The sequence below is a fragment of the Falsiroseomonas sp. genome, from assembly GCF_041690465.1.
GTDB lineage: Bacteria > Pseudomonadota > Alphaproteobacteria > Acetobacterales > Acetobacteraceae > Falsiroseomonas.
Genome location: NZ_JAWLHG010000035.1, coordinates 1 through 55310, shown reverse-complemented (window position 1 = coordinate 55310; position 55310 = coordinate 1). Strand labels below are relative to the sequence as shown.

Here is a 55310-nt window from a genome sequence, read left to right as displayed (position 1 = left end):
CCGAGCTCGGCCGGCATGAGCTGGTGGCCCGGCACGCGCCGCTGCTGGCGCAGGCGGTCCCGCTGATCGCGCATCCGGCCATCCGCAATCGCGGCACCATCGGCGGCAGCCTCGCCTATGCCGACCCTGCCGCCGAGTTGCCGGCCTGCGTGGTGGCGCTCGATGCAACGCTGGTGCTGGTCTCGTCCGAGGGCGAGCGTCGAATGCCGGCGCGCGACTTCTTCACCGGCCTGTTGCAGACCGCCCTGCGCCCGGGCGAGCTGATCGCCGCAGTGGAGGTGCCGCTCGCCACGCCGGGCAGCCGCAGCGCCATCGTCGAGGTCGCGCGGCGAAGCGGCGACTATGCGATGGCCGGCCTCGCCGTGTCGCTGACGCTGGACGCGCAGGTGCAGGTGTCGGCGGCGCGGCTGGTCTATTTCGGCGTTGGCAACGGCCCGGTACTGGCCGCGCAAGCCTCCGCAGCGCTGACGGGGCGCCCGCTCGGCGCGGAGAGCATCGAGGCGGCCCAGGCGGCGCTCGGTGACGATCTCGATCCTTCGGCCGACCTGCACGGGCCGCCGGAGATGAAGCGGCATCTGGCGCGCGTTCTGACCAGCCGCGCATTGCGCCGCTTCCTGCCCAGGACGGAGCTGGCCGCATGAGCATGCGCGTGGAGATCACGCTCACCGTCAACGGCGAGCGCGTGACGCGCAGCGTCGAGCCGCGGCGGCACCTGGTGGATTTCCTGCGGCTCGATCTCGGCCTCACCGGCTCTCATGCCGGCTGCGAGCACGGCGTCTGCGGTGCCTGCACCGTGCGCGTGGATGGCGAGATCGTGCGCGGCTGCCTGGTGCTGGCCGCGAGCCTGGACGGCGCGGACGTCACCACCATCGAGGGCCTGTCCGACAGCGGCGAGGTGGCGGATCTGCAGGCTGCCTTCGTCGCGCGAAACGCCGCCCAATGCGGCTTCTGCACGCCGGGCATGGTGATGGCCGCGGCAGATATCCTGCGCCATCACCCCGAGGCCGACCGCGCCGCGATCCGCGAGCATCTCTCCGGCAACTACTGCCGCTGCACCGGCTACCAGGCGATCGTGGACGCCGTTGCCCAGACGCTGGAGGCACGGCGTTGAGCGACCTGCCGACCCCGGAGAGCATCGGCCTCTCGCGCGAGGACCTCCCGAATTCCTACATCGGCCGCTCGGTGCCGCGGCCGAACGTGCCGAAGCTGGTGCAGGGCCTCGCCACCTACACCGATGATGTGCTGCTGCCGCGCATGGTCCATGCGGCGTTCCTGCGCTCGCCGCACGCGCATGCGCGGATCGCTGGCGTGGACGCGAGGGCGACGTCGCAGGTGCCGGGCGTGCTGCGTGTCTTCACCGGCGCCGACGTCGCCAAGGTCTGCGACCCCTGGGTGGCGACGCTCGATCACCTGAAGGGCATGAAGTCGGCGCCGCAATACGCGCTGCCCCTGGAGCGCGCGACCTGGCAGGGTGAGCCCGTGGTGGCGGTGATCGCGGAGAGCCGCGCCGCGGCGGAGGATGGCGTCGCCGCGCTCAACGTCGCGTTCGAGCCGCTGCCGGCGCAGCTCGACATGGAGACAGCGCTCGCCCCCGGCGCGGTGCTGATCCATCCCGAGCTTGGCGACAACCTCGCCTTCACCCGCACTGCGGAGAAGGGCGACGTCGCGGCGGCCATCGCGACGGCGCACAAGGTGGTGGAAGCCACCTTCGTCACCGCACGCCACACCGGCGTGACGCTGGAGCCACGCAGCATCCTCGCCGACTACAACCGCGCCGAGGGGACGCTGACCGTGCACCATTCGACGCAGGCGCCGCACATGATGCAGGGCGTCTTCGCGAAGCAGCTGCGCATGGAGGAAGGCCAGGTCCGGGTCATCTGCAAGGATGTCGGCGGCAGCTTCGGCATCAAGGTGCATGTCTATCCGGACGAGGTCGCGGTGGCCGCGATTGCGAAGGTCATGGGCCGGCCGGTAAAGTTCATCGCCGACCGCTTCGAGAGCTTCGTCTCCGACATCCACGCCCGCGACCACCGGCTGAAGGGGCGAATCGCGGTGGATGCCGAGGGGAAGATCCTCGGCTTCGACATCGACGACCTGACCGGCATCGGCCCCTATTCGGTCTATCCGCGGACCAGCGCGGTCGAGGGCAACCAGGTGGTGAACCTCTGTGGCGGGCCCTACGATTTCGCGAACTATCGCTGCACCACCACCGTCGTGCTGCAGAACAAGACGCCCACCTGCCAATACCGTGCCGTGGGGCATCCGATCGCGACCGCCGTCACCGAGGGGCTGGTGGACCTCGCCGCCGAGGCGCTCGGCATGGATCCCATCGAGATCCGCCGTCGCAACCTGATCCGCGACGAGGCCTATCCCTTCACCTCGCCGGCCGGCATGCGCTTCGAGGGGCTGTCGCACCACAAGGCGCTGGACACGCTGCTGGAGATGGTGCCGGTCGCGCGCATCCGCGCCGACCAGGCCGAGCAGCGGAAGAAGGGCGTGCACCGCGGCCTCGGATTCGCCAGCTTCATCGAGCTGACCAATCCTTCGCCCTTTATGTATGGCATCGGCGGTGCGCGCATCTCCGCGCAGGATGGCGCGACCGTGCGCATGGATCCTGATGGCTCCGTCGTCGTGCTCTCCGGCGTGACGGAGCAGGGGCAGGGGACCGAGGGGATCCTGCGTCAGATCGTCGCGCATGGCGTCGGCGTGCCGGTCGAGCGCGTGAGGGTGATTACCGGCGACACCCAGACCACCCCCTATGGCGGCGGCACCTGGGCCTGCCGCGGGGCCGGCATCGGCGGCGAGGCGGCGCTGCAATCGGCGATCGCGCTGAAGCAGCAGATCCTGGCGGTCGCCGGCGCGATGCTGCAGGCCGCGCCGGAGAGCCTCGACATCCGCATGGGCCAGGTGGTGGACAAGGGCAGCGGACGCGAGCGCATGCCGCTCGGCGAACTCGGCCGTATCGTCTACTACCGTGGCGACACGCTGCCGAAGGACCTGCCGCGCGAGTTGGTGCAGACGCGCCACTTCATCACCAAGGACTATCCCTTCGCCTTCACCAACGGCATCCAGGCCAGCTGGGTGGAAGTGGATGCCGAGACCGGGATGGTGACGCTGCTGGAGCATTGGTGCGTCGAGGATTGCGGCCGCGTGGTCAACCCGCTGCTGGTGGACGAGCAGGTGCGCGGCGGAATCGTGCAGGGCCTCGGCGGCGCGCTCTACGAACACTGCGTCTATGACGACCAGGGCAACCTGCTGACCACGACCATGGCCGACTACCTGGTGCCGATGTCGGCGGAGATGCCGGACATGCACATCGGCCATGTCGAGACGCCGACGCGCGAATCCCTGCTTGGCGCAAAAGGCGCGGGCGAGGCCGGCACGGCCGGCGCGCCGGCCGCGCTGATGAATGCGATCAACGACGCGCTGCGCCCGCTCGGCGCCCGCGTAACCGAGCAGCCCTTCACGCCGGCGCGCATCCTGCGCGCGCTGGGGCGGATCTGACACAAGCAGGGAGGAGAAAGCCCATGACGATGCATCGCCGCAGCCTTCTTGCCGGTGCCGCCACGCTGCCGCTGTTCTCGATCGAGAGCCGCGCGCAGTCGCGCCTCAACATCACCATCGCCTCCAGCCACCCCGTCGCCAACTACTGGGTGAGCAACATGAAGAACGTGTTCCAGCCGGAGGTGGAGAAGCACCTGCGCGACAACGGCAACGCGCATGTCGTCAACTGGCGCGAATCCTACGGCGGCACGCTCTACAAGTTCCAGGATACGATGGAGGCGGTGCGCGACAACATCACCGACATCGGCTATGTCGGCACGCTGTGGGAAGGCAGCACGATGCCGCTGCAGAACGTGACCTACTTCACGCCCTTCTCGACCGGCGACCACGGCGTGGTGGCCAACGCCTTCGAGAAGCTGAACGAAACGGTGCCCGCCATCCGGCAGAATTGGAACGGGCTGAACATGGTGCCGCTGAGCTCCTACATCACCGACAGCTATCACATCTGGTCCAACTTCCCGATCCGCTCGCTGGATGACCTGCGCAACCGCAAGCTCGCTGCGCCGGGCACCAGCGCCAACTGGCTGCAGGGCACCGGTGCGACGCCGGTGGACGGCGCGCTGACCACCTACTACACGGATATCCAGACCGGCGTGATCGAGGGCGCGCTCTCCTTCTACGTCGGCATCCTGCCGACGCGCGTGTACGAGGTGGCGAAATACGTCACCGAGTGCGACATCGGCGCGATGTATGTCGGTGGCATCGCGGCGAACCGGCAGCGTATGGAACGCTGGCCGGCGCCGGTTCGCGCAGCGATGGTGGCGGCAGGCAAGATCGCGACGCAGAAGCACATCGAGGACGTGGCCGCCCGCATCACCAGCGCCAAGCGCGAGATGGTCGAGAAGGGCGCGATCGTCAGCTCGCTGCCGGCCGCCGAACGCGAGCGCTGGATTCGTGGCCTGCCGAACATCGCGAAGACCTGGGCCGACAGTTCCGGCCCGGCCTCGCGCGAGGTTCTCAACGCCTACTTCGCCGCGATCCGCCAGGCCGGCAAGACACCCGGCCGCGACTGGGATCGCGAACTCGCCGCCTGAGGCAGGAGGGCGCCGCCATGGCCGACGATGTTGACCTGGCGGCGCTCGACGCCGCGGCGGGGCCGCGCGGGTTCGACCCCGTGCGGTTGCTGCTCGACGGGTTGGCCGCGATCGGCACCATCTGGACCTTCACCCTGATGCTGCTGATCTGCGCGGACGTGATCGGGCGCTCCTTCCTGAATGCGCCGATCACCGGCGTGGCGGAGATCGCCGCACATTCCGTGGTGGGTATCGTGTTCCTCCAGGTCGGCGCAACGATCTACCATCGGCGCATGACGCGCGCGGACTTCCTGATCGACCGCATCCTGCGCGCCGCCCCCGGCCTCGGCCGCATCATCGAGATGCTGTTCATGCTGGTTGGTGCGGCCTGCATGGCGTTCATCGCACAGGCCGCGTGGGAGCCCATGTGGAATTCCATTGGGCAGCGGGAGTTCTTCGGCGTGCAGGGCCTGTTCACGGTGCCGACCTGGCCGTTCCGCGCGCTGATCCTGCTCGGTGGCGCAGCCGGCGCGTTGGCCTACTTCGTGCTGCTCGGGGTGGAGGCGCGCCGGCTGGTCGCGCCGCGGCAGGGCTGACATGGAGGACACCACTCTCGCCTTCCTGCTGATCGGCGCGATGGTCTCGCTGATCCTGCTCGGCCTGCCGATCGGGCTTTCGCTGATATCCACCGCGGCGGTCGGCGTCTGGCTGATCCGCGACAACCCGGACCTTGCCTTCCGCTTCACCGCGATGGCGACCTATTCCGGCATCCAGGACTATCTCTTCGCCACCATCCCGCTCTTCGTGCTGATGGGCCTGCTGGTCAGCGTCTCGGGCGTCGGCAAGGACACATTCGAGGTGGCGGAGGCGCTGCTGAAACGCCTGCGCGGCGGGCTTGGGATGGCGACCGTGGCGGCCAACGCGATCTTCGCCGCCGTCACCGGCGTCTCCATCGCGTCGGCCGCGGTCTTCACCAAGGTCGCCGTGCCGGAGATGGTGCGGCATGGCTACAACTACCGCTTCGCCACGGGCACGGTTGCCGGCTCCTCGATCCTCGGCATGCTGATCCCGCCCTCGCTGCTGATGATCATCTATGGCGTGCTGGCGGAGGTCTCGATCGGCAAGCTGTTCATCGCCGGCATCATCCCCGGCCTGCTGATCGCGCTGGGCTTCGTCGCGATGATCTGGACGTACGCCACCTTCTTCCCGCACCGCATCACCGCCAATGCGGGCCCTCTGCCGGAGATGACCGGGACGGTCATGGCTGGGGGCGAGATGGCGCTGAAGGCGGTGCCCATCCTCTCGCTCGTCGTGCTGATCCTCGGCGGGCTCTATACCGGCTTCTTCACGCCGACCGAGGCAGGCGCCGTCGGCGCCGCCGGCGCGCTGGCCGTTGCGCTGCTGCGGCGCAGGCTCGATGGGCCGAGGCTGTGGCGCGTGCTGCGCGAAGCCGGACTGGTCTCGGCGGCAATCCTGTTCCTGCTGATCGCGGCAGGGCTCTATTCGCGCATGCTGTCCATGGCCGGCGTGCCGCAGGCGATCGGTGACATGGTGGAGCATATGGGCCTCGGCCCCTACGGCTTCCTCGCCGCCTTCCTGCTGCTGGTGCTGGTGATGGGCATGATCCTGGACAGCACCTCGATCCTGCTGATCATGGTGCCGATCGGTGCGCCGATCGCGGCTGCCATGGGCTTCGACCTGATCCATTTCGGCATCATGCTCATCATCGCGGTCGAGATGGGGCTGCTGACGCCGCCCTTCGGCCTGTCGGTCTTCACGGTTAAGGCGACGCTTGCGGATCCGCGGATCGGGATCGAGACCATCTTCGCCGGCGCGCTGCCGTTCGTGGTGGTCATGGGGCTTTCGCTGGTGGTGATCGCGCTGGTACCGGCGCTGGCCACCGTGCTGGTCGATTGAGGGAGCACTCCGCATGCCGCGGCGTATCGTGGATCTTTCCGTCGCGCTGGAATCCGGCATCGCTTCCGACCCGCCCGGCCACACGCCGGAGATCACCTATATCGACCACCGGCAGAGCGCGCCGGATGTCGCCCGCTTTTTCCCCGGCCTGCGTGTCGAGGACCTGCCGGGCGGCGAGGGCTGGGCGATCGAGCGGCTGAACCTCACCACCCATACCGGCACGCATCTCGATGCGCCCTACCATTTCCACTCCACCATGGATGGCGGGAAGCGTGCCTGGACCATCGATGAGGTTCCGCTGGAATGGTGCTTCGGCCGCGGCGTGAAGCTCGACTTCCGCCATCTGGCCGATGGCCATGTGGCGGGTGCGGCGGAGGTGGAGGCGGAGCTCGCGCGCATCGGCGTCACGCTGGCGCCCTTCGACATCGTGCTGGTCAACACCGCGGCGGGCGCACGCTATGGCCAGCCGGATTACCTCTCGCGCGGCTGCGGTATGGGCCGGGAGGCGACGCTGTACCTCACCGAGCGCGGCGTGCGTGTCTGCGGCACCGACGCCTGGTCCTGGGACGCGCCCTTCCTCCACACTGCGAGGCGCTATGCCGAGACGAAGGACGCCAGCCTGATCTGGGAAGGGCATCGCGCCGGTATGGTGCGCGGCTACTGCCACATCGAGAAGCTGGCGAATCTGGAGCAGCTGCCGCCCACCGGTTTCCAGGTCGCGTGCTTCCCCTTCAAGATCAAGGGTGGCTCCGCAGGGTTCACCCGGGCTGTCGCGATCTTCGAGGACTAGCCCGCGATCGCCCTGGGTGTGCACGCCGCAGGCGGGCACGCCAGGGCGTGAATCGCCGGCTCGAAAGGTGCCAGACGCGAGTTGCCCGGACACAGTCCGGGCAACTCGGGTCTAGCCAGGCGCGTTGCCGGCCCAGGCGTTGCCGAGGAGCTTCCGGATCGCGTCGCGCTCGATCGGCCGCGGGTTCGGATAGGAGTCGCGCGCGGCGATGTCCGCTGCGCGGTCGAGGTCGCTTTCCCGCAGCCCAAGCTCGCGCAACGCGATTGGCGCGCCGATGCGTTGCGCCAGCTCGTGCAGCCCGCGCGCGGCGTCGTCCGCACCGAGCGCACGCGCGATGCGTTGCATCGCCGCCGGCGCACCGGCCGCATTGTAGCCGGTGGCGTGTGGCAGCACGACGGCGTGCGTCTCCGCATGTGGCAGGCCGAAGCTGCCGCCAAGCACGTGGCAGAGCTTGTGATGCAACCCCATAGCCACCGAGCCGAGCGCGGCGCCACACAGCCAGGCGCCGTACAGCGCCTCCGAGCGCGCCTCCACGTCCCGCGGCATTGCCACCACGCGCGGCAAGCCGCGCGCCAGCGCGCCGATGGCTTCCTCCGCCATCAGCGAAACCACCGGGTTGCCATCGGGCGCATAGAGCGCTTCCACCGCATGGGCGATGGCGTTCAAGCCGGAGGTTGCGCTCAGCGCGGCCGGCAGGCTCAACGTGAGGTCCACGTCGTAGATCACCACTTCCGGCAGCACCTTCAGCGTGCGCTGCGTGCGCTTCTCGCCGCCCGCGGTCTCGCCGAGGATCGTGGTCATCTCGCTGCCGGCATACGTAGTCGGCACCGCGATCTGCGGCAGGTCGGTGCGCAGCGCGATCGCCTTGCCGAGCCCGATGGTGGAACCGCCGCCGATCGCCACCGTGCCATCTGCGCCGAGCTCGCGCGCCAGCGCGACGGCGCGTTCCGAGACCTCCACCGGTGTGTGCATCACCGCGCCGGCGAAGATGCCCGCCGCGTGGCCGCCGAGGCGTTCGGCGAGCGCGCGTGCGTCCGCCTCCTGCTGAGGCGTGGCGAGCACCAGCACGCGCCTGAGGCCGAGTCGGTCCACCTCCGCCGGCAGGTTCGCCAGCGTCCCCTGGCCGAACACCACGCGGGAGGGCAGGCCGTTATAGGTGAAGCGGTGCATGATCGGTCCCTCGGCGCTCAGAGCTCCAGCAAGTCGCGCGAAAGCCCGCTGCCGGCAAGCGTCTCCGCGCCGGCCTCGGTGATCAGCAGCATGTCCTCGACGATGAAGCCGCCGATGCCGTCGATGTACCACGGCGCCTCGAAGGCCATCACCATGCCGGGCTCCAGCATCGCGTCACTGTCGGCAGCGGTGTAGGGCCACTCCTCCGACCAGATCGAGGCGCCGAGGCCGTGCCCGAAATGCCCACGGGCATAGGCAGGGAAGCCGGCATCGTGAACCGCGCGCAGGCAGGCAGCATGGATGTCGCGCAGCGCCGCGCCCGGGCGGAACAGCGGACGGCCTGCCTCGAAGGCACCGCGCAGTGCCGCATGGACTTGGCGTGCACGGCGTGGCGCCGGGCCGAGTGTGAAGCTGCGCGCCAGGTCCGCCGTATAGCCGCCGACCACCGCGCCGACATCCACCTTGATCACGTCGCCCCGTGCGAGCCCGCCTGGGCTCGCCCATGGCGAGGTGCCGAAGCCCACATACTCCCATGCGGTAACGCTTGCGGCGGTGCCGCGGCGCGCTGCCTCCGCCTGCACGAGCTCGAGGAAGGCGCGTCCGAGCGCCGGCCGGGTCGCGCCCTCGCGTATCTCGGGCATGAAGGCGACGAGCGCGGCCTCGGTGATCGCGCCCGCTTCGCGCAGCAGGGCGATCTCGCTCGGCGATTTGTGCGCGCGCAGCCGGTCCACCAGCGGCGTCGCGTCGCTGATCCGCGCCGGCGCAACCGCATCGAGCAGCGCGCCATGATCGGCCGCCGGCACCGTGGAGAGCTCCGCGCCGATGCGCGCGCCGGACAGCCCCATCCCGGACAGCACCTCGCGCAGCAGGCCGAGCGCCAGGTCGCGATCGAAGGTGCCCGGGCGGGCGAAGCCGGGTGGGCGGTCCGCCGTGGCGGCGGCGATCAGGCTTGCTGCATCGGCATCCGACGGCAGCAGGTGGCGGATGGAAATGGCCTCCGGCCAGATCGCGTGCGCCCGCAGCGGCGCGCAGCCCGCCGCCTCCGCGCCCGCGGCAAAGAGGTCGGTGACGACGGCGCCGACCGGCAGCGCCGGATCGGCGGGCACCACCGCCATCGCCGGTCCCAGGCGCCGCCAGCCCATCGCCACGCCGGCCGGTGCGCCGGTCGCCCACAGGAAGGTCTCCGGCGCGGCGACGAGCAGTGCGTCCAGTTCTGCCGCCGCCAGCAGGCGCGCCGTCCGCGCGCGGTCAATATGTCCTGGCATGGCGACATGGCAGGCGGCGGCGGCCACGTTGTCAACGCCGCCGGGCCGGATCATGATCGCGCCTCCACGAATTCGGGAGAAGAGCGATGCGGCGTGGCATCCTGGCCGCCCTGGCGGCGACGTTCCTCTGGCTGGGTGCGGCCTCGGCGCAGACGGTGGAGTGGCGCTTCCACAACAGCTACGCGCCGGCGCGCCCCGAGAGCGGGCATGTGCGCGACCTGGCCGCGGACCTGCGCACGCGCAGCCAGGGCCGCTTCGCGCTGAACGTCTTCGAAGGCAATGCGATGAACCTGCGCGATGCCGATGCGCTGCGCTGGATGCAGACCGGCACGCCGGAGATGGGGTTCATCTGGCCGCCCTTCCTCGGCCGCGACGATGCGGCGATGTCCTCCATCCTGGTCTTCGGCCTGGTGCGCAACCCGGCGGAACTCACCCGCATCATGCCGGCGCTGCGCGAGAGCCTCTCCGAGGGCATCCGGCGCTGGCAGATCGAGCCGGTGGGCTTCATCCAGCTCGGCCTGCTCGACGCCTCCTTCATGTGCCGCACGCCGGTGCGCAACCTCGACGAGCTGCGCCGGGTGAAGCTCCGCGTCGGCTCGCGCGAGCAGGTGGAGACCTTCCGCGCGCTCGGCGTCGCGGCGCAGATCGTGCCGCAGCAGGAACTCTACACGGCGATGCAGACCGGCGTGGTGGATTGCGCGCTCTATGCGCCGCGCTTCGCGCAATCCATCAGCCTGCAGGAGGTGGCGAAGCATGTGCTCTCCACCGGCTTCGCCTTCCCGCCGACGCCCTATGTGGTGATGGCGAACCAGGCGCGCTGGCGGGCGCTCTCGGCCGAGAACCGGCAGGCGTTGACCGATGCGGTCGCCGCGATGGAGGCGCGCAGCACCCGCTTCGAGCAGGATCTCGCCGCCGATGAGGCATCGCGCGAGCGGCTGCGCGGCCAGGGCGTGACCTTCCATGGCACGCTCTCCGAGGCCGAGCAGCAGGCCATCCGCACCGCCGCCATCGCAACCTGGGAGACGCTGATGCGCGAGGCCGGTGGCCAGGGGCCGGCCTGGAAGGCGCGGATCCAGGCCGCCCTCGGCGGGCAGTGAGCGCCATCGAAAGGGGGCTGCTGCTGATCTCGCGTGGGCTGCTGGCACTCTCCGCCGCGGCCTGCGCAGGGATCCTGGGGCTGGTGCTGGCGGCGGTGGTCATGCGCTACGCCGTCGCCGCGCCGTTCCGCTTCACCGAGGAGATGGCCGGGCTGCTGCTTTCCGCCATGGCGTTTCTCGCGCTGCCCTTCGCCATGGCGGCTAACGCGAACATCCGCGTGACGCTGCTCACCGACCGGCTCGGCGGTGCGTGGCGGCGCGTCTTCTGGGTGGTGGGCCAGGCGATCATGGTGGCGTTCTGTGCGATCTTCGCCTGGGAGGCCTGGGGCATCGCCGATTTCACCATGCGGCTGAACCTCTCAAGCGAGCAGGCGCGTCTGCCGCTCGGCCCCTGGGTGGCGCTGATGCCGGCCTGCCTGGCCTTCACCGGGCTGATCGCGGCCTGGGCCGCGCTGCGCCCGCCGCCCGAAGGCAAGCCGGAGGCGTTGTGATCGGCGCCTGGCTGCTGGGCCTGCTTTCGGCCACGGTGCTGTCGGGTGCGGTGCTCGGCGCCGCGCTCGGGCTGACAGGTTTCGCGCTGCTGCATTTCGCGGTGGGCGGCGCAACGCGGCTCGGCGTGCAGGCGGTGTGGAACACGCTGAACGAGTTCACGCTCACCGCCATCCCGCTGTTCATCCTGCTGGGCGAGGTTCTGGTGGCCTCGGGCCTCGCGCGCGGCGTCTATCGCGCGATGGCGCCCTTCTTCGCGCGGCTGCCGGGGGGCTTGCTGCACACCAACATTGCGGTCTGCACGGTGTTCGGCGCGGTTTCCGGCTCCTCCATGTCGGTCGCCGCGGCGGTTGGCTCCGTCGCCTATCCGGAGTTGAAGCAGCGGGGCTACGACCGCGCGACGGTGGTCGGTACGCTGGCGGGTGGTGGCACCCTTGGCCTGCTGATCCCGCCTTCGCTCTCGCTGCTGATCTATGGCGCGCTGACCGAGACCTCGATCGGCCGGCTGTTCCTGGCGGGGCTGCTGCCGGGGCTGCTGATGGCGGCGCTGTTCATGCTGCTGATCCTCTGGACGGCGATGCGCAATCCTGCGGTCGCGCCACCGGAAGCACGAGTCGCGCTGCGCCAGGCGCTGTACGGCCTCACCTCGGTCCTCCCGCTGGTTGTGCTGATCCTGGCGGTGCTCGGCAGCCTCTTCGCCGGGCTGGCAACGCCGACCGAGGCGGCGGGCGTCGGCGTCGCCGCCGCCGTTCTGCTCGGCGTCACCCTCGGCGATCTCACGCTGCGCGGCTTCGGCGCGGCGCTGATCGGCACGGCGCGGATCTTCGCGGTGATCGCCACGGTCTTCGTCGGCGCACTGGTGCTGGCGCAGGCGATCGCCATGCTCGGCCTGCCGCAGCAGATGCTGCAGGTGATCGCCGAGTGGGGGTTGTCGCGCTGGGTGCTGCTGGCGGTGGTGGTGCTGATCTACCTGGCGCTCGGCTGCTTCTTCGACGGCCTGTCCATGATGATCATGACGTTGCCGCTCGTCTTCCCCCTGCTCACCGGCGTCGGCTTCGATGCGGTCTGGCTCGGCGTGGTGGTCACGCTGATGATCGAGGTCGGCATGCTGACGCCGCCCGTCGGCATGAACCTGTTCGTGCTGGTCGGCATCACCAATGGCGAGGTGCGCCTGCCGGAGGCCGCCCGCGCCGCGGCCCCCTACTGGGTCGCGCTGTTGCTTGGCGTGCTGCTGCTGTGTCTCGCCCCGGGCATTGCCACCTGGCTGCCCGGGGCGGTGTTCGGGTAGGCTCGGATCACTCCATCCGTGTCTCGTGCGTGATCGGCGGGCCGAGATTCAGCGAGCCTTCCAGCCGATAGCCAAGGTTCAGGCTGGCCCGCCGCACCCAGACCTGGCGCAGGTCGAACAGCGGCACGCTGCATGCCGCCTCCAGCACCTTGCGCTGCGCCTCCGCCCAGAGCTGAAGCTGCCGCGCCTCGTCCGGCTCGGCGCGGGCGGCGTCGATCTCGGCATCAGCTGCGCTGCAATGCGCGAAGTTGAGCGACATCGTCGGCTGGCCGGGCGCGCTGCGCGAATGGTAGAACTGCGTCAGGTAGCTGTCCGCCACCGGATAGCGCGCGGCGCCGTAGAAGGTGAGCTGCGACAGGTCCTGCCGGATCCGCGCGTGATAGGTCGCGTGCTCCACCACATCCATCTCCAGCCGGATATTTGCGCGCCGCAGCTGTGCCTGAATCACCTCCATGATCGGCAGCTGCGCGGAGTTGGAGGACACCACCGCGCGGATGGTGACGCCGTCCGGATGCCCGGCCTCGGCCATCAGCGCGCGGGCGCGGTTCACGTCCGGCGCGTAGCGCGGTACCTGGTCCGTGCTGCCGAGGTAGCCGGGCGGCACCGGGCTCGGCCAGGGCGTCGCCACGTCCAGCCCGACGAAGCGCGCGATGGCCCCGGGGTCGACCGCGTGCTGGATCGCGCGGCGCACGCGCGCATCGTTCAGTGGCGCCGTACGGCTGCTGATCAGCAGCGTGCGGAACTCGCCGGGCGCGAAGACCTCCACCGCGGTATTCGGCTGCGCGCGCATGCGCTCCACCCAGCGCTGTTCGCGCCGGCCGATGATCAGGTCGAGCTCGCCGGAATTGTAGGCAAGCTCCCGCGTCGCGTCGGAGGTGATGAACCGCAGGTCGATCGTGCGGATTGCCGGGCGGCCGCGCCAATGCTCGTCGAAGGCCACCATCCGCGCGGCACCGCCGCCGGCGCGGTCCATCCGGAACGGTCCCGTCCCCGGCGCCTGGCCGCCGGCATCCGAACGGCGGGAGACGATCATTCCGCCGTGATAGTTGGCGAACAGGCCGAGCGCGCCCGCCACCGGCTCGCGCAGTGTGACGCGGACCGTCATCGGGTCCACCAGCTCGACCGAGGTGACCGCCCGGTAATCCCCGGCGAAGGCGCTGCGCGCGCGGTCCGCGGCGCGGCGCAGCGAATGCACGACATCCTCGCCTTCCAGCGGGTTCCCATCATGGAAACGCACGCCGCTGCGCAGCCGGAAGGTGAGGATGCGACCATCGGCGGACCGCTCGAAGCTCTCCGCCAGATCGGGTTCCAGCTTCGCGGGATCGGCGCTGCCGGGCGGGAAGCGCATCAGCCCCGAATAGGCCCAGGACAGCGGCGCCTTGTCCTGCGTGGCGCTGGCGCGGTGCGGGTCTGTCGTGCCCATGTCCTGCGCGATCAGCCCGACGCGCAATGTCTGTGCGCTCGCCGTGCCCGCCAGCAGCACGCCGAGCGCGGCCGCCACGATGCTTCGCCTCATGTCCGTTTTCCTCCTTGCCCGGCTTGCATGATGATGCGGGTAGCGCCACGCTCGCAAGTCATGGAACGGTATGATGTCGCGATCATCGGCGGCGGCATGGTGGGCACGGCCATCGGCTATGGCTGCGCCGGCCATGGCGCGCGCGTGGCCGTGCTGGACGAGGGCGACGTCGCGCTCCGCGCCTCGCGCGGCAATTTCGGCCTGGTCTGGGGCCAGTCGAAGGGCGACAATATGCCCGCCTATGCCGCCTGGACGCGGCGCAGCATCGCGCTCTGGCCGGATCTCGCGGAGCGTGTCTCGGTGCTGGCCGGGCGCGATGTGCAGTATCGCCAGGTCGGCGGCCTCACCTTCTGCCTCGACGAGCAGGAACTTGTCGCGCGCCGCGACTTCGTGCATCGCCGGCACAATCAGGGCCATGCCTCGGTGCGGATGCTCGATCGGCGTGAGCTGGAGGAACTGATGCCGGGTTGCCCGCTCGGCCCTGATGTAAGCGGCGCCAGCTACGATCCGAACGACGGGCATGTCGATCCGCTGACGCTGCTGCGCGGCCTGCATGCGGGGCTGCGCGCGGCGGGTGGCGCGCATCTGCCGGGTGCGCCGCTCGACGCCATCGAGCCAGCCGCGGGTGGCTATCGCCTGCGCAGGGCGGATGGGTCCGAGCTGCTCGCCGCGCGCGTCGTCGTCGCGGCCGGCGTCGCCACCACGCCGATCGCCGCTATGATCGGGCTCGATGTGCCCGTGCGCCCGGTGCGCGGGCAGAACATCGTGACGGAGCGGCTGGCGCCGATCCTGCCGAAGCCGGCCAGCGCCATCCGCCAGACCGGCGACGGCACCGTCCAGATCGGCGTCACCAACGAGGATGACGGCAGCTTCGAGACGCCGACCACCACGGCAGCGCTGGCCGGGATGGCCGCGCGCGCCCTGCGCGTGCTGCCGCCGCTGGCGCAGGCGCGCATGGTGCGAAGCTGGGCGGCGCTGCGGCCGATGACGCCCGATGGCTGCCCCGCCTATGCCGAGAGCGCAACGCATCCCGGCTGTTTCGTCGCCGTCTGCCATTCCGGCGTGACGCTCGCCGCCGTGCATGCCGGTCCGCTGGCCGAGGCGGTGCTGAGCGGTGCGGTGGCGGAGATCGCGGCCGAGCTGCATCCCTCCCGCTTCGTCGGAATGACGCATGTTCAAGCGCACTGATCCGCCCGACTGCACCATCACCTGGGATGGACGGGAACTGCCCGCCCGCAATGGCGAAAGCCTCGCCACCGCGCTGCTTGCCGCCGGCGTGCTGCATTTCCGCGAAACGCCGGTGAGTGGTGCTGCGCGCGGCCCGCTCTGCCTGATGGGCGCCTGCTTCGACTGCCTTGTGGAACTGGACGGCCAACCGAATGTGCAGGCCTGCATGACGCCGGTGCGACCCGGCCTTGTCGCCGCCCCGCAGCGCGGCATCCGCGGCCTGCCCGAGGTGGAGGACGCGGCTTGAGCGCGCCCGAACAGGTTGACCTGCTGATCCTCGGTGCCGGTCCGGCCGGGATGGCGGCCGCGATCGCCGCGCGCGGGCAGGGCGTCTCGGTGCTGCTGCTCGACGAGAATGCCGGGCCGGGTGGCCAGGTGCATCGCGCCATCGAGACGCGCGCGGCGAAGGACGACCAGGATGCCGACGGCGCCAGGCTCGTGCTGGCGCTGCGCACCTCAGGCGCCGATCTGCGCTTCGGCGCCACGCTGTGGGCCATCGAGCCCGGCGGCAAGGTGTTCTGGAGCGAGGGCGGAGTTGGGCCGGAAGCGCGCGGGACGCAGGCGCGCTCCATCACGGCGCGGCGCGTGCTGCTCTGCGCCGGCGCGACGGAGCGGCCGCTGCCGATCCCGGGGTGGACGCTGCCGGGCGTGATGTCGGTCGGCGCCGCGCAGATCGCGCTGAAGACGGCCGGTCTGGTGCCGGAGGCGCGCGTGTGGATCGCGGGGCAGGGGCCGCTGCTCTGGCTCTACGCGAAGCAGGCGCTGGCGGCGGGCGGCAGGATCGCGGGGATCGTGGACCTTTCGCACGGCGTGCCGCCCGATGCGTTGCGCCACCTGCCGCGCGCGCTGCTCGCGCCGGGCTACCTGGCGAAGGGGCTGGCCTGGCAATACGCGGTCAAGCGCGCCGGCGTGCCGATCCTGCGCGCAGAGAGCCTGCGCGCGGAGGGCGAGGACAGGCTGCGCCGCATCGTCATCGACGAGGTTGCGCATGAGGCCGACCTGCTGCTGCTGCATGATGGCGTGGTGCCAAACACCCAGGTCACGCGTGCCATCCCGGGCTGCCTGCACGATTGGGACGCGGTGCAGGCCTGCTGGCGGCCGCGGCTCGATGCCTGGGGCAACACCACCGTCGAAGGCGTGATGGTGGCGGGCGATGCCGGCGGCATCGGCGGCGCGCGCGCCGCCGCCCATGCCGGAAGGCTCGCCGCGCTGGAGGTTGCGCATGCGCTCGGCAGGCTGACCAGGAACCAGCGCGACGCCGAGGCCGGAAGGTGGCGCCTTGCGCTGAACCGCCAGCTTGCGCCACGGCGCTTCCTCGACGCGCTGTTCCCGCCGCTGCCCGCCGCCGCGATTGCCGATGACACCATCCTCTGCCGCTGCGAGGAGGTGACGGCGGGGCGGGTGCGGGAGGCGGTCTCGCTCGGCTGCCTCGGCGCCAACCAGACCAAGGCCTTCACCCGCACCGGCATGGGGCCATGCCAGGGCCGCGTCTGCGGGCCCGCGGTGCATGCGGTGATCGCCGCGGCGCGCGAGGTGGATCCGGCGGCGGTGGATCCGTTCCGCACGCGTTTCCCGACCAAGCCGCTGACGCTGGGCGAGCTCGCCGCCCTCGCATCATGAATCGCGCTGTCGTCATCGGCGGCGGGCTGCACGGCCTCTCCACCGCGCTGCATCTGGCGCGCACGCCCGGCTGGCAGGTGACGGTGCTGGAGCGGCGGCATGTCGGGCGGCACTCCTCGGGCGTAAATGCGGGCGGCGTGCGCCGGCTCGGCCGCGACCTGCGGGAGATCGCGCTGTCGGTCGTCTCCGCCGAGATGTGGCAGGGCATCGAGGCGCTGGTCGGCGATGATTGCGGCTTCCAGGCGGGCGGCCAGGTGAAGGTCGCCGAGAGCGAGGCGGATCTGCGCAAGCTGGAAGCGCGGGCGGAGCAGGTGCGCGCCCTCGGCTGGACGCATGAGGAGGTGGTGGACCAGGCCGAGGTCCGCCGCCTGCTGCCCGCCGTCGCGCCGCATGTCGTGGGCGCGCTGGTGACGCGCGGCGACGGCTCGGCCGACCCGATGCGGACCGTGATGGCGTTCCGCCGCGCGGCGCAGCAGGCCGGCGCGACCATCGTGGAGGGTTCGGGCGCGGTCGGCATCGAGCGCGGCCCCGGCGGCACGCTGCGCGTGGTGACCGAGGACGGCAGCTACGAGGCCGAACGTGTCGCCAATTGTGCCGGCGCCTGGGCCACCACCATCGCCCGCATGGCCGGGGAGGAAATCCCCTGCGGCGTGAAGGCCAGCATGATGATCGTCACCGAGCGGCTGCCGCATTTCTGCACGCCGACTGTCGGCCCTACCGCGCGTCCACTTTCCTTCAAGCAGAGCGCGGCCGGAACGCTGGTGATCGGCGGCGGCCACCAGGGCACCAACGATCCCGCGAACGAGACCTCCACCGTGCTGTTCGGCAACCTCGCCCATGCCGCGCGCATCGCCGCCGAGCTGTTCCCCTGCGTCGCCGGCGCGCGGATCATGCGGACATGGACCGGCACCGAGGCGCGCACGCCGGACGAGATCCCGGTGATGGGCGAAAGCGCGACGATGCCGGGCCTGTTCCACTCCTTCGGCTTCTCCGGCCACGGCTTCCAGCTTGGCCCGGCGGCGGGCGCGGCCGTGGCGGAGCTGATGGCGCGCGGCGCCACGAATCTTCCCATCGCGCCCTTTACGCAGCGCAGGTTCGCCGCTTGATGCGCCGCGCCGTCGCAGGCAGGGTTGCGTCCGCATGAACGCACCCGCGCTCGAAATCACCGGATTGCGCACCGAGTTCCGCATCGACCGGCGCTGGCACGCGGCGGTGCGCGACGTCTCGCTGACCCTGATGCGCGACGAGACGCTGGCGCTGGTCGGCGAGAGCGGTTGCGGCAAGTCGGTCACCGCACTGTCCGTCATGGGCCTCGTGCAGCCGCCTTTCGGGCGCGTGGCGGCGGGCCGCATCGTGCTGGACGGCCGCGAGATCACCGGCCTGCCGGAACGCGAGATGGAACGCGTGCGCGGCGACCGCATGGCGATGATCTTCCAGGAGCCGATGACCTCGCTGAATCCGGTGATGACGGTCGGCGACCAGGTGGCGGAGGCCTTGCGCATCCACCGCGGGCTGGACCGCCGCGCCGCGCTGGAGCGCGCGCGCGGATTGTTCGAGGAGGTGAAGATCCCCTCCGCCGCGCAGCGCCTGTCCGAGTATCCGCACCAGTTCAGCGGCGGCATGCGGCAGCGCGTGATGATCGCCATCGCCTTGGCCTGCGACCCCGCGGTGCTGCTGGCCGATGAGCCCACCACCGCACTCGACGTCACCATCCAGGCGCAGGTGCTCGGGCTGCTGGCGGACCTGCGGCACCGGCACGGCACAGCCGTTCTGTTCATCACCCACAATCTCGGCGTGGTGGCGCAGATCGCCGATCGGGTCGCGGTGATGTACGCCGGCGAGATCGTCGAGCAGGGGCCGGTGGAGGCCATCTTTGCCAACCCGCAGCACCCCTATACCCGCGCGCTGTTCTCCGCCATTCCGCGCCTCGACATGCCGGAGCAGGCGCTCTCCGCCATCGCGGGCCGCGTGCCGCCGCTGGATGCGATGCCGGCCGGCTGCCGCTTCGCGCCACGCTGCCCGATGGCGCGCAGCGGCTGCGAGCGTGAGCAGGTGCTGGCCGAGGTCTCGCCGGTCCACGCCGCGCGCTGCCATGTCGCAACAGGGGCCTTCGCGCATGCTTGATCCTGCCGGTCGCGTCGTCATGGTCAGCGGTGCCGCCCGCGGCATCGGGCGGGAGATCGCGCGCCTGCTGCGCGCCACCGGCTGGCGGGTCAGCGCGGGGCTGCGCGATCCGGGGAAGCTGGACGCGGCCGAGGATGTCTTCGCCCACCGCTACGAGGCGGAGGAGGCGGACAGCGCCGAGGCCTGGGCGGCCGCCACGGTCGCGCGCTTCGGCCGGCTGGACGCGGTGGTGAATTCGGCCGGCATCAACCCCATGGCGCGGCTGCTCGATGCCGACGAGATCGCGCATGACGCGATGTGGCGGGTGAACGTGAAAGGGCCGATGCGGGTGATCCGCGCCGCCTGGCCGCATCTGGTCGCAAGCGGCGAGGGAAGGGTGGTGAACATCGCCTCGCTCTCCGGCAAGCGCGTGGCGAACGAGAATCTCGGTTATGCCATGAGCAAGTTCGCCGTCGTCGCGCTGACGCAGGAGGTGCGGCGGCAGGGCTGGGACCACGGCATCCGCGCCACCGCGCTCTGCCCCGGCTTCGTCGCCACCGACATGACGGCCGGCGCGAAGTGGCCCCGCGCGCAGATGAGCCGGCCCGAGGATGTCGCCGAGCTCGTCGCCACGGTGCTCCGGCTGCCCAACACCGCGACGGTCGGCGAGATCCGCGTGAACTGCCGGTTCGAGGCGCTGCTCTGATGCTGACCCGACTGCTGGACCAGGACCGCGCGCACCTGGCCTTCACGGTGGATGGCCTCGCCGCGGAAGCGCGGCAGGGCGACACTCTGCTGACCGCGATGCTCGCCGATGGCCTCGACCACATCCGCACCAGCGAGTTCGGCGACGGCCGGCGCGCCGGCTTCTGCTGGATGGGGGCCTGCCAGGATTGCTGGGTGCTGGTCGAGGGCCGCGGCGTGGTGCGCGCCTGCACGACGCTGGTGGAGCCGGGCATGAAGGTCGTCCGCCGATGAAGGTCGCGGTCATTGGCGCCGGCCCGGCTGGCGTGCGCGCGGTGGAACAGCTCCTCCGCGCCGGCATCGAGCCGACCTGGATCGAGGAAGCGCCGGATGGCGGCGGCCGCATCTACCAGCGGCCCCCTGCCGGTTTCACCCGCGGCCACCGCGCGCTGTACGGCGCCGATGCGCGGCGCGCGCGCGCGCTGCACGCGGCGCTGGATGCGCTGAAACCCCGCACCGACTGGCGCCCCGGCACGCTGGTCTGGAACATCCGTCCGCGTGAGGGCGCGCTGGATACCCTTGCCAATGGCGGCACGCGCGGGGAGCTGAGATACGACGCGCTGATCCTCTGCACCGGTGCGATGGACCGGGTGGTGCCGATCCCCGGCTGGACCCTGCCCGGCGTCACCACGCTCGGTGCTGCGCAGATCGCGCTGAAGGCGCAGGGCGTGGCGATCGGCGCGCGGCCGGTCTTCGTCGGCACCGGCCCGCTGCTGTGGCTCGCCGCGCTGCAATACGCGAAAGCGGGCGCAGCGCCGGCGCTGGTGCTCGACACCACGCCCTTCCTCACCAAGCTCCTTGCCTCGGCCGGCCTGCTGTGGAACGCGCCGACCTTCCTGCGCGGCCTGCGCTACATGGCATCGCTGCGCGCGCGCCGCGTGCACATCGCGGAGGACGCGACACCGCTGGCGATCGAGGGTGAAGGCGCGGCCACCGCCTTGCGCTGGCGCGATTCCGGCTGGCGCGAGCATGTCACGCCCTGCGATGCCGTCGCGCTCGGCTGGGGGCTCAAGCCCGAGGCGCAGCTTGCCGACCTGGCCGGCGTGCCGTTCCGCTTCGACGCGACGCAGCGCAACTGGATCCCCGAGCGCGACGCCGCCGGCCGCACGCCAGCGCCAGGTGTCTATCTCGCCGGCGATGGCGCCGGGATTGGCGGGGCGGAGGTGGCGGAGCTATCCGGTGCGCGCGCCGCGCTGGCGCTGCTGGAGGATCGCCGTCGCGGCTTCGACCACTCGTTGCGCGCCCATCTCGACCGCCGCCTGCGGACCGAGGCGCGGTTCCGCGCAGCGCTGGAGCGCGCCTTCCCCTTCCCGGCGCACCTCGCCGCGCGCATGCCGGACGAGACCATCCTCTGCCGCTGCGAGGCGGTCACCGCCGGCGAGTTGCGCGCGGCGGCCCGCGAGGGCGCGCCCGAGGTCAACCGTGCCAAGGCGCTGAGCCGCGTCGGCATGGGCCGGTGCCAGGGCCGCGTCTGTGGCCCGCCCGCGGCGGAGGTGCTGGCCGATGCGCTCGGCGTGACGATCGAGCAGGCCGGGCGGCTGCGCGGCCAGCCACCGGTGAAGCCGCTTCCGATGCCGGTGGTGGCGTAATGCGGCGCGCGGACGTGCTGATCATCGGCGGCGGCGGCGCGGGGTGTTCCGCCGCGCTGTTCCTCGCGCGCCGCGGCGCTCGCGTGATCCTGCTGGAGCGCGGACAGGTCGGCAGCCAGGCGACCGGCGTGAACTATGGCGGCGTGCGGCAGCAGGGCCGCCACCCCTCGGGCATCCCGCTGGCGCGCAAGTCGCGCGAGATCTGGAGCCGCCTGCCGGCGCTGATCGGCACCGATGCCGAGTTCCAGGCCTGCGGCCACCTGAAGCTCGCTCGCAGCGAAGCCGACGAGGCGGAGCTCGCGCGCTGGAACGCGATCGCCGCGGAGCATGGGCTGGTCACGCGCATGATCGGTCGCAACGCCATCCGCGCCGAGCATCCCTATTTCAGCGAGCAGGTCGTCGCGGGCAGCCTGCTGGCCGAGGACGGCGCCGCCAATCCGCGCCTGCTTTCGCCTGCCTTGGCGCGCGCGGCGCGCGCGGCCGGGGCGGAACTGCTGGAGCATCACGAAGTCACCGCGATGGGGCGCGACGGCGCCGGCTTCGTCGTCGAAGCGGCCGGCAACGCTTTCACCGCGCCGGTCCTGCTGAACTGCGCCGGCTTCTGGGGTGGCAAGGTTGCGGCGGCCTTCGGCGAGGAGGTGCCGATCGCGCCGCTCCACCCGAACATGCTGGTGACGGAGCCGCTGCCTTTCTTCTGCACGCACAGCCTCGGCGTGGTGGGTGGCGGGCTCTATCTGCGCCAGATTGCGCGCGGCAACGTGATCTTCGGCGGCGGCCGCGCCAGCGGCGAACAGGATGCGACGCGCACGCGCCCCTCGGCCGATGCCACGCTGGCGAGCATGCAGGAGGCCGTCGCGCTGATCCCGCGCCTGGCGGGCGCCATGGTGATCCGCAGCTGGAGCGGCACGGATGGCATCTTCGCCGACCATTTCCCCGTTCTCGGCCCCTCCCGCACCGCACCTGGCCTGATCCACGCCTTCGGCTTCTGTGGCGAAGGTTTCCAGCTCGGCCCCGGCGTCGGCGCGGTGCTGTCGGAACTGGTGTTGGACGGTCGCACCGACGTGCCGCTCGAAGCCTTCGACATCGGACGTTTCGCACGGCAGGATGCGGCAATGGCCGGATGACGGCAAACAGGGTGGGCAAGGAGGACAAGACAATGAACGCATTCCGCGCGGCTTTGCTCGGCGCGGCGCTGGCCGTCGCCGGTGGCTCGGCGGTCCAGGCGCAGTCGGGGGCGACGCTCCGCGTCGGCATGGCGGCGCAGGATGTCGGCCGGCTCGATCCGCATTTTGCCGTCTCCACCATCGACCGTGTGATCGTCGCCTGGATGTTCAACGGCCTGGTCCGCTTCAAGCCCGGCTCCATCGACCCGGCGGAGATCGAGCCCGATCTCGCGGAGCGCTGGGAGAGCAGCCCGGATGGGCGCACCTGGACCTTCCACCTCCGCCGCGGCGTGCAGTTCCATGGCGGCTTCGGCGAGCTGACCGCCGAGGACGTGGTGTTCAGCCTGCGCAAATCCGCCACCGCCGCGAGCTCCGCCTTCGCTGCCGATTTCCGCGCCTTTGAGAGCGTGGAGGCGGTGGACCCCTACACCGTGCGCATCCGCCTGCGGGAGAACGTGCCGAGCCTGCTCGGCCTCGTCACCAACTATTCCGGCGGCTACATCGTCTCCCGCCGCGCGGTGGAGCAGCGCGGCGCAGACTTCGTGCGGTCGCCGGTCGGCACTGGCCCCTTCGCGCTGGACCGCGTGACGCCGAACCAGAGCGCGGAGCTCTCGGCGAATGCGCAATACTTCCGCGGCGCACCGCAGATCGCGCGGGTGAGCTACCGCTTTATCCCGTCCGACGCGTCCCGTGATCTCGCCTACCAGAACCGCGAGCTCGACGTGAACTACGGCCGCGCCGACCAGACCTGGATCAACCGCACGCGCCAGGTGCCGAACACCGTGGTGGACGTGTTCGAGCCGGGCGAGCTGGCGATCCTGCACCTCAACACCACCACGCCGCCCTTCAACGATATCCGCGTCCGCCAGGCGCTGGCGCATGCCATCAACCGGGCGGAGCTGGTACGCTTCCGCGGCCAGGACGTCACGCGCGAGGCACAAAGCGTCGCGCCGCGCGGCTATCTCGGCTTCGCCCAGCAGCCGCTGTTGCCGCACGACCCGAACCGCGCCCGAGCGCTGCTGGCCGAGGCTGGCCATCCGAACGGGCTGACGGTCCGCGTCATCCACACGCAGCTGCCCGAGATGCTGAACATGATGCAGGTGGTGCAGCAGCAGCTGCGCCGTTCCGGCATCACGCTCGACCTGCAGGTGGTGGAGCATGCCACTTTCCACCAGCAGATCCGCCAGGACCTCTCGCCGCTGGTCTATTACTCCGCGGCGCGCTTCCCGGTGGCGGACATCTACCTGACGCAGTTCTTCCACGGCCGATCCATCGTGAAGACGCCGACCGCGGTGACCAACTTCTCGCACTGCAACCAGGCGGACCAGCAGCTCGACGCGGCGCGGGTGAGCACCGACATCAACGAGCAGCGCCGGCTCTGGGGCGAGGCGCAGCGCATCCTGGTGCAGAATGTATGCGGCGTGCCGCTGCTGGAAACACTGCTGGTCTTCGCGCGGCGTGACAATGTGGACTACGGCTACGAACTGCGCGGCTCGATGTCGCTCGGCCCGCTGATCACCGAGCGCACGCGGATCCGGCAGTAGCGGGCTGAATGATCTGGTTCTTCGCCCGGCGGCTGCTGGCCGCGGTGCCGACGCTGCTGGCGGTGCTGACGCTCGTCTTCGTGATCGTCCGCATCGTCCCCGGCGACCCGGCGCTGGTCATTCTTGGCGACCAGGCGACGCCCGAGGCCGCGGCCGCGCTGCGCGAGCGGCTCGGCCTCGACCGGCCATTGTGGACGCAGTATTTCGACTTCATCACCAGCGCGCTGCGCGGTGACTTCGGCACCTCCATGGTCACCGGCCGGCCGATCCTGGACGAGGTGGCGGCCGTGCTGCCGCACACCGTGGACCTCACGGTGGCCTCGATGCTGTTCGGCACGCTGGTCGGCGTGCCGGTGGGGATCTGGGCGGCGCTGCACCGCAACCGGGCGATCGACGTGGCGGCGCGCATCCTGTCGCTGCTCGGGCTTTCCTTCCCGGTCTTCGTCTCCGGCATCTTCGCGCTGCTGCTGTTCTCGCTGCACTGGCGCCTGTTCCCGGTGATCGGCGCGGCCGACCTCGACGATCCGGTGGATCGGCTGCACAAGCTGGTGCTGCCCACCGTCTCGCTCGGCCTCATCATGGCCGCCTACATCACGCGGGTGACGCGTAGCGCCATGCTCGCCTCGCTTTCCGAGGACTACATCCGTACCGCGCGCGCCAAGGGCGTGCCCTGGCGGCGCGTGGTCTGGGTGCATGGGCTGCGCAATGCCTCCATTCCGATCGTCACGGTCGTCGGGCTTTATGTCGGCATCCTGATCGGCAATTCCGTGCTGACCGAGATCGTCTTCAACCGCCCCGGACTCGGCAAGATCATCGTCGGCGCGCTGAATCAGCGGGACTACACGATGCTGCAGGGGCTGATGGTGATCTACTGCTTCCTCATCGTCGTGGTGAACGCGATCACCGACCTTCTCTATGGCGTGCTCGACCCGCGGGTGCAGGCGGCATGAGCGCGCTCTCCGAACGCACGCCGCCGCTGCCGGGCGAGTTCGCCGCGCCTCCCCCGCCTTCGGCGTGGAAGCGCGCGCTCGGGAAGGCGCGCAGCAACCCGACCACGCTGGTCGGCGCGCTGATCTGCCTGGCGATCGTGGCGGGCGCGGTGCTCGCGCCCTGGATCTCGCCCTTCGACCCGGCGGACCAGAACATCATCGACCGTCTGCAGCCGCCCGGCGGCGACTACCTGCTCGGCACCGACCAGTTCGGGCGCGACATCCTCTCCCGGCTGCTCTGGGGCGCGCAGATCTCGCTCAGCGTCTCGCTCTCGGCGATCTTCGCGGCGATGCTGATCGGCGGCACCATCGGCATGGTCTCGGGCTATATCGGCGGGCGCTTCGATCTGCTGGTCATGCAGGTGATGGACGTCCTGCTCTCCTTCCCCTCGCTGATTCTCGGCCTGATGGTGGTGGCGCTGCTGGGGCCGGAGCTGGTGAACCTGATCGTCGCCATCGCGCTGACCGCCATCGCGCCCTTCGCGCGCATCGCCCGGGCGCCGACGCTGGCGTTGAAGGAACGCGCCTTCGTCGAAGCAGGCCGTGCGCTGGGCTACAGCCACACCCGCATCCTGTTCCGCCACATCCTTCCGAACATCACCTCGGAGGTGATGGTGATGGGCACGCTCTGGCTGGCCACCGCGGTGCGGGTGGAGGCTTCGCTCTCCTTCATCGGGCTCGGCGTGAAGCCGCCGACGCCGACCTGGGGCGGCATGACGCGCGACGGCTTCGAAAACATCCTGGACGCACCCTGGCTGGCCGTGTTCCCCGGCATCGCGATCCTGCTGCTGGTGCTCGGCCTCAACATGGTGGGCGATGGGCTGCGCGACGCCACCGACCCGAAGCTGCGCAACGAATGAGCGGCGCGCCCGATGATCGGAGGGCCGACGGGTCCGGAGACCTGGATCGTTCGCGCCAGCAGCCGGTGCTCGAAGTCGAAGGGCTGCGCAAGCACTTCGTCACCCGCAAGGGCTTCCCGAAGCCGAGGACCGTGACCGTCCGTGCGGTGGAGGACGTCTCCTTCCGCATCCACGAGGGAGAGGCCTTCGGCCTGGTCGGCGAATCCGGCTGCGGCAAATCCACCGCCGCACGCGCCTTGCTCCGCCTCATCGAACCCGATGCCGGCCGTGTCACCTGGCGTGGCGAGGACGTGATCGCCGCGCGCGGCGAGCACCTGAAGACGCTGCGGCGGCGCATGCAGATCGTTTTCCAGGACCCCTATTCCTCGCTCGATCCGCGGCAATCCGTCGGCTCGGCGCTGGTCGAGCCGATGCGGGTGCACGGCATCGCCGAGGGCAAGGAGGCGCGCCGCCGCGCCGCCGCCTTGCTGGAGGAAGTCGGCCTGCCGCCGGCGGCACTCGACCGCTTCCCGCACGAATTCAGCGGCGGCCAGCGCCAGCGCATCGGCATCGCCCGCGCGCTGACGGTGGAGCCCGAGCTGATCGTCGCGGACGAGCCGGTTTCGGCGCTCGACGTCTCGGTGCAGGCCCAGGTGCTGCTGCTGCTGAAGGAGTTGCGGCAGCGCCGCGGCCTCGCCTTCCTGTTCGTCAGCCACGATCTCTCGGTGATCCGCTGGTTCTGCGACCGCGTGGCGGTGATGTATCTCGGCCGTATCGTGGAGGAGGGGCCGTCCTCCCGCGTGCTCGCCGACCCGATGCATCCCTATGCGCGGATGCTGCGCGATGCCTCGCCGGTGCCGGACCCGTCGCGCCGCGCCGCGCTGCCGCGCATCCTGGGCGAGATCCCCTCGGCGGCGAATCCGCCGCCGGGCTGCCCCTTCCATCCGCGCTGCGCACAGGCAATGCCGGCCTGTGCGACGACTTTGCCGCGCTGGACGTCCGCGCCCGGGGAAGGCCAGGGTGGCGTCGCCTGCCACCTGCATGGCTGACGTCGCGGCTACCGTACCTCCGCGATCCAGGCCTCGGCATCGGCCGGCATGCCCGACCAGGAGGCGGTCGGCCCGACCGGCACCACCAACAGCATCCCGGGATCGGTATGCCCGCGCTGTGCAAGGGCCTGGCGGAAATGCGCAAGAAGGTAGTCAGGCGAAAGATCGGTGGATACCAGCACCGCCTCCTTGCACGGCGCCCAATGGGAGTCCGCCACCTCCCAGACCGCGTCGCTCAGCGCGGCGCGGATCGCGGTCTCTCCGGTGCTGCCTTCCGCCGCATCCGGGCGATGGATCACGAGGTGCAGCGTCATGGGCGCTCCCGGCGGGCATTGCCGGGCGAGTATAGCCGCCCTGGCGCGCAGTTCACATCACTCCGCGCCGCGAGCCAGCCGCCAGCCCGGCGTATCGCGCATCAGCCCGCAGGCGACGAGCTGGTCCGGGCCCGCGTAGCGCCGGGACCGCATTCCATCCAGCGCGAAATTCGGGTCGGCCTCCATGCGCGCGAGGTAGCGTCGATATTCCCGCGAGGCGTCCCAGTGTGCGTTGCGGGCCACCGCATCCCGCGCGCGGGCGTGAAAATCCTGCAGGAACTTGAAGTGCAGCAGCACGCCGGTCGGCTGCTCCGCTGCCATCGCCATGGGCGCGGTGCGATGGGTGGAGGCCAGCAGCGCCGCGCCCTCGCGCCAGCGCAGTAGCGGGATCTTGGTCAGCGTCGGTGAGCGCGGCGGCGCAAGCCGCGCGAAGCCGGCCGAGCCGCGCAGCCATGGCAGGCGAAGTCCCAGGTTGAACAAGCGCCGATGCAGCCAGCCCAACGGGCGTCGCGGATCCGCCTCGGGGAAGAACAGCCGCTCCCGGATGCCGCCATAGTCGAGCGTGCCAGGGAAGCCGATGATCCGTTCCTGCCGCAGACTTGGCGGCTCGAACAGGCAGGCGGTCGCCGCCAGGCTCGTGCCAGCGCGGTAGGCGCAGCGCGCCAGCGGGCCGGGGGGGAAGCAGTCCAGCATCACCGTGCGCAGCGCCTCGCTGCCCAGCGCCTCCAGATGTGCGGTGAGCTCCTGCAGCCCCACCCGGTCGCTGCCGGGAAAGACGAGCTGCTCGTCTGCGTCGAGCACCAGCGCCCAATGGCCGCGCCCATACGCGTCGAGCAGCGCGTTGGTCCAGGTCACGCCGAAGCCCGCAGCGGCATAGGGCTCCTCGGCCAGCACCAGATGCGCGCCGGCCGCAAGTGCAATCGCGCGCGTCGCATCGCGTGAGCCGTTGTCCACCACGATGACGCGATTCACGCCCAGGCGACGCGCGGCCGCCAGCGCATCCGGCAGGCGCAGCGCCTCGTTGCGCGCCACGATGACTGCCAGGATCTCGCCCCGCCGCGGTGCCGGCGGCGTACCGATCGTCCGCAGCGCCGACGGAAGGGGCGTCGGGACGGCCCGCCGCGCCGAGGACATCCTCGCGGGCCGCTCTGCGGAGGCGGCGGTTCGGGCGACGTCCTTCAAGCCTTGCCTCCAGGGTTGCGGCCGCGGGCGGAACAGCACGGCACACTTCGCTGCCTCCCGTTGCGATGCGCGACCGGTCGCTGGGCAGGACGTTCCGGGACGATTCCCGTTCCCGGCTGTCGCAACCTCGTGACAGCAGGGAACCACACCGCCTACGGCACGTAAGGCGAGGGTCGTTGCGCGGTCGGCCGCGCCGGGGAGAGTGACGGATGAACCGGGGGACGGTGCGCAAGGCGGTGATCCTGGCGGGCGGCTACGGCACCCGGCTGATGGAGGAGACCGAGACGCGCCCGAAGCCGATGGTCGAGATCGGCGGCAGGCCGATCCTCTGGCACATCATGAAGCTCTACTCGCTCAACGGTATCGACGAATTCATCATCGCCCTCGGCCACAAGGGCTACATGATCAAGGAGTTCTTCGCGAACTACCGGCTGCACATGTCGGACGTGACGTTCGACTACGGCCGCAACGACATCTCCACCCATGTCGGCCGCGCGGAGGCATGGAAGGTGACGCTGGTGGACACCGGCATCGAGACCATGACGGGCGGCCGGTTGCGCCGCCTCGCGCGCTACATCGGCGACGAGCCCTTCTGCATGACCTATGGCGACGGCGTCGCGCAGCTCGACATCCGCAGGGTGATCCGCTTCCACCTGGAGCATGGGCGCGCCGCGACGGTCACCGCCGTGCGCCCGCCGAGCCGCTTCGGTGCGCTCGAGGTCGGCCGCGGCGGGCGCGTCGAGCGGTTCCGCGAGAAGCCGCCGGTGGATGGCGTGCGCATCAATGGCGGCTTCTTCGTGCTGTCGCCGCGGATCCTCGACTACATCGATGGCGACGACACGATCTTCGAGAAGGAGCCGATGGAGCGCCTGGCCGATGCCGGCGAGCTGATGGCCTGGGAGCATGACGGCTTCTGGTTCTCCATGGACACGCTGCGCGACAAGCGCGCGCTGGAGGAGCTCTGGGCGCGCGGTGACGCGCCCTGGACGCTGCCGGCCTGACGGGCGCGCAGGCCATGCCGCAGAGCCTCGACGCGGTCCGCCCGCAGGATGCATCGGTGGCTGCGCTTGCCTGCCGGGGCTGCGGCGCGCCGGCGGAGGAGACCGTGCTCGATCTCGGCATGCTGCCGCTGCCGGATGGCACCGCCGCGCCGCTGCGCGTGACGGCCTGCGGGGATTGCCGGCTGGTGCAACTGGCCGACAACCTGCCGCCCGGCTGCACATTCCTGCCGCGCCTGCCCGCTCAGCCGCGGCGGCTGGCCCGCGACGCCGAGGCGATGATCGCCTGGCTCGGCCTGCATGGCGATACCGTGGTGGCGGAGATCGGCAGCGGCGACGGCGCCGGCCTGCGGCCCTTCGCGCGTCGCGGCATCGGCGTGCTGGGCATCGAGCGGCGAGAGAAGCTGGCGCAGCTGGCCGCGGCGCGCGGCGTGCCGACGCGGATCGCGTCCTTCGACGCGGCGCTGGCTCGCCGGCTGAGCGCCGCCGGCCACGCACCGGTGCTGATCTCCGCGCCCGACGCGCTGGCCGAGGCGCCGGACCTGCACGATCTGCTTGCCGGGCTGCGCCTGCTGCTCGCGCCCGGCGGCGTGCTCGTGCTGGAATTTCCGCATCTGCTTCCGGTGCTGGCGCACCTCCGCTTCGATGTCTTCCGCCACGGGCGGCTCTGCTATCATACGCTGGCGACTGCCGAGGTCGCGCTGGCGCCGCATGGCCTGGCGGTGTTCGACGCCGAGACCCTGCCGGGCGGCGCGCTGCGCCTCTTCGCGCGCCACGTCGAGGATCGGGGCAAGCCGGTGACCGAGGCCGTGGAAGCGCTGCGCGAGCACGAAGCGCAGGCGGGGCTCGGCGATCCGGCCGTGCTGCGCGGCCTTGCCGACGAGGTGGCCGCGGCCGCCGCGGCGCTGCGCGCCTTCCTCGTCAAGGCGCGGCGCGACCGCCTGCACGTGGCAGGTTTCGGCGCGCCGCGAGAAGGTGAGACGCTGCTCGCGCGTTGCGGCATCGGTCCCGGGCTGCTGGCCTTCGTCGCCGAGCGCGATCCGCTCCGCCACGGCGGCACGCTGCCCGGCACCGCCATCCCGATCCTGCCGCCGACTGCGCTGTCCGCCGCGCGGCCCGACATCGTGCTCGTCCTCGCGCCCGATCACATCGAGGAGATCATGCGCGAGATGACGGCAATTGACGGATGGCACGGCTGCTTCGCCGTGCCAGGCCACCGCGTCGACCTGTTCCGAGGAGACTAGCGCCATGCGCATCCTGATCACCGGCAACATGGGCTATGTCGGCCCGGTCCTCGTGCGGCACCTGCGTGCCGTGCTGCCGCAGGCGGAGCTGATCGGCTACGACGCCGCCTTCTTCGCCGACTGCCTCACCGGCGAGGGCCTGCCGGAGACGCTGCTCGACGCGCAGTATTTCGGCGATGTGCGGGACCTGCCGCCGGCGCTGCTTGATGGGGTGGATGCGGTGGTGCACCTGGCCGCCATCTCGAACGACCCGATGGGCAAGCGCTTCGAGGCGGCGACCAACGCGGTCAATGCCCGCGCCTCCATCCGCCTGGCCGCGCTGGCGCACCAGGCAGGGGTACGCGCCTTCGTCTTCGCCTCCTCCTGTTCGATCTACGGCTTTGCGGAAGGCGGACCGCGGCGGGAAGCCGATGCGCTGAATCCGCTCACCGCCTATGCCCGCAGCAAGGTCGCGGTGGAGGAATCGCTGCACGCGATGCAGCCGCAGGCGATGAGCGTCACCTGCCTGCGCTTCGCCACCGCCTGCGGCATGTCGCCGCGACTGCGCCTCGACCTGGTGCTGAACGACTTCGTCGCCGGCGCCGTGGCGGCGCGCGAGATCACGGTGCTGTCGGACGGTTCGCCCTGGCGGCCGCTGATCGAGCTGCGCGACATGGCACGCGCGGTCGAGTGGGCGATCGGACGCGATGTGCGGCAGGGTGGGCGGGTGCTGTCGGTCAATGTCGGCAGCGACGACTGGAACCTGCAGGTGCGCGACATCGCCGCCGCGGTCGCGCGCGCCGTGCTCGGCACGCGGGTCTCGATCAATCGCGAGGCGCCGCCGGATCGCCGATCCTACCGGGTGGATTTCGGCCTGTTCCGGGAACTGGCGCCGCACCATCAGCCGCGCATCGGCCTGGCCGAGGCGGTGCGCGGACTGCGCGACGGGCTGGTGGCGATGGACTTCGCCGACCCTGCCTTCCGGCACGGCCGCCTGATGCGCCTGAACGTGCTGGACGGGCTGCGGGAACGCGGCCTGCTCGATGCTGAGCTCCGGCGCGTCGCCCGCCAGGCAGGGCGCGTCGCCGCCTGAGCGTCCTCCCTCTGGGCGATCTCCCTGGCGCGGCGGCGCACGCCGCGCCAGGATGGCGGGTATGGAGCACAGGACCCTGATCGCCGCCCATCGCGGCGGCCTTTTCCTCTGGCCGGAGAACAGCGCGCGCGCCTTCCGCGAATCGGCGCGGCTGCCGATCGAGCAGGCCGAATGCGACGTGCACCTGGCCGCCGATGGCGAGGTGGTGGTGATGCACGATGCCACGCTCGACCGGATGACGGATGCATCCGGTCCGGTGGCGGCACGCAGCGCCGCGGAGCTGTCCCGCATCCGCGTGCGCGGCACTGCCGGCGAGGCGCCGCCGACGCTGGCGGAGTACCTTGCCATCCTCGGACCCTCATCGGTGGCGCCACGCATCGAGATCAAGTCGGACGCGCAGCGGCGGCCCTATCCCGGGATCGTCGGTCGCACACTGGCCTCGCTGGATGCCGCCGGCCAGCGGCGGCGCAGCTGGATCATCGGCTTCGACGCCGACACCATGGCCGAAGCCCAGTCCGCCGGCGGACTGGCCGGCGTCGCCTGGCTGCTCGAACTGCCGGTGCTGCAGGATATCGGCGTCGAGGGCGCAATCGCGGTGGCGCGCGGCCGCGGCTTCCCCGAGATCGGCATGCACGAACGCGTGCTGGATGCCGGCCTGCTGGCGCGCTTCCGCGCCGCCGGGCTCGGCGTCGGCGTCTGGGGCGCGAACCATGAGCCCTCGATCCGGCGGATGCTGGACATCGGGGTGGACATCTTCGCCACCGACGATCCGCAGCTGGCCGTTCGGCTTCGCGACGAACGCTGACACGCGTGTTGCGGGAGTTGCCTCGTTACAGCTAGACTGCGGAGAACGATAAGGGCGTAACGCTTTCAGGGAGGCCGTCCGGCGTGGCGGAAGCGGCGACGATCCTCGCGGCGGAGAGTGTCAGCCTGCGCTTCGGCGGCGTGCGGGCGCTGACCGATGTCTCCTTCGATGTGCGCCAGGGCGAGATCTTCTCCATCATCGGGCCGAACGGCGCGGGCAAGACCTCGATGGTGAACTGCGTCTCCGGCCGCTACAGGCCGACCGAGGGCCGAATCCTGTTCGAGGGGCAGGACATCACCCGCCTCGGCCCCAACCGCCGCGCCGCGCTCGGCATCGGCCGCACCTTCCAGAACCTGGCGCTGTTCGGGCACATGAGCGTGCTCGACAACATCATGGTCGGGCGGCACCACCTGCTCAAGGCAGGCTTCCTCCGCGGCATGCTCTACTGGCTCGGCGGCGCGCAGAAGGAGGAACTGGCGCATCGCCGCGAGGTCGAGGAGATCATCGACTTCCTGGAGATCCAGCACGTTCGCAAGGCGCCGGCCGGCACGCTGCCCTACGGATTGCGCAAGCGCGTGGAATTGGCGCGCGCGGTCGCCGTGAAGCCGAAGCTGATCCTGCTGGACGAGCCGATGGCGGGCATGAACCTCGAGGAAAAGGAGGACATGGCCCGCTTCATCGTGGACCTCAACGAGGAATGGGGCATGACCGTGCTGATGATCGAGCACGACATGGGCGTGGTGATGGACATCTCCCACCGCGTCATGGTGCTCGACTTCGGCCGCCGCATCGCCGCGGGCAGCCCGGAGGAGGTGTTGGCCGATCCGCATGTGAAGCGCGCCTATCTCGGCGAGGCGGATGAGGTGACGCAGCCGGCGGAGGAGGTCGTTTGAGCGACTCCACGCTTGATACGCTGCCCAAGCTGCTGGCGCACAACGCAGCGCAGCATGGCACCGAGGTTGCGCTGCGCGAGAAGCAGTTCGGCATCTGGCGCAGCCTGAGCTGGGCGGACTACCAGGAACGCACCCGTGCCATGGCGCTCGGCCTGAAGCAGCTCGGACTGGGTGCGGGCGATGTGATCGGGCTGATCGGCGACAATCGCCCCGAATGGGTGATGGGCGAGATCGCGGCGCATGCGGTGCGTGCGCGCAGCCTCGGCATCTACCGTGACGCGCTGGACGACGAAGTCGCCTACCTGCTGGAATTCGCCGGCGCGCGGCTGGTCTTCGCCGAGGACGAAGAGCAGGTGGACAAGCTGCTCAACGTCTCCGACCGCGTGCCGACCCTGCAGCACATCGTCTATGCCGATCCACGCGGCATGCGCAAATACGACGATCCGCGCCTGCTGCCGTTGGAGTCGCTGATCAGGTCCGGCCTCGATCTCGGCCTGCAGCAGCCGGGCCTCTACGAACAGATGCTGGCGGCGACCGAGGGCGAGGACATCGCCATTCTCTGCACGACATCCGGCACTACGGCGCGGCCTAAGCTGGCGATGCTGACGGGCGGTGCGCTGATCCGGCATTGCCGCGCCTATCTGAAGGCCGATCCGAAGGGGCCGGAGGATGAATACGTCTCGGTCCTGCCGCTGCCCTGGATCATGGAGCAGATCTACGTGCTCGGCTGGGGGCTGATCTCCCGCATGAAGGTCAACTTCGTCGAGGAGCCCGAGACGATGATGGCCGATTTCCGCGAGATCGGCCCCACCTTCGTGCTGTTCGCGCCGCGCGTCTGGGAAGCCTTGGCCGCCGAGGTGCGCGCCAAGGTGATGGATGCCTCGCCCTTCAAGCGGCGGATGTTCGACCTCGGCATGACGATGGGCCTCGACGGGCTGGGCAGGGGGCAGCGCTCCGCCGCCGCCGACCTGCTGCTGTTCCGTGCGCTGCGCGATCGGCTCGGCTTCACCAACCTGACCTCGGCGGCCACCGGTGGCGCTGCGCTCGGCCCCGACACCTTCCGCTTCTTCCAGGCCATGGGCGTGCCGCTGCGCCAGCTCTACGGCCAGACGGAGCTGCTCGGCGCCTACACCCTGCACCGGCCGAAAGAGGTTGATTTCGACAGCGTCGGCGTGGTGTTCGACGAGACCATCGAGCTGCGCATCCATCAGCCCGATGCCAACGGCGTCGGCGAGATCGTCACGCGCCACCCCAACATGTTCTCGGGCTATCTCGGCACGACGGAGGTGGCCGACATGCGCGATGGCTGGCTGCACACCGGCGATGCCGGCTACATCGCGAAGAACGGCCAGCTCGTGGTGATCGACCGCATCAAGGACATCGCGGAAACCAGCCGCGGCGACCGGTTCAGCCCACAGTTCATCGAGAATAAGCTGAAGTTCTCGCCCTATGTCGCGGAGGCGGTGGTGCTGGGCGCCGGGCAGACGCATCTGGCGGCGATGATCTGCATCCGCTTCCCGATCGTCTCCAAATGGGCGGAGCGCAACCGCATCGCCTTCACCACCTATTCGGATCTCGCCGCCAAGCCGCAGGTGCTGGACCTGCTCCGCGACGAGGTGGCCAAGGTCAACGCCACCCTGCCGCCGGCGCAGCAGCTGCGCGAGTTCGTCCTGCTCTACAAGGAGCTCGACGCCGACGACGAAGAGCTGACGCGGACGAGGAAGGTGCGGCGGGGCGTCATCGCGCAGAAATACGGCGACATCATCGCGGCGATCTATCGCGGCGAGCCGGCGATCCCGGTGGACACCACGATCGCCTTCCAGGACGGCACGAAGCAGCGCATCCGCACCACCCTGACCGTGGTGCGCATGGGCGCCGAAGCGCCTGCGCTGGCGGCGGAATAGGGGAGGGGGCATGGACTTCGCGCTGCTGCTGCAGCTCACGCTGAACGGGCTGATCGTCGGCGCGCTGTACGGCGTCGTCGCGATGTCCTTCGTGCTGATCTACAAGGCATCCCAGGTGGTGAACTTTGCGCAGGGCGAGTTCCTGCTCGTCGGCGCCTGGGTCTGCTGGTGGTTCCTCACCGAATGGCAGCTGCCCTTCTGGATGGGCTTCCTGTTCACCCTCGCCTTCATGACCCTCTTCGGACTGGTGCTGCAGGTCGTGGTGCTGCGGCCACTGATCGGCGAGCCAGTGATCAGCGTGATCATGGCGACCATCGGGCTCGGCATCTTCTTCCAGGCACTGATGAAGTGGATCTTCGGCGTCTTCGCCAAGCCCTTCCCGCCGATCTTCGAGACCGAGCGCGTCAGCGTGCTGGGGCTTGAGGTGCAGACGGTCTATCTCGCCAGCCTCGGCATCTCGCTGTTGATCATGCTGGGCTTCGCGTGGTTCTTCACCGCCTCGAAGCATGGTTTGGCCATGCGGGCGACGGCCTTCGACCAGCAGGTGGCGCAGTCGCTCGGCGTCTCGGTGCCGAAGGTCTTCGCCATGTCCTGGGCGATCTCTGCGGTGGTCTCGGCCGTTGCCGGCGTGGTGGTGGGCGTGGTGAACGGCGTCTCCTCGGCCTTGTCGTTCTACGGCATCAAGGTGTTCCCGGCGGTGATCCTTGGCGGGCTCGATTCCGTGCTCGGCGCGGTGCTCGGCGGTATCATCGTCGGGCTGCTGGAGAACTGGGCGCACTACATCGACAGCCAATGGCTGAACTGGGGCAACATGTTCCAGATCGCCCCCTTCTACGCGCTGGTCCTGATCCTGCTGATCAAGCCCTACGGCCTGTTCGGCACGCGCAACATCGAGAGGGTATGATGCGCGTTTCCAAGCCACCGCGCGCCGCCGGCGCGACCACCACCGAGCGCGTGTAGTCGCGAATGGCCACTCTCTCCCTCCACCCGGCTGGCGACTACCGCACCAGCTACCGCGCCGACACCACCATCTTCCCCACCCGCAACAGCCGCATCGCGCTGTGGATCGGGATCGCCGTGCTCTGCGCCTGCCCGCTGCTGCTGGGCCGCTGGGAACTCTCGCTGATGATCAACATCGGCATCATGGGCATTGCTGCGCTCGGCTTGAACATCCTTGTGGGCTTCACCGGGCAGATCAGCATTGGTCACGCGGCGTTCTTCGGCGTCGGCGCCTTCGCCTCCGCCTGGCTGCATGATGCCTTCCACGTTCCGGTCTGGGCCGCGATCCCGCTGGCGGGCGTGATCACCGCCATTGTCGGCCTGGTGTTCGGTGCGCCGGCGGCGCGGCTGAAAGGGCTCTATCTCGCCATCGCGACGCTGGCCGCGCAGTTCATCCTGGAGGATTTCTTCGCCCGATCCGCCTGGTTCACCGGCGGTGTTGCCGGCCGCATCACCGAGCCGCTCACCCTGTTCGGCTTCGCCTTCGATCGCGAGGAAAGCTACTTCTACGTCGTCCTGTTCTGCGTCGTCGTGATGTTCGCGGGTGCTGCGAACCTGATGCGCACGCGCGACGGCCGCGCGCTGGTCGCCGTGCGCGACCACTATCTCTCGGCCGAAATTATGGGGATCAACCTCGCCTACTACCGCACGCTTTCCTTCGGCATCTCGTCGCTCTACGCCGGCATCGGGGGCGCGCTCTACGCGCATTACCTGCTGTTCGTCAGCGTGGAGGCGTTCAACATCCTCTTCTCCATCCAGTTCCTCGGGATGGTGATCATCGGCGGCCTTGGCAGCATTAGCGGCTCGCTGATGGGCGCGGCCTTCATGGTGCTGCTGCCGGAGGTGGTGCAGGGCTTCGCGGACCTGCTGGCCGACAGCCCGGTGGACCGTGCGCTGAAGATCGGCGCATCGATCTCCTATCTGCGCGAAATGGCGGTCGGCGCTGCCATCGTCCTGTTCCTGATCTTCGAGCCGGACGGCCTCGCGCATCGCTGGCGCCTGATCAAGGCGTACTGGAAGCTCTACCCGTACTCGCACTGAACAACCTGGGAGGAAGAAGAACCATGATCACCCGCAAGACCCTGCTGGCCGCCGCCGGCGCGCTGGCCATCGCCGCTCCGGCGGCCGCGCAGGACCGCATCCCGGTCGGCCACCTGATGGACAATTCCGGCGCCACCAGCGATGTCGGCCTGCCCTATGGCGAAGGCGTGCGCGACGCCCTGCAATGGGTGAACCGCACGCGCAACGGCATCAATGGCCGCCCGCTCGACGTCTCCGGCTTCGACTACGGCTACGCGGCGCCGCGCGCCGTCAGCCAGTACCAGGCCTGGACCGGCCGCAACCGCGTCGTGGCGATCCAGGGCTGGGGCACGGCGGACACCGAGGCGCTGGTCCGCTTCGTCACCCGCGACCGCATCCCCTACGTCTCCGCCTCCTATTCCGCCGCGCTGACCGATGCAGCGGGGCGCAGCGGCCGCCGCGGCGTGGAGGCGGCGCCGTTCAACTTCTTCTACGGCCCCTCCTACTCCGATGCGCTGCGCGCTATGCTGCAATGGGCGAAGCAGGATTGGCAGGCGCGCGGCGGCCAGGGCACGCCGAAATACGTGCATATGGGCGCCAATCACCCCTATCCGAACTCGCCCAAGGAAGCCGGCGAGGCGCTGGCGCGTGAACTCGGCTTCGAGGTCCTGCCGGCCATCCAGTTCGCGCTGACGCCGGGCGACTACACCGCGCAATGCCTGACGCTGCGCCAGCAGGGGGCCAACTACGCCTATCTCGGCAATACCGCGGGCTCCAACATCTCGGTGCTGCGGGCCTGCCAGAATGCCGGCGTGCAGGTGCAGTTCATGGGCAATGTCTGGGGCATGGACGAGAACGCGATGAAGGCGGCCGGCCAGGCCGCGAACGGCGTGGTCTTCCCGGTGCGCACCGCCGCCACCTGGGGCGAGATCACCGCCCAAGGCGGGCAGGCGCAGCCTGGCTTCGAGACGGTGCAGGCCATCAGCCGCATGTCCGACACCACCGGCAGCGCCTGGCGCCCGGTGCACTACCTCGCTGGCATCTGCAGCGCGATGCTGATGGTGGAGGCCATGGAGCATGCCGCGCAGAATGGCGGCCAGGTCACCGGGGAACGCATCCGGGAGGGCTTCTACGCTCGCCAGAACTGGGTGCCGCGCGGCTTCGAGGGCGTGTGCAACCCCTCCAACTTCGCGCCCGACGACCATCGCGGCACGCTGCGCGTGGCGATCTACCGTGCCCGCGTGAACGGCGATACCTCGCAGGGCAGCGTGGCGGAGCTGATGCGTGCCGGCACCATGCGCATCGAGCCGGTCACCACGATCGAGCTCGACCGTCGCCGCGACTGGCTCGGCTGGTGAGCCAGGCCGCGACCCTCGACAGCAAGGCTCCCCTGGGAACGGGGGAGCCGCCGCTGCTGGAAGTCAACAACATCGAGGTCGTCTACAGCGATGTCATCCTCGTGCTGCGCGGCCTCTCCCTCGCGGTGCACAGAGGAAAAATCGTCGCGCTGCTCGGCGCCAACGGCGCCGGCAAGTCCACCACGCTCAAGGCCATCTCCGGCCTGCTGAAATCCGAGGAAGGCGAGGTCACGCGCGGCGACATCCGCTTCGCGGGTGAACGCCTCAACGGCATCGAGGCGCACCAGATCGTCCGCAAGGGCATCTTCCAGGTCATGGAAGGCCGCCGGATCGTCGCCGACATGACCTGCCTGGAAAACCTCCGCCTTGGCGCCTTCACCCGGACCGATGGCGATGTGAAGCGTGATATCGAGATGGTCTATGGCTACTTCCCGCGCCTGAAGGAACGCACCGGCCTGGCGGGCTATCTCTCCGGCGGCGAGCAGCAGATGCTGGCCATCGGGCGCGCACTGATGGCGCGCCCGAAGCTGATCCTGATGGACGAGCCCTCCATGGGCCTCTCGCCGCTGCTGGTGAAGGAGGTCTTCGGGATTATCCGCCGCCTGAACGAGGAACTCGGCATCACCATCCTGCTGGTGGAACAGAACGCCCGCATGGCGCTCTCCGTCGCCAGCTACGGCTACGTGATGGAGCAGGGCAAGGTCGTGCTGGACGGCACGGCAGAGGCGCTGGCGAACAACGAGGATGTGAAGGAGTTCTACCTCGGCGGCCATGGCGCGGAGCGCAAATCCTTCCGCAACCTGAAATCCTACAAGCGGCGGAAGCGGTGGCTGTGAGCGGGTTCTTCGACGCGCAGGAGATACAGTCGGCCGAGGAGCGGGCGGATGGTATCGCGTTACGCCTGCCGAAGGCGGTGCTGCGTGCGAAGCAGGCGCCGGCCTATGCCGAGTTGCTGGACGAGGTGGATGCGGTCGGCGTGACGGATCTGGAGGTGCTGGCGCACCTGCCCGTGACGCGGAAGTCCGAACTGATCCGCCTGCAGGCCGAGGCGCCGCCGCTCGGCGGCTTCAATGCCACGCCGATGCGCGACATGGTGCGGATCTTCGCCTCGCCCGGCCCGATCCATGAAGGCCAGGCGGACGGCCTCGATCCCTGGCGCTTCGCGCGCGCGCTGCATGCCACCGGCCTGCGCCGCGGCCAACTGATGCACAACTGCTTCGCCTACCACTTCACGCCCGCGGGCTTCATGCTTGAAGGCGGCGCGCGCGCGCTCGGCTGCCCGGTCTTTCCCGCCGGACCCGGCAACACCGAGGCGCAGGCGCGCGCCGCGGCGCATCTCAGGCCCATCTGCTACGCCGGCACGCCGGACTACCTGAAGGCGATCCTGGAAGCGGGCGAGGCGCTCGGCCTCGATCTCTCCTCGCTGAAGCTCGGCCATGTGACGGGCGGCGCCTATCTGCCGGCGCTGCGCGCCTTCTACGCCGATCGCGGCCTGACCGTGCTGCAGAGCTACGGCACCGCCGATCTCGGCTGCATCGCCTATGAATCGGAGGCGCGCGATGGGCTGATCTGCGACGAAGGCGTGCTTGTCGAGATCGTCCGCCCCGGCACCGGCGACCCCGTGCCGGACGGCGAGGTCGGCGAGGTGCTGGTCACGCTGCTCGATGCGCCGGATCCGCTGATCCGCTTCGCCACCGGCGATCTCTCCGCGATCCTGCCGGGCACATCGCCCTGCGGCCGCACCAACACGCGCATCAAGGGCTGGATGGGCCGCGCCGACCAGGCGACCAAGGTGCGCGGCATGTTCGTGCGGCCGGAGCAGGTGGCGGAGATTCTCCGTGCGCATCCCGGTCTCGGGCGCGCGCGCCTCGTCGTCGGCAGTGCCGAGGGGCGCGACACGATGCTGCTGCGCATCGAGACGCCGGTGCGCGACGCATCGCTCGTGGAGAGCCTTGCGAAGTCGCTCCAGGGCATCACCCGCCTGCGCGGCGAGGTGCGGCTCGAGGAACCGGGCGCGCTGCCGAACGACGGCAAGGTCATCGAGGATACGAGGCCGGCATGACCGCGCTGTTGCCGCCCGGCGACAGCTACGACGGGGTCGCGGCACGCTTCCGCTGGGACATCCCCGCACGCTGCAACATCGCGGAGGAGGCCTGCGACCGTTGGGTCGGCAGCGGCCGCACGGCGCTGATCCACCTGCACGAGGACGGCCAGGTCGAGCGCATCACCTTCGATGAGTTGCACCGCCGTGCCTGCCGCCTCGCGAATACGCTGGCTGCGCAAGGCATTGCGCGCGGCGACCGCATCGGCGTGCTGCTGCCGCAGTCGCCGGAGGCCGCGGTGGCGCATCTCGCCGCCTATCGCATGGGCGCCGTCGCCGTGCCGCTGTTCCTGCTGTTCGGCGAGGAGGCGCTGGCCTATCGCCTGGCCGATTGCGGCGCGGCCGCGCTGGTGACGGATCAGGCCGGCCTCGCGAAGCTCGCCGTCATCCGCGACCGCCTGCCCGATCTGCGCTGCGTGCTGGCGCTCGGTGGCGGCGATGCGCTCGACCTGCGTGCGGAGATGGCGCGCGCGCAGGACAAATACGCTTGCGTCGCGACGGGCCCCGACGATCCGGCCGTGATCATCTACACCTCCGGCACGACCGGCAGTCCGAAGGGCGCGCTGCATGCGCATCGCGTGCTGCGCGGCCACCTGCCCGGGGTCGAGCTGCCGCAGGAGCGCTTCCCGCAACCCGGCGACCTGTTCTGGACCCCCGCCGACTGGGCCTGGATCGGCGGGCTGTTCGATGTGCTGCTGCCAAGCCTGTTCCATGGCGTGCCGGTGCTCGCGCATCGCATGCCGAAATTCGACCCCGAACAGGCCTTCCGGCTGGTGGCGGAGCACGGCGTGCGCAACGCCTTCATCCCGCCGACGGCACTGAAGATGCTGCGCGCGGTGCCAACCCCGCGCCGCTTCGGCCATCGCCTGCGCAGCCTCGGCAGCGGCGGCGAGACGCTGGGCGCCGAGATCCTGGATTGGGGCCGCGCCGCCTTCGGCCTGACGATCAACGAGTTCTACGGCCAGACCGAGTGCAACCTCGTCGTCTCGAACTCCGCCGGCCTGTTCCCGGTGAAGCCCGGCAGCATGGGCCGCCCCGTGCCCGGCCATGAGGTCGCAATCCTTGACGACCACGGCGCGAAGCTGCCAGCCGGCAGCGAGGGCGCCATCGCCATTCGCGCGCCCGACCCCGTGATGTTCCTGCGCTACTGGAACCGGCCCGAGGCCACGGCAGAGAAGTTCCGCGGCGAATGGCTCATCACCGGCGACCGCGGCATCGCGGACGAGGACGGCCACATCTTCTTCCTCGGCCGCGACGACGACGTGATCACCTCCGCCGGCTACCGCATCGGCCCCGGCGAGGTGGAGGATTTCCTGCTGAAGCATCCCGCAGTGCTGGCGGCCGCCGTCATCGGCCTGCCCGATGCGCTGCGCACCGAGCGCGTGACCGCGGTGATCGTGCCGAAGCCGGGCGTCACGCCCGATGCGGTCCTGGCGCGGGAGATCCAGGACTTCGTCCGCACCCGCCTCGGCGCGCATCTCTACCCGCGCCAGGTGGAGTTCGTCGATGCCTTGCCCCAGACCGCCACCGGCAAGATCATGAGAGGCGTGTTGCGTAAGCAATACGCGTCGAAGGAGTAGCCACCATGGCCGCCAACCAGATGCCCATGCTCGATCACGATCTCGGTGACGAGATCGACGCGCTGCGCGACACCACCCGCGCCTTCGCCGATGAGCGCATCGCCCCGATCGCCGCCGAGATCGACCGCACCGACGAGTTCCCGCGCCACCTGTGGCCCGAGATGGGCGCGCTCGGCTTGCACGGCATCACCGTGCCGGAGGAATACGGCGGCGCCGACATGGGCTATCTCGCCCACACAGTCGCCATGGAGGAGGTCAGCCGCGCCAGCGCTTCCGTCGGCCTCTCCTACGGCGCGCATTCCAACCTGTGCGTGAACCAGATCCGCATCAACGGCAGCGAGGAGCAGAAGCGCCGCTACCTGCCGAAGCTGGTTTCCGGCGAGCATCTCGGCGCGCTGGCGATGAGCGAACCGGGTGCGGGCTCCGACGTCGTCTCGATGAAGCTGCGCGCGGAGAAGCGCGGCGACCGCTACGTGCTGAACGGCACCAAGCTGTGGATCACCAACGCGCACTACGCCGAAACCATGGTGGTCTATGCGAAGACCGAGCCCGATGCCGGCCCCAAGGGCATCACCGCCTTCATCGTGGAGCGCGGCTTCAAGGGCTTCCGGCCCGCCCAGAAGCTCGACAAGCTCGGCATGCGCGGCAGCCCCACCTCGGAGCTCGTGTTCGAGGATTGCGAGGTGCCGGCCGAGAACGTGCTCGGCCAGGTGAATGGCGGCGTGCGCGTGCTGATGTCGGGCCTCGACTACGAACGCGCTGTGCTGGCCGCCGGCCCCATCGGCATCCTGCAGGCGTGCCTGGATCTCGTCGTCCCCTACATCCATGACCGCAAGCAGTTCGGCCAGCCCATCGGCGAGTTCCAGTTCATCCAGGGCAAGGTCGCCGACATGTACACCGCGCTGAACGCGACCCGCGCCTATGTCTATGCCGTCGCCCGGGCCTGCGACCGTGGCAGGTCCAGCCGCAAGGATGCCGCCGGCGCGATCCTGTTCGCGGCGGAGGCCGCGACGAAGGCGGCGCTCGACGCCATCCAGATCCTCGGCGGCAATGGCTACATCAACGACTACCCGGCCGGCCGCCTGCTGCGCGATGCCAAGCTCTACGAGATCGGCGCCGGCACCAGCGAGATCCGCCGGCTGCTGATCGGCCGCGAGATTTTTCGCGAAACCGCCTGATCCGACGTTGTGCCGCCCGACGCGGCGACCCATCCTCCGCGGCAACGGCAAGGAGAGGACACCATGGCCGGCGTACCCGATGTCAGCCCCCGCGCCACCTGGCAGGAACTGGCGCACGACAAGGACGCGATGCTGGTGGATGTTCGCACCGACGCGGAGTGGAACTTCGTCGGCGTGCCGGACCTCGAAGGCCTCGGCAAGCAGGTCGCGCTGATCCCCTGGCAGGTCTATCCCAGCATGCAGGTCAACGGCGCCTTCGCCGAGCATCTGCACCGCGCGGGCGCCACCCCGGAGACGAAGCTCTACTTCATCTGCCGCTCCGGCGCGCGATCGCTGGCGGCCGGCCAGGCGGCGCAGGCCGCGGGTTTTCCGCATGCCTTCAACGTCGCCGACGGCTTCGAGGGCCCGGTGGATGCCGAGGGCCATCGCGGCACCGTCGCCGGCTGGAAGGCCGATGGCCTGCCCTGGAGACAACGCTGATGGACCCGCTGCCGCTGAAGTCGGACTTCCTCTTCCGCATGGAGCTGACCGTCGAGGGCACGCTGCTCGGCGCCACGCCCGTCGGCGAGCGCCGCGTCGGCCTGGTCACCGGCGGGCGCTTCCATGGCCCGGCGGCCAGCGGCGTGGTGCTGCCGGGCGGCGCGGACTGGATGCTGACCGGCAGCGACGGCGCCACCCGGTTGGATGTGCGGGCGATGCTGCGGGCCGAGGACGGGCAGCTCATCGGCATCACCTACACCGGCCTGCGCGCCGGCCCGCCGGAGGTGCTGGCGCGGATGGCCGCCGGCGAGGTGGTGGATCCCGCCACCTACTACATGCGCACCGCGATCCGGTTTGAGACCGCCCCCGGTCCGCTGGACTGGCTGAACAAGGTGCTGGCGGTCGCGATCGGGCAGCGTCCCCCGCAGGGGCCGATCTACGACGTGTATGCCGTCCTGTGACGGCTACCGCCGCCCCGCCAGCTGCCGGTTCTCCAACCGCGACAGCAGCCGCACGAAGGGCCAGAGCAGGATGAAGTAGGCCACGGCGGCGACCACGATCGGCGTCGCATTGAAGGTTACGCTCTGCGCCTGGCGGGCCTGGAACAGCAATTCGGGCAGCGCGACCACGCTGGCGATGGAGGTCAGCTTCACCACCTCCAGCGTGTTGCCGATCAGGTCCGGCAGCACGTTGCGCACCGCCTGCGGCAGCACCACGAAGATCCAGCGCTGCCAGGCGCGCAGCCCCAGCGCGGTGGCTGCCTCGTGCTGGCCGCGCGGCACCGCCTCGATGCCAGCGCGCAGGATTTCAGCATAGTAGGCGCCGGTGTTCAGCATGAAGGCGATCGCCACCGATCCCCAGGCGCTGAGCTCCAGCCCCGCGAAGGGCAGGCCCGCATAGAGCAGGATCAGCAGCACCAGCGGCGGAATCGCGCGGAAGACGTCGATGAAGCCGATCAGCGGCCAGCGCAGCCAGGGCTCGCGCCGTGTCGAGAGCAGCGCCAGCACGAGCCCCATGCCGAGGCCGAGCGGCACCACCAGCAGCGAGAGCAGCAGCGTCTGCTGGAAGCCGAGCCACAGGATTGGCGCCGCCGCGACCGCGATCTCGAGATTCAGGAAGGCCTGGACGAAGTCGTTCATCGCCGATCCGACCTCCGGGCGCCTATCGCCGCCACGCGAATCGGGTCTCGATCCAGCGCCCGGCCACCACCACCGGCAGGAACAGGATCAGGTAGGCGACCGCCCCCATCATCAGCGGCGTCGGGTTGCCGGAGAAGGCCATGGCCGATTGCGCCGCGCCCAGGATCTCGGCCACCGCCACCACGGAGCCAAGCGCGGTGCCCTTGGTGATGGCGATGGTCCGGTTGGTCAGCGGCGGGATGGCGATGCGGATTGCCTGCGGCAGCACGATCAGCCGCATGGTCGGCAGGAAGCGCAGCCCGAGCGCGCGGCCGGATTCCCACTGGCCCTTCGGCACGGCGCAGATCGAGCCCCAGAAGATCTCTTCCGAGAAGGCCATCAGCACCAGCGTCAGCGACAGCCAGGTGGCCGCGAAGGCGGAGAAGCCGATGCCGGCAGCCGGCAGGCCGAAATAGATCAGCACGATGATCACCAGCGGCGGCAGCGCGCGGAACAGATCCACCACGAAGATGATCGCCCAGTTCAGCGGTCGGATGCCGAGGCTGCGCAGCACCGCGAGCCCCAGGCCGAGGGCGAGCCCGGCGACGATGATCAGCGCGGCGAGCGCGATGGTGACGCCGAGCCCCTCCAGGATCTTCGGCCAGTATTGCGCCGCGACGCGCGCATTCAGGAAGCTGAAGGCGAAGCCTTCCCAGCCGCTCATCTGGCTGCTCTCAAACGCCGGGCGCCGCCTTCGGCGGCTTGGCTTCGCACCACGCGCTGTCGCACTTCGCGTTACTGTCGGTCTGGGCGCGGCGCGCATCCGCGCGCTCGGCCCGCCGGAAATGCGGCGGGCCGCCTGTTTTTCGAATCGGCGCTCAGCACCGCGGCTCGCGCGGCGTGGGATCGTAGCCCGGCAAGCCGGGCACGCCGGTGCCCGGGAAGACGGTGTTCTCGGCGTCGTCCTCGGCCGGCGCGCTGCCGAACCATTGCTGCGAGAGGCGCGCGATCGTGCCGTCCTTCTTCATGCATTCCAGCGCGTTCTCGATCTGCACGCGCAGCGCGGTCGCTCCCATCGGCAGCGGCGCCGACCAATGGGCACGGGTCTCGCGGATCACGAAGTCGGGCACGAATTGCGGCGTGCGGGTCGCGGCGTAGCGCACCACGGTGTTGCCGCCGAGATTCGCATAGGCGCGGCCGGAGACCACCGCCTGCACCGCATCGGGCTGGGTGTCGTAGGTCTGCACGGTGAAGCCGTAGCGGCTGGCATTGGCCTGCGCCCAGGCGTCATAGGCGCTGCCCTTGTTCACGCTGATCGCCTTGCCGCGCAGGTCGTCCATGGAGCGGATCGGCGCGCTGCCGCGGCGGATGCCGAACTGGAAGGCGGTGTAGAGGTAGCCCTCGGTGAACAGCATGTTCTCGGCGCGCTCCCGCGTCGCCGTGGTCGGCGCGCAGAGGAAGTCGTAGCGGCCGGCATTCATCGCCGGGATCAGGCCGGAGAAGCTGGCACTGTCGATCGTCAGCTCGCGGCCGAGGCGCTTCGCGACCTCCTTGAACAGGTCCACGTTGAAGCCCTGCACGCCGCCCTGCATGGTCGGGAAGGCGTGCGGCGCGAAGGTGCCGTCCACCGCGCAGCGCAGCGGCGGTTGTCCCTGGGCCAGGGCCGGGCCGGCCAGGGTCATGGACAGAAGGGCAGCTGTCAGGCTTCGCCGCATGGGGTCTCTCCTCGGTTCTGTGCCTCTGGACAAGATTCCATTCCCCGGCACGGGGCGCCACCCCGCACAGGGAACAATTCACCCATCACGCGCCACAATCCGGCCTTTTCCGCGTCGCCTGCGCGCCGCGCTGCCTGCGTAGAAGGCACATACGCAGTCTCCACGGACGGATGCCATGCACCGCTTTGCGCTAAGCCTCGTGCTCCTCGGCCTGGTCTCGGTCCTGATGACCGTCATACTCGTCATGGGCGATGCGACCCTGCCGGGCCGGGTGCCCCCCTTCCTGGCGGCTCTGCTGGCCGGCCTGGGCGGCGTCGCGCTGGTCGGCGGCCTCTGGCTGCTCGAGCCCCGCGGCCGCGAGCGTCAGAGCCTGTCGGGGTAGAGGGCGGCCAGCCCCGCCTCGCTGGCCTCCGCCCGTCCGCGTTCGGTGATCAGCCCGGTCACCAGGCGGGCCGGCGTCACGTCGAAGGCGGGGTTCGCGGCAGGGCTGCCCTCGGCCACCACGCGCACGGTCTCGATCCGCCCGTCCGCGGTGCGGCCGGTGAGGTCGGTCACTTCCGCCGCATTGCGCTCCTCGATCGGGATCTCGGCGACGCCGTCGCGCACGCCCATGTCGAGGGTGGAATGCGGCAGCGCCACCCAGAACGGCACGCCGTTGTCGCGCGCCGCCAGCGCCTTGAGGTAGGTGCCGATCTTGTTCGCCACGTCGCCCTGCCGGGTGACGCGGTCGGTGCCGACGATCACGATGTCCACCTCGCCATGCTGCATCAGGTGGCCGCCGGCATTGTCCGCCACGACGGTGTGCTTCACGCCGTGCCTGCCGAGCTCCCACGCGGTCAGCGCCGCACCCTGGTTGCGCGGCCGCGTCTCGTCCACCCAGACATGGACATCCAGGCCGAGGTCGTGCGCCTGGTAGATGGGGCTGAGCGCGGTGCCGTAATCCACCGTGGCGATCCAGCCGGCGTTGCAATGGGTGAGCACGTTCACCCGCTCGCCGGGCGCCTTCCGGGCGGCGATCTCCTGCAGCAGCGGCAGGCCGTGCTCGCCGATGCGGCGGCAGGTCTCGACGTCGTCGTCGCAGATCGCCGCGGCCTCGGCATAGGCGGCCGCCACGCGGTCGGTGGGGGCGAGGTTGTGCAGCGCCGCCCGCATGCGATCCAGCGCCCAGCGCAGGTTCACCGCGGTCGGCCGGGTCCGGCCCAGCATCTCCACCACGCGGTCGAGATTGGCGGTGGAGGGATCGCGCCGCAGCGCCAGCGCCACGCCATAGGCCGCGACCGCGCCGATCAGCGGCGCGCCGCGCACCTGCATGGAGCGGATGGCCAGCGCCACCTGGTCCTCGTCGGTCAGGCGCAGGATCTCGACGGTCCAGGGCAGCTTCGTCTGGTCGAAGATGCGGACGGACCAGCCATCCTCGCGATCCACCCAGACGGAGCGGTAGGCAACGCCATCGATCTTCATGGGAATCCGCCCTTCAGATCCGCTGGTGCAGCGCGCAGACCAGCGTGAAGAGCCGCCGCGCCGTCTCGAAATCCAGCTCGACGCGGCCCTTCAGCCGGTCCGCCAGCAATTCCGCGCCCTCGTTGTGCAGGCCCCGCCTTCCCATGTCGATCGCCTGGATCCGCGCCTCTGAGCCGCCCTCGGAGACCGCCTTCTCGTGGCTTTCCACCACCAGGTGGTAGTCCTTGATCAGCCGCCGGAACGGCCCGAGGGCAAGCACCAGCGCGTGCAGCGGCGCATCCTCGGCGTCGCGGATGTCGAGGATCAGCCGCCCGTCGCGCACCATGATGTGCAGGCCGAGCGGCGGGGCGAGCCCCTTCGGTCGGAAGCGGTTTCCTGCCAGCAGATCCTCCACGGCCTGCCGCCGGTCGGCCTCCGCATAGGGACTGGGCAGTGGCTGGGCATCGGGCAGGAAGATGCGGACGAGGTCCCGCTCGGGCATGGCGCTGCGCTAGCGGCTTTCGGGCGGATCGCCGCCATGCTCGGCGCCGGTGAAGCCCAGCTTGACCATCCAGCCCACCACCGCGCCCTTGATCGGCCGCAGCAGCAGGATGCAGGCCAGCGCGAAAAGCGGCAGCCAGACCGCCATGTGCAGCCACATCGGCGGCTGGTACGCCTTCTCGATCCACAGCACCGGCGGCACCAGCAGGTGGCCGGTCAGCAGGATGGTGAAGTAGGGCGGCGCATCATCCGCCCGCAGCCGGCCGAGCCGGGCGCCGCAGACCTCGCAATCCGTCACGGTGAGATAGCCCGTGAAGACGTGGCCCTCGCCGCAGACCGGGCAGCGATTGCGCGCGCCGCGCGAGATCGCCGTCCAGAAACTGTCCGGGGCCTTCATGGTAAGGGCGGGTGCCGAGCGGTCGGGCTCCCAGCGCATGTGGCGTTCCTTCCGGCGTCCTGGCCCGGGAGGCGCCGGAGCGGGGGCGCGCGGCCGATCCGCGCGCTTCCATGCTCCGGCAGGGCGGCGCCATTTGTGCACTGCATCATGGGGTGGAGCGGGTCGCGGATCAAGGACACAGGCGTCCCCGCGTCAGGCGCCGCTCCCCGGCGCCGCCGGACGATGCCATCAGCGGCGGTCAGCCTGGCGCCGACTCAGCGCGGGCGCGGCTTCGCCATGCTGGCGAGTTCGACGAGCACAGCCGCGGTCTCCGTACGGATGCGGGCGATCAGCGCGGGATCTGGGTCGTCGCCAGCCTGCATCGCCTCCCGCGCCGCGGCTTCCAGCCGTTGGGCGCCGATGCCCGCCGCGGTGCCCGCCAGACTGTGGGCGGCACGGCGAAGAGCCTGCGGATCACCACTCTCTGCCGCACGGGCACAATCCTGCGCCAGGCGGTCGAGATCCGCTTCGAAGGCGTGCAGGATCTGGACGAAGTCCGCCTGCGGCACCGCCGATGCCAGTGCGCCGGCGACCTCGGGGTCAATGACGATCACACGTCCGTGTTGCACCGCCGAAGGGGCGTGGTCAATTCTCGTTTTGCAACCTGTGCGCGATCCGACGGCCAGCGATGCCGAATTGCTACTATGCGGTTTCCATGGCTGCGCATGGACGCGGCGCCCCCGCAATCGGCTGCCGGCCGAATCGAGACACGCCGCGCATGTCTTGCGCCGAGGCGCCGCCGCTATTGCCGGGTGCCGAAGCGCATCAGCATCGCACGGAGCGGATCGGCGCCCGGGTTGTGGGCCTCCATTGCCACCACGATCTGCCGGGCCGAGGCCTCCCGCCCGTAATAGGCGCGGGCATAGTCGGGCAGGTAGGTGAGCAGCGAACCCTCCAGCGACATGCCGGCGAACAGCCCGCGGGAGCGGGCGACCGCCACGATGTCGGCGCCCGCGGCGGTGGTGGTGCCGCCCTGGATGCCGGCGCCGAAGGTGGCGAAGGTCAGCGCCGCATCGGCGCCCAGCGTGAACTGGCTGTTCATCAGCGCGGTCAGCCCGCGATCGGTCATGATCATCAGCACCAGCGTCGCGTCCTGGATCCCGGCCTGCAGGCCGATGCTGCCGGAGCTCATCTGGTAGAAGGCGGGCGAGGACCAGGATCCGCCGCCGTCGCGGCCGAGGAGGACGCAGGTGCCGGTCTCGCCGCCGATGATGAAGCCGGCCCGGAAGATCCGCGGGCAGACCATCACCCCCCGCGACCGGCGCAGGAAATCCTGCGCATCCTGCGGGCGGTCGCCGGAGGTCATCACCTCCTGCACGGCGAGCGTCGCGCGGTCCACCAGGGTCTGCTGGGCCTGCTGCGCCAGGGCTGGTGCGGCGACCAGCAGCAGGGCCGCCAGGACGATGCCACGGAACATGAGCGACCTCCGCCAAATTATTGTCGTGCGGGTGATTCTACAGTGATGCGACTCCGCTGTCCAAGGCGCATCCAGGGCGTTTCCGGGGCCGATGCCGGCCAACCCGTCTGGCTATTCCTCCGCGGGCAGGGTGAAGGGCTCCTCGTTCACCGCCGCGACGCGCCAATCGGACCCGATCTTCTCCAGCCGGCTGAGGGCCAGGTTCTTGATCGAAAAGGCCAGGACCGGCAGGCCGCCCACCCCCATCGCATGTGCCAGCGCGGCGCGGATCGAACCGCCATGGGCAACGATCACGACATCGCCACCTGCATTCTCCGCCACCAGCCGGTCAACGGCCGGGCCGACACGGCCGATCACGTCGGTGAAGCTCTCCCCACCGGGCGGCCGCTCATCCACGCCGATGGACCAGAAGGGATGGGCGGGGTGGCGCAGCCGCTCGGCAAAGGCCTCGTGCGGCAGCCCCTCCCATTCGCCGAGATGCTGCTCGATCAGTTCGGGATGGGTCTCGAGCGGGGCTTCGGCGTAGCCGGCGGCGAAGATGGCGGCGGCGGTGGCGCGGGTGCGGGAGAGCGGCGTGATGATCCAGCGCGCCGGCCGCGGCAGCCTTGCCGCGAGCCAGCGATAGGACGCCGCCTCCTGCCGCAACGCCAGTTCGCAGAGGCCGACGTCCATGGCGCCGTACATGGTCAGCCGTGCCGAGGGCTCCACCAGCGCGTGGCGGACGAGAAAGAGGCGGGTGGTGGTCACGCGCCGGCTTTAGCGCGGCGCGGCGTGCGTTGCTACCGCCCGCGCCGCCTCGCCTGCATCGCCCAATAGGCGTCCGGCAGCCCGTCCGTGTCATAGGCGCTCGGCATCACCACCGGCACCTGCAGGCAGAGGGATTGCGCCGGCAGCACCTCCCGCCACTGCTCCACCAGGCGCTTGTAGGCGCGGCCGACCGGGCGGATGCGGCGGTCGAGGTCGTAGAGGCCGACCTTGTCCACATTCCCGTTCACCTCGCGCAAGGCGCTGTCCCAATCCACCTGGTCGGTCAGCGAATACCAGGTGAAGCCGATCACCGGCACGCCGTCGTTGCGCACGCGCAGCACGTTCGCCCATTGCTTCCACAGCCAGCGCTCGGCGTCGCCCGGGTTGTCGTCGCGCAGGTTGGTCTCGGTGTGCATCACCGGCAGGCCGTAGCGATCGTGGTACTGGCCGGTCAGCACGGCGTAGCCGAACACCTCGCCGGAGGCACGGGTGCGGCCGTCCGGCTGCACCAGGTGCTCGTTGGTCCAGTAGTAGTCGTTGCCCATGATGCAGTGGCGCTTCAGCGGCGAGTGCTCGAGGAAGAAGCGGTACTCCTCCCGGGTCATGCCGCCATCCATCAGGTACTCGTACATGCCACTGTCCACACGGCGGCCATAGTTGAGGTCGAGCGAGAGGAAGCGCTCGGCGTTGCGCGCCTCGGCCGGCGCGATCGCGGCGGGGCTCTCGGCGTGGAAGTATTCGGTGCTCTCGGACTGGATGAAGATGGCGTCGGGGCGGACCTTCAGGATCTGCTGCATGGCGAGGATGTTGGCGCGCACGATGTGCTTCAGCGCGGTGACGAAGGTCCGGTCCGTGGTGCCTTCCTCGTTCCACCAGCCGTAGCGCGCGGAGAACAGGGCGCAGATGTACATCTCGTTCACCGGCGTATAGAGCTGCACCCAGGGGAAGCGCTGCGCGAAAGCATAGGCGTATTCGGCGAACAGCGCCGGGAAGTCCGGGTTCTGGAAGTCGCCGATCCAGTCCGGCACGCCGAAATGGCAGAGGTCCACGATCGGGACGATGTCGCGCCGATGCAGCTCGCCGAAGGTCTGGTCGGCGAACTCCCAGTCGTAGCGGCCCTGGCCGAGGAAGCTGGTGTGCAGCGGCGGCCCGTAGCGGAGGAAGGAGAGGCCGAGCTCCTCCACCAGCGTGAAATCCTCGCGCCAGCGTTCGTAGTGGTGGCAGCGCGCCATCTCGTCCACGCGGATGGTGCCACCCTTGATGCGCGGGTTGGAGTTCTCGATGCCGGTGGCGAAGAGAAAGGCGGGCGGGGGAGGGCGCTGCATGCAGGGGCGAACGCGCCAGCGCCCCAAGGGTGGCGGCGTCAGGCCGCCAGGAACGCCTCGATCTCCGCCAGGAAGCGCGGCCAGGCCGGCTCTCCCTCCAGGATCACGTGATTGTCGCTGTCGAGTTCCACGAAGCGCGCGCCCGGGATCCCGGCGGCGATGAGCCGCCCTTCCTCGAAGGGCGAGACGCTGTCGCCGCGGGCGTGCAGCACCAGCGTCGGTGCCGCCACGCGCGGCAGCAGCGCCGTCACGTCGATGTCGTCGCAGGCCTCGCGGATGCGCACCGCCGTCTCGCCGCTGCTGCTCTGCCGCTGCGCCTCCACCCACCAGGCGAGCTGCCCGGGCGAGCTCTTCGGCACGTAGAGGGCGCTGAACATCTGCAGGAAGGCGGAGCGCGGGTCGCCCCAGCCCTGCCGCATTAGCGTCAGGATCGCCTGTGCCTTCTCCCGCTCCACCGGCTGGCCGCGGCGGTTCCGCCCGCGCGCATAGCCGCCGCAGATCACCAGCCGGGTCACCCGGCCGGGATGCGCCGCCGCATGGGCGATGGCCGCCGCCGCGCCCTGCGAGGCCGCCATCAGCGCATATCGCGGCACCGCGAGCGAACCGGCCACCGCCTCCAGGTCGCGCGCGAAGGCGTCGGCCGAGATGTCGGCGACCTCGCGATCCGACAGCCCGCAACCGCGCACGTCGTATCGCACCAGGCGGTTGCGGCCGGCCAGCCGGGTGAGCAGCGGCGCCCAGAGCGGGCTGGTCCAGTCGTGCTCGACATGGGTGAGCCAGGTGCCGGCCCGGATCAACACCGGCCCGTCGCCGGCGGTGGCGACGGCGAGCGTCACGCCGTCCGGCGCGCGGCAGAAGCGCACCTCCTGGCGCGGCGGTGGGTCGGGTGGGGCGGGGGTCGCCGCAGGCGGCGCGGGGGAGGTCGCCGCGGGCGGCGCGGGGGACGCCGCCGCGGGCGGTCCGTCCGTCTCGCACACCTCGCCGACGAAGCGGACGCCACGACGGGCCACGGTGCGGATCATCGCCTGCGCCTCGCCGCTGTCTCCGATGGCCTTGCGTGCGGCGTTGATCCGGCTGGAGAGGGTGGAGTCCGAGACGATGCGCCCGCCCCAGACGCTGCCGATCATGTCGTCCCGGCTCACGACGTGGTCCCGGTGCCGCACGAGATGGGCGAGCAGGTCGAAGACCTGCGGCTCCACCGGCACCAGCGCACCGGCGCGGCGCAGTTCCCGCCGGCCTTCGTCGAGCTCGCAATCGCCGAAGCGGAACAACATGCGCCAAACTGGGCCGGAAATCATCGGCGCCTCAAGCGAAAATCGGCCGGCTCTCAAAGCGGGCAGGGGCGGCCTTCCGCATCATCCCACCATCGTCCCTGCGCGGTGCGGGGCCAGGCGGAGGATCGCGGAATGGCGAAGGCGGATGGGGTGCGGCGGCACGCCGATGGCGCGCTCGACCTGGACCACTACCGGCGCCGGGCGCGCCGGCTGCACCATGGGGCAAGGCGGCGCGGCTGGCAGGCGGCGCTCGGGCTGCTGCGCGGGCTGATGGCGCGCCTCGGCGCGGCGCCGGGGCGGCTGCTACTCCCCGATGTTGAGCAGCGCGCCGCGCACCCGTGCGCCCTCGAACTGGCGCAGGAACAGCCAGCCCATCGCCGCCAGCCAGACCAGGTTCAGCCCGAAGGCGGCGCCGAGGTGGCCCCAGGCGATGCCGCCCTCCAGCAGCGCGGCCCGCATCCCCTCGAAGACATGCGCGGCCGGGATCAGCAGCGCCACAGGCTCGAGCCAGTCCGGTAGCACGGCAACCGGATAGTAGACGGCGGCAAACGGCGTCAGCCCGAACAGCACGGACCAGGCCAGCGGCTCCGCCCCGGCGCCGTGGCGCAGGATCAGCGCGGTGACGCCGAGTGCCACCGCCCAGCCCATCATCATCAGCCCGGCGAAGAACAGCACCACCACCGGCCCCATGCGCCACAGGCCGAAGCCGTAGAGCAGGAAGGCGAGCAGCATCGCCGGGATCACGCCGGCGAACATGCGGATCATGCTCATCCCCACCAGCCCGGCCACCAGCTCCTGCGGGCGCAGCGGGCTGACGAAGATATGGCCGAGGTTGCGCGACCAGATCTCCTCGAGGAAGGAGATCGCGAAGCCCATCTGGCTGCGGATCGCGACCTCCCACAGCAGCACGCCACCGATCAGCACGCCGGCGGCGACGCTGGCGACGTTGTTCTGCAGCCCGGCGAGATAGGCGGTGACGAAGCCCCAAACGACCATTTGGAGGACCGGCCAGTACATCAGCTCCAGCAGCCGCGGCCAGGAGCGGCGGTAGAGCGCGAGGTGGCGGTACATCAGGCCCCAGATGCGTCGTGCGGAGAGCACGCCCGCGGCGTGACGCGCGGCAAGCGCGGTCATGCTGCCTTACCCCTTTCCGTTGCGTGCCGAAGGCTGAGAAGCTGAGGGCGCGCAGGCGATGCGGGTATGGCTGTCATGCTGGCTGCTGTTGATGGTTCA

At 70.3% G+C, this 55310-nt stretch carries 56 protein-coding genes (1 of these 56 running past the window's edge); 39 read left to right on the top strand and 17 right to left on the bottom strand.

Annotation, left to right across the window (positions count from 1 at the left end):
- The 7 genes in view from ACESM1_RS23760 to ACESM1_RS23730 are tightly spaced (at most 23 nt apart) and all read left to right on the top strand, a layout consistent with a single transcriptional unit that may run on beyond the window.
- Nucleotides 1–641 carry the 3' portion of an FAD binding domain-containing protein gene (locus ACESM1_RS23760; RefSeq protein WP_372623701.1) on the top strand. It extends 235 nt beyond the left edge of the window, so the window shows 641 of its 876 coding nt (coding positions 236–876); the start codon falls outside the window, past its left edge; it ends in the stop codon at nucleotides 639–641.
- Nucleotides 638–1111 (top strand): (2Fe-2S)-binding protein, encoded by a 474-nt coding sequence (locus tag ACESM1_RS23755; RefSeq protein WP_411278379.1) that lies wholly within the window; start codon nucleotides 638–640, stop codon nucleotides 1109–1111. The genes ACESM1_RS23760 and ACESM1_RS23755 overlap by 4 nt, the downstream gene beginning before the upstream one ends.
- Nucleotides 1108–3504 (top strand): xanthine dehydrogenase family protein molybdopterin-binding subunit, encoded by a 2397-nt coding sequence (locus tag ACESM1_RS23750; RefSeq protein WP_372623700.1) that lies wholly within the window; start codon nucleotides 1108–1110, stop codon nucleotides 3502–3504. Before ACESM1_RS23755 ends, ACESM1_RS23750 begins: the two co-directional genes overlap by 4 nt.
- A 23-nt stretch (nucleotides 3505–3527) precedes the next feature.
- The gene (locus ACESM1_RS23745) at nucleotides 3528–4598 is read left to right on the top strand and encodes a C4-dicarboxylate TRAP transporter substrate-binding protein (protein WP_372623699.1); all 1071 of its coding nucleotides are present in this window, start codon (nucleotides 3528–3530) and stop codon (nucleotides 4596–4598) included.
- Between the two features lie 17 nt (nucleotides 4599–4615).
- Nucleotides 4616–5173 (top strand): TRAP transporter small permease subunit, encoded by a 558-nt coding sequence (locus tag ACESM1_RS23740; protein ID WP_372623698.1) that lies wholly within the window; start codon nucleotides 4616–4618, stop codon nucleotides 5171–5173.
- Nucleotide 5174: 1 nt separating this feature from the next.
- Nucleotides 5175–6494 (top strand): TRAP transporter large permease, encoded by a 1320-nt coding sequence (locus ACESM1_RS23735; RefSeq protein WP_372623697.1) that lies wholly within the window; start codon nucleotides 5175–5177, stop codon nucleotides 6492–6494.
- 13 nt (nucleotides 6495–6507) lie between these two features.
- Nucleotides 6508–7284, top strand: coding sequence for a cyclase family protein (locus tag ACESM1_RS23730; RefSeq protein ID WP_372623696.1), 777 nt, complete (start codon nucleotides 6508–6510; stop codon nucleotides 7282–7284).
- 111 nt (nucleotides 7285–7395) lie between these two features.
- Here the strand turns inward: ACESM1_RS23730 and ACESM1_RS23725 are convergent, their stop codons facing one another.
- Complete coding sequence (locus ACESM1_RS23725) at nucleotides 7396–8454, bottom strand: maleylacetate reductase (protein WP_372623695.1); 1059 nt, start codon at nucleotides 8452–8454, stop codon at nucleotides 7396–7398.
- Nucleotides 8455–8471: 17 nt separating this feature from the next.
- A complete protein-coding gene (locus ACESM1_RS23720; protein WP_372623694.1) occupies nucleotides 8472–9773 on the bottom strand; it encodes a M24 family metallopeptidase in 1302 nt (433 codons plus the stop codon).
- Between the two features lie 32 nt (nucleotides 9774–9805).
- On the opposite strand from ACESM1_RS23720, the gene ACESM1_RS23715 reads away from it, so the two are divergent.
- The 3 genes from ACESM1_RS23715 to ACESM1_RS23705 are packed head-to-tail and all read left to right on the top strand — an operon-like array spanning nucleotide 9806 to nucleotide 12593.
- Complete coding sequence (locus ACESM1_RS23715) at nucleotides 9806–10816, top strand: TRAP transporter substrate-binding protein (protein WP_372623693.1); 1011 nt, start codon at nucleotides 9806–9808, stop codon at nucleotides 10814–10816.
- Nucleotides 10813–11307, top strand: coding sequence for a TRAP transporter small permease (locus tag ACESM1_RS23710; RefSeq protein ID WP_372623692.1), 495 nt, complete (start codon nucleotides 10813–10815; stop codon nucleotides 11305–11307). The genes ACESM1_RS23715 and ACESM1_RS23710 overlap by 4 nt, the downstream gene beginning before the upstream one ends.
- Nucleotides 11304–12593, top strand: a complete 1290-nt coding sequence (locus ACESM1_RS23705) for a TRAP transporter large permease (protein WP_372623691.1) — start codon at nucleotides 11304–11306, stop codon at nucleotides 12591–12593. The genes ACESM1_RS23710 and ACESM1_RS23705 overlap by 4 nt, the downstream gene beginning before the upstream one ends.
- Before the next feature lie 7 nt (nucleotides 12594–12600).
- Here ACESM1_RS23705 and ACESM1_RS23700 read toward each other — a convergent pair whose 3' ends face one another.
- Nucleotides 12601–14109: an ABC transporter substrate-binding protein gene (locus ACESM1_RS23700; RefSeq protein WP_372623690.1), complete on the bottom strand. Its 1509-nt coding sequence runs from the start codon at nucleotides 14107–14109 to the stop codon at nucleotides 12601–12603.
- A 60-nt stretch (nucleotides 14110–14169) separates the two neighbouring features.
- On the opposite strand from ACESM1_RS23700, the gene ACESM1_RS23695 reads away from it, so the two are divergent.
- From ACESM1_RS23695 to ACESM1_RS23635, 13 genes are all read left to right on the top strand, one after another.
- Entirely contained in the window at nucleotides 14170–15297 is a 1128-nt protein-coding gene (locus tag ACESM1_RS23695; protein WP_372623689.1) for an NAD(P)/FAD-dependent oxidoreductase, read from the top strand.
- The gene (locus tag ACESM1_RS23690) at nucleotides 15281–15583 is read left to right on the top strand and encodes a (2Fe-2S)-binding protein (RefSeq protein ID WP_372623688.1); all 303 of its coding nucleotides are present in this window, start codon (nucleotides 15281–15283) and stop codon (nucleotides 15581–15583) included. The genes ACESM1_RS23695 and ACESM1_RS23690 overlap by 17 nt, the downstream gene beginning before the upstream one ends.
- Nucleotides 15580–16956: an FAD-dependent oxidoreductase gene (locus tag ACESM1_RS23685; protein ID WP_372623687.1), complete on the top strand. Its 1377-nt coding sequence runs from the start codon at nucleotides 15580–15582 to the stop codon at nucleotides 16954–16956. The genes ACESM1_RS23690 and ACESM1_RS23685 overlap by 4 nt, the downstream gene beginning before the upstream one ends.
- Complete coding sequence (locus ACESM1_RS23680) at nucleotides 16953–18062, top strand: NAD(P)/FAD-dependent oxidoreductase (RefSeq protein ID WP_372623686.1); 1110 nt, start codon at nucleotides 16953–16955, stop codon at nucleotides 18060–18062. Before ACESM1_RS23685 ends, ACESM1_RS23680 begins: the two co-directional genes overlap by 4 nt.
- A 34-nt stretch (nucleotides 18063–18096) precedes the next feature.
- Entirely contained in the window at nucleotides 18097–19080 is a 984-nt protein-coding gene (locus ACESM1_RS23675) for an ABC transporter ATP-binding protein (protein ID WP_372623685.1), read from the top strand.
- On the top strand, nucleotides 19073–19765 hold the full coding sequence (locus tag ACESM1_RS23670) for an SDR family NAD(P)-dependent oxidoreductase (protein ID WP_372623684.1): 693 nt from the start codon (nucleotides 19073–19075) through the stop codon (nucleotides 19763–19765). Before ACESM1_RS23675 ends, ACESM1_RS23670 begins: the two co-directional genes overlap by 8 nt.
- Nucleotides 19765–20037 carry a (2Fe-2S)-binding protein gene (locus tag ACESM1_RS23665; protein WP_372623683.1) on the top strand — a complete coding sequence of 91 codons (273 nt, stop codon included), beginning with the start codon at nucleotides 19765–19767 and terminating at the stop codon, nucleotides 20035–20037. Before ACESM1_RS23670 ends, ACESM1_RS23665 begins: the two co-directional genes overlap by 1 nt.
- Nucleotides 20034–21392, top strand: coding sequence for an NAD(P)/FAD-dependent oxidoreductase (locus ACESM1_RS23660; RefSeq protein WP_372623682.1), 1359 nt, complete (start codon nucleotides 20034–20036; stop codon nucleotides 21390–21392). Before ACESM1_RS23665 ends, ACESM1_RS23660 begins: the two co-directional genes overlap by 4 nt.
- Nucleotides 21392–22516 (top strand): NAD(P)/FAD-dependent oxidoreductase, encoded by a 1125-nt coding sequence (locus ACESM1_RS23655; RefSeq protein ID WP_372623681.1) that lies wholly within the window; start codon nucleotides 21392–21394, stop codon nucleotides 22514–22516. Before ACESM1_RS23660 ends, ACESM1_RS23655 begins: the two co-directional genes overlap by 1 nt.
- Nucleotides 22517–22548: 32 nt before the next feature.
- Entirely contained in the window at nucleotides 22549–24099 is a 1551-nt protein-coding gene (locus ACESM1_RS23650; protein ID WP_372623680.1) for an ABC transporter substrate-binding protein, read from the top strand.
- Nucleotides 24100–24107: 8 nt separating this feature from the next.
- Complete coding sequence (locus ACESM1_RS23645; protein ID WP_372623679.1) at nucleotides 24108–25049, top strand: ABC transporter permease; 942 nt, start codon at nucleotides 24108–24110, stop codon at nucleotides 25047–25049.
- The gene (locus ACESM1_RS23640) at nucleotides 25046–25948 is read left to right on the top strand and encodes an ABC transporter permease (RefSeq protein ID WP_372623678.1); all 903 of its coding nucleotides are present in this window, start codon (nucleotides 25046–25048) and stop codon (nucleotides 25946–25948) included. Before ACESM1_RS23645 ends, ACESM1_RS23640 begins: the two co-directional genes overlap by 4 nt.
- 65 nt (nucleotides 25949–26013) lie before the next feature.
- Nucleotides 26014–26976, top strand: coding sequence for an ABC transporter ATP-binding protein (locus ACESM1_RS23635; RefSeq protein WP_372623677.1), 963 nt, complete (start codon nucleotides 26014–26016; stop codon nucleotides 26974–26976).
- 8 nt (nucleotides 26977–26984) lie between these two features.
- Here the strand turns inward: ACESM1_RS23635 and ACESM1_RS23630 are convergent, their stop codons facing one another.
- Complete coding sequence (locus tag ACESM1_RS23630) at nucleotides 26985–27290, bottom strand: hypothetical protein (RefSeq protein WP_372623676.1); 306 nt, start codon at nucleotides 27288–27290, stop codon at nucleotides 26985–26987.
- A 57-nt stretch (nucleotides 27291–27347) separates the two neighbouring features.
- The gene (locus tag ACESM1_RS23625; RefSeq protein ID WP_372623675.1) at nucleotides 27348–28322 is read right to left on the bottom strand and encodes a glycosyltransferase family 2 protein; all 975 of its coding nucleotides are present in this window, start codon (nucleotides 28320–28322) and stop codon (nucleotides 27348–27350) included.
- A 359-nt stretch (nucleotides 28323–28681) separates the two neighbouring features.
- Between ACESM1_RS23625 and rfbF the strand changes: the two genes are divergently transcribed.
- The 15 genes from rfbF (at nucleotide 28682) to ACESM1_RS23550 (ending at nucleotide 44565) form a co-directional block, all read left to right on the top strand.
- On the top strand, nucleotides 28682–29473 hold the full coding sequence (rfbF, locus tag ACESM1_RS23620) for a glucose-1-phosphate cytidylyltransferase (RefSeq protein ID WP_372623674.1): 792 nt from the start codon (nucleotides 28682–28684) through the stop codon (nucleotides 29471–29473).
- A gap of 56 nt (nucleotides 29474–29529) precedes the next feature.
- Entirely contained in the window at nucleotides 29530–30714 is a 1185-nt protein-coding gene (locus tag ACESM1_RS23615; protein ID WP_372623673.1) for an SAM-dependent methyltransferase, read from the top strand.
- 4 nt (nucleotides 30715–30718) lie between these two features.
- On the top strand, nucleotides 30719–31786 hold the full coding sequence (locus ACESM1_RS23610) for an NAD-dependent epimerase/dehydratase family protein (protein ID WP_372623672.1): 1068 nt from the start codon (nucleotides 30719–30721) through the stop codon (nucleotides 31784–31786).
- A gap of 61 nt (nucleotides 31787–31847) precedes the next feature.
- The gene (locus ACESM1_RS23605) at nucleotides 31848–32591 is read left to right on the top strand and encodes a glycerophosphodiester phosphodiesterase (protein WP_372623671.1); all 744 of its coding nucleotides are present in this window, start codon (nucleotides 31848–31850) and stop codon (nucleotides 32589–32591) included.
- A gap of 83 nt (nucleotides 32592–32674) precedes the next feature.
- On the top strand, nucleotides 32675–33484 hold the full coding sequence (locus ACESM1_RS23600) for an ABC transporter ATP-binding protein (RefSeq protein ID WP_372623670.1): 810 nt from the start codon (nucleotides 32675–32677) through the stop codon (nucleotides 33482–33484).
- Entirely contained in the window at nucleotides 33481–35388 is a 1908-nt protein-coding gene (locus tag ACESM1_RS23595; protein ID WP_372623669.1) for an AMP-binding protein, read from the top strand. Before ACESM1_RS23600 ends, ACESM1_RS23595 begins: the two co-directional genes overlap by 4 nt.
- Nucleotides 35389–35398: 10 nt before the next feature.
- Complete coding sequence (locus tag ACESM1_RS23590) at nucleotides 35399–36292, top strand: branched-chain amino acid ABC transporter permease (RefSeq protein ID WP_372623668.1); 894 nt, start codon at nucleotides 35399–35401, stop codon at nucleotides 36290–36292.
- Nucleotides 36293–36354: 62 nt separating this feature from the next.
- A complete protein-coding gene (locus ACESM1_RS23585; protein ID WP_372623667.1) occupies nucleotides 36355–37428 on the top strand; it encodes a branched-chain amino acid ABC transporter permease in 1074 nt (357 codons plus the stop codon).
- 23 nt (nucleotides 37429–37451) lie between these two features.
- On the top strand, nucleotides 37452–38765 hold the full coding sequence (locus ACESM1_RS23580; protein ID WP_372623666.1) for an ABC transporter substrate-binding protein: 1314 nt from the start codon (nucleotides 37452–37454) through the stop codon (nucleotides 38763–38765).
- A 53-nt stretch (nucleotides 38766–38818) separates the two neighbouring features.
- On the top strand, nucleotides 38819–39601 hold the full coding sequence (locus ACESM1_RS23575) for an ABC transporter ATP-binding protein (protein WP_411278380.1): 783 nt from the start codon (nucleotides 38819–38821) through the stop codon (nucleotides 39599–39601).
- On the top strand, nucleotides 39598–40827 hold the full coding sequence (locus ACESM1_RS23570; protein ID WP_372623664.1) for a phenylacetate--CoA ligase family protein: 1230 nt from the start codon (nucleotides 39598–39600) through the stop codon (nucleotides 40825–40827). Before ACESM1_RS23575 ends, ACESM1_RS23570 begins: the two co-directional genes overlap by 4 nt.
- Nucleotides 40824–42446 carry an acyl-CoA synthetase gene (locus ACESM1_RS23565; RefSeq protein WP_411278378.1) on the top strand — a complete coding sequence of 541 codons (1623 nt, stop codon included), beginning with the start codon at nucleotides 40824–40826 and terminating at the stop codon, nucleotides 42444–42446. The genes ACESM1_RS23570 and ACESM1_RS23565 overlap by 4 nt, the downstream gene beginning before the upstream one ends.
- A 5-nt stretch (nucleotides 42447–42451) precedes the next feature.
- Nucleotides 42452–43624 carry an isovaleryl-CoA dehydrogenase gene (locus ACESM1_RS23560; protein ID WP_372623663.1) on the top strand — a complete coding sequence of 391 codons (1173 nt, stop codon included), beginning with the start codon at nucleotides 42452–42454 and terminating at the stop codon, nucleotides 43622–43624.
- A gap of 63 nt (nucleotides 43625–43687) precedes the next feature.
- Nucleotides 43688–44104, top strand: a complete 417-nt coding sequence (locus tag ACESM1_RS23555) for a rhodanese-like domain-containing protein (RefSeq protein WP_372623662.1) — start codon at nucleotides 43688–43690, stop codon at nucleotides 44102–44104.
- Nucleotides 44104–44565, top strand: coding sequence for a DUF3237 domain-containing protein (locus tag ACESM1_RS23550; RefSeq protein ID WP_372623661.1), 462 nt, complete (start codon nucleotides 44104–44106; stop codon nucleotides 44563–44565). The genes ACESM1_RS23555 and ACESM1_RS23550 overlap by 1 nt, the downstream gene beginning before the upstream one ends.
- A 3-nt stretch (nucleotides 44566–44568) precedes the next feature.
- Here the strand turns inward: ACESM1_RS23550 and ACESM1_RS23545 are convergent, their stop codons facing one another.
- The 3 genes from ACESM1_RS23545 to ACESM1_RS23535 form a co-directional block, all read right to left on the bottom strand.
- Complete coding sequence (locus tag ACESM1_RS23545; protein WP_372623660.1) at nucleotides 44569–45243, bottom strand: amino acid ABC transporter permease; 675 nt, start codon at nucleotides 45241–45243, stop codon at nucleotides 44569–44571.
- A gap of 22 nt (nucleotides 45244–45265) precedes the next feature.
- Complete coding sequence (locus ACESM1_RS23540; RefSeq protein WP_372623659.1) at nucleotides 45266–45946, bottom strand: amino acid ABC transporter permease; 681 nt, start codon at nucleotides 45944–45946, stop codon at nucleotides 45266–45268.
- Nucleotides 45947–46100: 154 nt separating this feature from the next.
- The gene (locus ACESM1_RS23535; RefSeq protein ID WP_372623658.1) at nucleotides 46101–46937 is read right to left on the bottom strand and encodes a transporter substrate-binding domain-containing protein; all 837 of its coding nucleotides are present in this window, start codon (nucleotides 46935–46937) and stop codon (nucleotides 46101–46103) included.
- Nucleotides 46938–47112: 175 nt separating this feature from the next.
- On the opposite strand from ACESM1_RS23535, the gene ACESM1_RS23530 reads away from it, so the two are divergent.
- The gene (locus tag ACESM1_RS23530) at nucleotides 47113–47319 is read left to right on the top strand and encodes a hypothetical protein (protein WP_372623657.1); all 207 of its coding nucleotides are present in this window, start codon (nucleotides 47113–47115) and stop codon (nucleotides 47317–47319) included.
- On the opposite strand, the gene mtnA is transcribed toward ACESM1_RS23530, so the two are convergent.
- The 9 genes from mtnA to ACESM1_RS23485 form a co-directional block, all read right to left on the bottom strand.
- Nucleotides 47301–48398 (bottom strand): S-methyl-5-thioribose-1-phosphate isomerase, encoded by a 1098-nt coding sequence (gene mtnA / locus ACESM1_RS23525; protein WP_372623656.1) that lies wholly within the window; start codon nucleotides 48396–48398, stop codon nucleotides 47301–47303. The genes ACESM1_RS23530 and mtnA overlap by 19 nt on opposite strands.
- A 13-nt stretch (nucleotides 48399–48411) precedes the next feature.
- Nucleotides 48412–48879: a UPF0262 family protein gene (locus tag ACESM1_RS23520; RefSeq protein WP_372623655.1), complete on the bottom strand. Its 468-nt coding sequence runs from the start codon at nucleotides 48877–48879 to the stop codon at nucleotides 48412–48414.
- A 9-nt stretch (nucleotides 48880–48888) separates the two neighbouring features.
- The gene (locus ACESM1_RS23515) at nucleotides 48889–49314 is read right to left on the bottom strand and encodes a DUF983 domain-containing protein (RefSeq protein WP_372623654.1); all 426 of its coding nucleotides are present in this window, start codon (nucleotides 49312–49314) and stop codon (nucleotides 48889–48891) included.
- Nucleotides 49315–49529: 215 nt separating this feature from the next.
- Entirely contained in the window at nucleotides 49530–49868 is a 339-nt protein-coding gene (locus tag ACESM1_RS23510) for an Hpt domain-containing protein (protein ID WP_372623653.1), read from the bottom strand.
- Nucleotides 49869–50056: 188 nt separating this feature from the next.
- Nucleotides 50057–50731 carry a lipid-binding SYLF domain-containing protein gene (locus tag ACESM1_RS23505; protein ID WP_372623652.1) on the bottom strand — a complete coding sequence of 225 codons (675 nt, stop codon included), beginning with the start codon at nucleotides 50729–50731 and terminating at the stop codon, nucleotides 50057–50059.
- A 111-nt stretch (nucleotides 50732–50842) separates the two neighbouring features.
- A complete protein-coding gene (locus ACESM1_RS23500; protein ID WP_372623651.1) occupies nucleotides 50843–51478 on the bottom strand; it encodes a histidine phosphatase family protein in 636 nt (211 codons plus the stop codon).
- 32 nt (nucleotides 51479–51510) lie between these two features.
- Nucleotides 51511–52803, bottom strand: a complete 1293-nt coding sequence (locus ACESM1_RS23495) for a family 1 glycosylhydrolase (RefSeq protein ID WP_372623650.1) — start codon at nucleotides 52801–52803, stop codon at nucleotides 51511–51513.
- A 38-nt stretch (nucleotides 52804–52841) separates the two neighbouring features.
- Entirely contained in the window at nucleotides 52842–54077 is a 1236-nt protein-coding gene (locus ACESM1_RS23490) for an alpha/beta fold hydrolase (protein WP_372623649.1), read from the bottom strand.
- Between the two features lie 303 nt (nucleotides 54078–54380).
- Nucleotides 54381–55211: an ABC transporter permease gene (locus ACESM1_RS23485; protein WP_372623648.1), complete on the bottom strand. Its 831-nt coding sequence runs from the start codon at nucleotides 55209–55211 to the stop codon at nucleotides 54381–54383.
- Between the last annotated feature and the right edge of the window lie 99 nt (nucleotides 55212–55310).

What these genes read in the sequence shown, in the direction of transcription:
- ACESM1_RS23755 (WP_411278379.1), top strand. Translation starts at nt 638, where the DNA reads ATGAGCATGCGCGTGGAGATCACGCTCACCGTCAACGGCGAGCGCGTG.
- ACESM1_RS23745 (WP_372623699.1), top strand. Translation starts at nt 3,528, where the DNA reads ATGACGATGCATCGCCGCAGCCTTCTTGCCGGTGCCGCCACGCTGCCG.
- ACESM1_RS23740 (WP_372623698.1), top strand. Translation starts at nt 4,616, where the DNA reads ATGGCCGACGATGTTGACCTGGCGGCGCTCGACGCCGCGGCGGGGCCG.
- ACESM1_RS23735 (WP_372623697.1), top strand. Translation starts at nt 5,175, where the DNA reads ATGGAGGACACCACTCTCGCCTTCCTGCTGATCGGCGCGATGGTCTCG.
- ACESM1_RS23730 (WP_372623696.1), top strand. Translation starts at nt 6,508, where the DNA reads ATGCCGCGGCGTATCGTGGATCTTTCCGTCGCGCTGGAATCCGGCATC.
- ACESM1_RS23725 (WP_372623695.1), bottom strand. Translation starts at nt 8,454, where the DNA reads ATGCACCGCTTCACCTATAACGGCCTGCCCTCCCGCGTGGTGTTCGGC.
- ACESM1_RS23720 (WP_372623694.1), bottom strand. Translation starts at nt 9,773, where the DNA reads ATGATCCGGCCCGGCGGCGTTGACAACGTGGCCGCCGCCGCCTGCCAT.
- ACESM1_RS23715 (WP_372623693.1), top strand. Translation starts at nt 9,806, where the DNA reads ATGCGGCGTGGCATCCTGGCCGCCCTGGCGGCGACGTTCCTCTGGCTG.
- ACESM1_RS23700 (WP_372623690.1), bottom strand. Translation starts at nt 14,109, where the DNA reads ATGAGGCGAAGCATCGTGGCGGCCGCGCTCGGCGTGCTGCTGGCGGGC.
- ACESM1_RS23695 (WP_372623689.1), top strand. Translation starts at nt 14,170, where the DNA reads ATGGAACGGTATGATGTCGCGATCATCGGCGGCGGCATGGTGGGCACG.
- ACESM1_RS23690 (WP_372623688.1), top strand. Translation starts at nt 15,281, where the DNA reads ATGTTCAAGCGCACTGATCCGCCCGACTGCACCATCACCTGGGATGGA.
- ACESM1_RS23680 (WP_372623686.1), top strand. Translation starts at nt 16,953, where the DNA reads ATGAATCGCGCTGTCGTCATCGGCGGCGGGCTGCACGGCCTCTCCACC.
- ACESM1_RS23675 (WP_372623685.1), top strand. Translation starts at nt 18,097, where the DNA reads ATGAACGCACCCGCGCTCGAAATCACCGGATTGCGCACCGAGTTCCGC.
- ACESM1_RS23670 (WP_372623684.1), top strand. Translation starts at nt 19,073, where the DNA reads ATGCTTGATCCTGCCGGTCGCGTCGTCATGGTCAGCGGTGCCGCCCGC.
- ACESM1_RS23665 (WP_372623683.1), top strand. Translation starts at nt 19,765, where the DNA reads ATGCTGACCCGACTGCTGGACCAGGACCGCGCGCACCTGGCCTTCACG.
- ACESM1_RS23660 (WP_372623682.1), top strand. Translation starts at nt 20,034, where the DNA reads ATGAAGGTCGCGGTCATTGGCGCCGGCCCGGCTGGCGTGCGCGCGGTG.
- ACESM1_RS23655 (WP_372623681.1), top strand. Translation starts at nt 21,392, where the DNA reads ATGCGGCGCGCGGACGTGCTGATCATCGGCGGCGGCGGCGCGGGGTGT.
- ACESM1_RS23650 (WP_372623680.1), top strand. Translation starts at nt 22,549, where the DNA reads ATGAACGCATTCCGCGCGGCTTTGCTCGGCGCGGCGCTGGCCGTCGCC.
- ACESM1_RS23645 (WP_372623679.1), top strand. Translation starts at nt 24,108, where the DNA reads ATGATCTGGTTCTTCGCCCGGCGGCTGCTGGCCGCGGTGCCGACGCTG.
- ACESM1_RS23640 (WP_372623678.1), top strand. Translation starts at nt 25,046, where the DNA reads ATGAGCGCGCTCTCCGAACGCACGCCGCCGCTGCCGGGCGAGTTCGCC.
- ACESM1_RS23630 (WP_372623676.1), bottom strand. Translation starts at nt 27,290, where the DNA reads ATGACGCTGCACCTCGTGATCCATCGCCCGGATGCGGCGGAAGGCAGC.
- rfbF (WP_372623674.1), top strand. Translation starts at nt 28,682, where the DNA reads ATGAACCGGGGGACGGTGCGCAAGGCGGTGATCCTGGCGGGCGGCTAC.
- ACESM1_RS23610 (WP_372623672.1), top strand. Translation starts at nt 30,719, where the DNA reads ATGCGCATCCTGATCACCGGCAACATGGGCTATGTCGGCCCGGTCCTC.
- ACESM1_RS23605 (WP_372623671.1), top strand. Translation starts at nt 31,848, where the DNA reads ATGGAGCACAGGACCCTGATCGCCGCCCATCGCGGCGGCCTTTTCCTC.
- ACESM1_RS23590 (WP_372623668.1), top strand. Translation starts at nt 35,399, where the DNA reads ATGGACTTCGCGCTGCTGCTGCAGCTCACGCTGAACGGGCTGATCGTC.
- ACESM1_RS23585 (WP_372623667.1), top strand. Translation starts at nt 36,355, where the DNA reads ATGGCCACTCTCTCCCTCCACCCGGCTGGCGACTACCGCACCAGCTAC.
- ACESM1_RS23580 (WP_372623666.1), top strand. Translation starts at nt 37,452, where the DNA reads ATGATCACCCGCAAGACCCTGCTGGCCGCCGCCGGCGCGCTGGCCATC.
- ACESM1_RS23565 (WP_411278378.1), top strand. Translation starts at nt 40,824, where the DNA reads ATGACCGCGCTGTTGCCGCCCGGCGACAGCTACGACGGGGTCGCGGCA.
- ACESM1_RS23560 (WP_372623663.1), top strand. Translation starts at nt 42,452, where the DNA reads ATGGCCGCCAACCAGATGCCCATGCTCGATCACGATCTCGGTGACGAG.
- ACESM1_RS23555 (WP_372623662.1), top strand. Translation starts at nt 43,688, where the DNA reads ATGGCCGGCGTACCCGATGTCAGCCCCCGCGCCACCTGGCAGGAACTG.
- ACESM1_RS23550 (WP_372623661.1), top strand. Translation starts at nt 44,104, where the DNA reads ATGGACCCGCTGCCGCTGAAGTCGGACTTCCTCTTCCGCATGGAGCTG.
- ACESM1_RS23545 (WP_372623660.1), bottom strand. Translation starts at nt 45,243, where the DNA reads ATGAACGACTTCGTCCAGGCCTTCCTGAATCTCGAGATCGCGGTCGCG.
- ACESM1_RS23540 (WP_372623659.1), bottom strand. Translation starts at nt 45,946, where the DNA reads ATGAGCGGCTGGGAAGGCTTCGCCTTCAGCTTCCTGAATGCGCGCGTC.
- ACESM1_RS23535 (WP_372623658.1), bottom strand. Translation starts at nt 46,937, where the DNA reads ATGCGGCGAAGCCTGACAGCTGCCCTTCTGTCCATGACCCTGGCCGGC.
- ACESM1_RS23530 (WP_372623657.1), top strand. Translation starts at nt 47,113, where the DNA reads ATGCACCGCTTTGCGCTAAGCCTCGTGCTCCTCGGCCTGGTCTCGGTC.
- mtnA (WP_372623656.1), bottom strand. Translation starts at nt 48,398, where the DNA reads ATGAAGATCGATGGCGTTGCCTACCGCTCCGTCTGGGTGGATCGCGAG.
- ACESM1_RS23520 (WP_372623655.1), bottom strand. Translation starts at nt 48,879, where the DNA reads ATGCCCGAGCGGGACCTCGTCCGCATCTTCCTGCCCGATGCCCAGCCA.
- ACESM1_RS23515 (WP_372623654.1), bottom strand. Translation starts at nt 49,314, where the DNA reads ATGCGCTGGGAGCCCGACCGCTCGGCACCCGCCCTTACCATGAAGGCC.
- ACESM1_RS23505 (WP_372623652.1), bottom strand. Translation starts at nt 50,731, where the DNA reads ATGTTCCGTGGCATCGTCCTGGCGGCCCTGCTGCTGGTCGCCGCACCA.
- ACESM1_RS23495 (WP_372623650.1), bottom strand. Translation starts at nt 52,803, where the DNA reads ATGCAGCGCCCTCCCCCGCCCGCCTTTCTCTTCGCCACCGGCATCGAG.
- ACESM1_RS23490 (WP_372623649.1), bottom strand. Translation starts at nt 54,077, where the DNA reads ATGTTGTTCCGCTTCGGCGATTGCGAGCTCGACGAAGGCCGGCGGGAA.
- ACESM1_RS23485 (WP_372623648.1), bottom strand. Translation starts at nt 55,211, where the DNA reads ATGACCGCGCTTGCCGCGCGTCACGCCGCGGGCGTGCTCTCCGCACGA.